We start from the raw sequence: 54,551 nt of genomic DNA, 5'->3' as shown, positions 1-54,551 counted from the left end.
TTGACATGAACGGCAAGCAGAAGCACATCACCGAGATCATCGAGCCTCCAGAACCTGTGCCGCTTTACAAGTACCACTGTGACTCCTCCTTCTACCTCGAACCTCTTAAGGAGATGCTGAAAGAGAAGAAGATGTACGGGCTGATAGTCATAGACAGAAGGGAAGCAACTATAGGCATCCTGAGGGGCAAGAGGATTGAAGCGCTGAGCTACACAACGTCGATGGTCCCCGGCAAGCACAGGCAGGGTGGACAGAGCAGCGTGAGGTTTGAGAGGCTCAGGGAGATAGCAATCCACGAGTTCTACAAGAAGGTTGGCGAGAAGGCTACCGAAGCTTTACTGCCCCACAAAGACCAGCTCCTCGGGATACTGATTGGAGGACCATCTCCAACGAAAGAGGAGTTCTACGAAGGAGAATACCTCCATCACGAGCTTCAGAAGAAGGTTGTGGGACTCTTTGACGTAAGCTACACCGATGAGAGCGGACTCTACGAGCTTGTCGAGAAGGCAGAGGATGTCCTGCAGGAACTCGACCTGATGAAGGAGAAGAGGCTCATGGGAAGGTTCCTCAAAGAAGTTGCAAAGGACGGGCTTGCGGCGTATGGAGAGGATGAAGTGAGGAGGTATATATCGCTTGGAGCGGTTGACACGCTGCTGCTCAGCGAAGACTTGAGGCTGGAGAGAGTAAAGTACCGATGCCCCAAGTGCGGGGCTGAGAGGGAAATAACCGTCAGAGAAGGCGTTTCGAATCCGCCAGTTTGCGAAGAAGACGCCATCCCCATGGAGGAGGTCGAGAGGCAGGACATCATCCTTGAGCTTTCCGAGCTTGCGGAATCCATGGGTGCCAAAGTAGAGTTCCTTTCGACGGAGAGCGAGGAGGGGGCGATGCTATACAACGCGTTTGGAGGTATTGCTGCCATACTCCGATTTAAGCCGGATTGAGCTGGTTGTATATTCATTTACGGGTGACTTTGGGATCAGTGGTAGCTTCACCACGGTACCCGACCTCTAACTCTCTGTTCGGGGCTTGGTCAAGGTCTGCCATTGCTGAATGCGGCGGCAAGTAATTCAGTGCAGCGAAGAAGCTACAATGGGAGTCACGAACGTCTCAATCAGAGCAGCGACAAACAGCATGGGTACGACTATTTTCAGACATTTGCTTACTGCAATTTTAAAGTCCTCCTTTAGATCCACATCTTCTCCTCTCAAGCGTCTAACAAATCTCGTGCCCAGCCATGTTCCGTAGCTGCACGCGAGAATTATTGCAGGTATTTCGAGAATTCCATGTGGCACGAGGTAGAGTAGCGTTTTCTCAAAACCGAACTCAAGCCCCTTAACGTAAACGACGAGGCCAATAAGGTATCCGTTAAGAGCTATAAAGCTCAGGGGAAATATTCCAAAGAAAAGCCCCGCTGCCGTGGCAATTATGGCCTTTATGGAGTTGTTCAGAAAGATGAATGCAAAGATTGTGAGAGGGCCAGCATCCTTGATAAATTCAAAACCCTCAAAGACTGCCTCAATCTTGCCTTCCGCCCCTTTAATATCGGCAGAGGCGTGGTAGAATCCAGCGACGATGGAGGCTGCAAAAACTGCTGTTACGAGAATAATGTGATTTTTGATATCCGGTTCCATAAATTCCTTTATCTTCCAAGCATTATAACTTTACTCTGCAACTTGCACCCATTCTGATTACACCTGGAAGGTCATGCGGAGCGCATCTCTCAACCCTGGGGCAAGGCCAAGAACGATCAGGACAAACTTCACGAAGTTTATGAGTTCTGTGTCTTCTTCATCTCTGCTCGAGTCGAGTACGTAGAGGATTGCCGCGAAAACGATGACCTTTGCAGGAATCATTATCCATGGCCCAAACGTCGATATCAAAAACCTCGGGAGAACATGTAGTTCCCAGTATCCGAGGAACTGTATGCCGAAAAACGTGGCCCAGCCATCAACCATGTGGGAGAAGAAGACCATATAGCTCAGGAGATTGCTCATGGGGCTGTAGAACTTTGACGTGAGCAGCCGGTAAGCAGAGCAGAAGAGGGATGCAAGGATGATTGTGGAAGGCAGTATCCATGCGTTCACAACTTCGAGATTTGAGAAGAGCAGCACGAGAACCCCGCATGACAAAACAAGTCCGAGCATTCCGTAATGAATCCAGTACCTCTCTCCTCTCAGCCTGATTGAGAGTACGAGCGTCGGAAAGGCTATGCAGAATATGACCACGTAAATTAACGGAGTCATGAAGAAGTACGAAACGGGCGGGTTGAGGAAACCAGCGTCTTCTACGACTCTAACTGATGCACCGAGGATTACGTAGGGGATGTTTCCAGCCACAAACCTCTCATCGAACTTTACGTCGTACTTTTTAAGGGTTCTGTAAATGAGGATGACTGCAGCAACAAGGATTAAAGCCCATGTTAGCGTGTTAACGGGGTTGTATCCCTGCTTGTAAACGATCGAATCGATGTAGTACTTTTTTATGAAATCCCAGAGCATGCCCAGCCTGTTGCTTCTGCAGCTTTAAATTTTACCCATTGGTACTGGCGGGCTGTGAGGTGATTTTAGCTTAAAATACTTAGTCTCTACCAGTTATCGCCGGAATTAAAGAGGAAAAAACAGGAATTTACACTCCAAAGCACGCACCACCGTTAAAAACCCATATCGGGCATTGAATCCTTCTGCATGAGTGTTTTGTGATGTATGTTTTTTCTAGGTCACACCAGTAAACCCCCATATTGTTCACCTCTGGAGCGGGTGCATCTTATGGAACTTAACATACTTAAATGTGGCTGTAGAGTACATGATAATGATCACTTACAGACGACCTTACTCTGTAGAAATCTCTTCCAAAATAAGCTGTGCATCTTCAACGTTCTGCGGGCTTAAAAACTTGAGAAGTTCGATACATATCAGCATAATTGCCTTCTTGTGGTGCAGCTTGCTTTTGTGGATATGGGAAGGGAACACACCAAGTTCTTTGTATGCCTGAAATTTCGATATGCCTGCGAGTTCGAAAAGGCGTTTGATGCAGAAGAGCGTGGAGTGAATGACAATTATCTCCTTCTTGCGCATACTCCGTCGATGTCAGTAAAAAATAAAAGCTTTGTCAAAAATATTAATAATGTTTAAAATATAATTTAGATTAATATCCATCGTAAAGCCTGCTGCACAGATACCTCGAAAGTCCTGCTTTTTCAACTGCCTCGCAGACCTCCTCTATGTTATACTCTACCCTCTCAAGCCTCAGCTCTCCGGATTCGGTGTCGTAGATTGCATATGCAGCTCTCGCATCGCCATCCCTCGGCTGTCCAACACTTCCAGGATTGAAAAATAGCTTTCCACCATGCTCCTTTACGAACTGAATGTGTGTATGTCCCACAACGATGTGTTTATCAGCATCTTTCAAAAATTCGTCTGTTATTGGGTCTTCGGGAAAAATGTAGACAATATAGGCTGCCTCGCCTTCAGCGGGCATGCCATGGTATATACTGAGCTCGCTTGTTTCGATGTTGAGAGGAAGCTCTCTGAGCCACTCTAAGTTCTCTCCGGTCAAAACCTGCCTGGTGTAAATGCCTGCCTCCATAGCAATCTGGTTCATTCCTGCAAAGTCTCCAGAAGCGATGGCGACGTCGTGATTCCCCGCCACACTCTCGATTCCTTCTCTCCTGAATACCTCTACAACTTCGTTTGGAAATGGGTAATAGCCGACAACATCGCCAGCAGAATAAATCACATCGCAGCCTGTGAGCTTTTCGAGAACCTCTTCAAGTGCTACCAGATTTGCATGGACGTCGGAGATTATCCCGATCCTCATACCCACTCCATTGTCACGAACTTTATGATGACAAAGGCGGCGAGAGATGAGAGAGATATACCAAGAAGGAAGCTGTCAAGCGGGGGAAAACTGTTGTTGTTTATCCACAACACGCCATTGACCACACATATCGAGACGAAGGTGGCGATTGACGAAAGCAATGCCCCGCTCATAAGAAGGTAGGGCATTTGAACGCCACGATGCTCGAGGAAAACGGAGAAGAGTATGAAATACAGCGTAAATGCCAGCGCCACGTAGTGGGGCTGGAAGTAAATTTTCATGGTGGTAACGATTCCGTAGAGACCGTAGGCCCATAGAAGGATTACGAAGCCGAATGCGAAGGATGCGGCGAGGTGGATGTACAGCTTCCTGAGCAGTTCACCTTCAAGATTCATGTCAGCCTATTGGCTGGCTTAAATTATAAAAGTTTGCCTTCAGGTGTGCTGGTAGCTCTCAAGGAGCCTGAGGACTTCTCTGTTTTTGCTCACGTAGTTCTTAAGCAGGTCGGCAGTCATGAAGTCCACCATTGCGAGGAGTTTATCTTTGCTCTCGCAATCATCAAAGTAGTCGAGTGACTTCCTGCTGATGTTTGCGTACTCCCTTATGAGCTGGAGCGTTCTCGCAACTGCTTCCTCAAACCCATAGCGCTCCTCGTAAATCATAGGCAGCGTTCTCGACTCAAACTCGGACTTCTTGTCCTCGAATATCTCAAGGTACTCGAGCAAATCATCAACGAGCTGGTAGGCAATACCGAGGTTGTTCCCGTAGTTGAAGAGATACTCGGCTGCTTTTTTATCATCGCTCACTATTCTGCACGCATTTTTAGCACTGTAGGCGAACAGCGATGCAGTCTTCGCTGCAATACACTTGAAGTAGTCTTCCTCACCAAAGCCCCCGTTCTTTATGCTGTCTATGTCCATGATTTCCCCTTCGGCCATCATCATGCCAACTCTCGCGAAGTCTCTTATGACCTCCTCGTTGTAAACAGAGACAAGTTCGACGGATTTTGATATCAGCCAGTCTCCGACAAGGATAGCGAGAGAAGTATCATATTTTACATGGAGTGTTTCGACGTTTCTTCTCACCACACCTCTATCGATTACATCGTCGTGGGCAAGGCTTGCAGTGTGAATAAGCTCAACAGCAAGGGCAACATTCATTACCTCACTCCACTCGCCCCCGCATAGCCTGCCACTCAAAAGGACAATAATAGGACGAGTTCTCTTACCACCCGCTTTGATTATATGTCTTAAAGCCTTTTTAACCTTTGGTATGGCATCAACCTCGTTAACGAGGTTATCCAAGGCCTCATTGACAACCCTGTATTCTTCCCATTTCTCGATCATTTGAGCAACCTCTCCGCGATGGTTTAAACAATTTACTCTTTTTAAACTTCTCGCTGACCCCTTTACAATAAAAATTTTATGATGCTTCTATTAATTTAGTGCGTGGGAAGATACGAGGAGCTTATGGAGAAGCTGAAGAGCAGGAAGATACGCAGAGAAGAGCTCGTAGAGCTGAAGGGTATAGTTGAGAGGAGGATAGATGAATTCGAGCAGTGTGGGGAATGCGAAAAAGCTCAGAGCGAAGCAGTTATTCTTGGCATGGTAGAGGGGTTACTGAAGAAAATGGATAGAAGTCAGCCGTAAACCCTCAGTATGTTGTAGAATGTATCCCTCTCAGCTGGCACCTTACCTGCTCCTTTTATAAGCCTGAGCAGCCTCTCCTTGGGCAGGTAGAGGGGTGTTTTCGCTCCGGCTGCGTGTGTAACTTTTTCCTCCATCAGCGTACCATCTGTATCGTTTGCCCCGTAGTTTAAGGCAATCTGGGCGAGCTTCTCACCCAGCATGACCCAGTATGCCCTGACACTCGCAAAGTTGCTCAGAACTATTCTCGAAACAGCTATCGTTTTGAGAACATCAATAAGATCTGTTTTCTCCTTTACAAGTCCCAGTTCTTTGAGCCTCGTATTTTCCGGATGGAAAACGAGGGGTATGAATGCAACAAAGCCGCCTGTTTCTTCCTGCAACTTCCAGAGTCTGTAAAGGTGTTTCGCCCTGTGCTCAATACTCTCGATATGTCCGAAGAGCATCGTCGCGTTGCTTCTGATGCCGAGGCTGTGGGCCGTCCGCATAACTCCAAGCCACTCGTCGCTTTTTGCCTTGTTCGGACATATGACCTTTCTAATTTTATCATCAAGAATTTCCGCTCCCCCACCGGGCATTGCCTGCAGGCCAGCCTCCTTAAGCCTTTCAAGGACTTCTTTAACACTGCACTTCTCGAGCTTCGACAGGAAGTGGACTTCGGTTGCTGTCAAGGCTTTTATCACGACGTCCGGAAACTTCGCCTTTATTGCGGAAAACATCTCCTCGAAGTACTCGAGACTGACTTCAGGATTGTGACCCCCTACTATGTGAAGTTCCGTCGCCCCTGCCTTAACGGCCTCCCCTGCCTTCCGCAAAACTTCATCGACGCTCATTAAATATCCGCTTTCGCGATGAAAGGCACAAAGAGGACACTTCGAGACACAGACGTTCGTATAGTTAATGTGTCTGTTCACTACGAAGGTTACGTAGTTATCATTCAGATTGTTTGCTATCTCCCCAAGTTCGTGAAGCTCGAGGCTGAATAGCTCCTCTATTTTTCTCGGTGTCCACGTTCCGTTTTCTTCCATCGCTCAATCTCCTCCCTGATCTCTCTGATCTCCTTCCTGAGCTCAACATTGCTCCTGAAGAGAAAGTCACTTATCATACCAAACACAATAACCTGGAGACCCGAGATTATCAGTAAAGCCGTAAGGATGGCGAGAAGATAGTGAGTCACGTTTTTGAACCAGTCGTAGACAACATAGCTGCCAATCAGAATTCCAGACAGAACAAGTGCAAGACCAATGAAGTAAAAGTATCTGCCAGGGCTGTACCTCTTGAGCATTCCGTAAATTGTCGCCCCTATTTTGAAACCATCTTTCAACGGGTGGAGTTTCGTTTTTCCTCCCCTCTTCCTGTAGGTTATGGGAACTTCAAGTATCCTGAAACCCTTTGCTATTGTTTCGACGGTCAGCTCAGTCTCAACTTCAAAACCGGGTTTCCTGAGCTCTACGTTCTTGTAAACTTCTTTTGTAAGGGCTCTGTACCCTGAAAGAATGTCGTGAAGTTCAACACCGTAAACAAGGCGAAAGAAGAAATTGAGCACCTTGTTTCCGAAGAGGTTCAGCCTCGTAAACGCCCCTTTTTCAAAGTTCGCGAACCTGTTTCCCACTACATGGTCTGCTATGCCTCTTCTTATCGGTTCGAGGAGCCTGTTGACCTCTTCTGGCATATAGCTGCCATCTCCGTCAACTATTACCACGACATCACTGTCTATCATTTCGAAGGCTTCCCTTATAGCCTGGCCTTTCCCTTTCCCAGTCTGGATTACTACCTTTGCACCCATTCGCTCAGCTATCTCCCTCGTTCTGTCCGTGCTTCTCCCATCTATGACGAACACGTTGGTAAAGCCCTGCCTCAGAAAGCCCTCAATAACGTAGCCTATGTTGCCCTCTTCGTTCAGCGTTGGGATCAGTATGCAGACGTCTTTCATGCTTTTTTACAGCCTGAGTATTCTGAAGATGCTCAGAACCGGAAATCCGGAGATTTTGTCTATTCCTCTCTTGTCAATAATTACACACGCACACTGAACTTCCGCGTCCTTCCTCTCTGCGTACTCTGCAACCTCTTTTATTGTCGAACCCGTCGTTATCACGTCATCCACCACGACACACCTCTTCCCCTCGATTCTCGCGAAGTTCTCACTCAGCACTCCGCCGGACTGCGCTTCGCCTTTCTCCCACTTGAGCTTTCTCGGGTAGTACATGCTCAGCTCACAGCCGAGCTCTTCGGCAACCATCGTTGCAATGGGAATTCCGCTCGTCGCCACACCTATAACAGTCTCTGGCTCGGCGACGTCCTGAATCATGTCGGCCATAATTGCAGCAACATTTCTCAGCCTGAAGGTGTTTGACAGGGATTTCCACTCGATGTATATATCAGCAGGTGCAACCTCGCCCTTCGTAAGCAGCCAGAGGGCAGTCTCACGGGAGACATTTAGCTCGTCAGCTATCTCCCCCGTCGTCAGGCCCTTCTCCTTTAACTTTTTTGCCCTTTGAACCAGATCTTCGAGTCTTTTCACTTTTAACCCTCCTCAATACAGCCTCGCTCCCGCACACAGGGCATACGTCAGCGGTAAGCCTTCTTCCACATCCTCTACATACCTTTACCCATTTAAAGGCTTTGGAGATTCCCGGGTGAACTACTGTCTCTATTTCTATGCCGAGGAGCTTTGCGATATTCTGGATAGAGTAGTCGTCCGATACAATAACGACTTTCTCACCTCTTTCAAGCTCGTCGAGGGCCTTTGCAATCAGCTTTACGTCCGTATTCGAGAGCTTGTGCACGTCTCCAGTTTTTTTCGCAACCTCAACGACCCTCTCAACGTTTTTGCTGCTCGCCTCCTCCACCCTGACGTCATGGAGTGAGAAGTACAGTTTGGACTCCTCGTCTTTCACTTCTTCGACTACTTCAGGAATCGTAACGGCGTTTCCATGTATTTTCCTGAGGAAAACAACGGAGGAATCTATTACGTAAACGACCACGTTAAAAATAGTGGTTCTGGCCATATAAACTTCACCGCAACGCATTTATAAGGAGGTGCCAACATAATAATTGTAATGAAGAATTCCGGCAGGAACGATGGCCAGTTGAGTCTCGATATGCTGATTGGCCTCACGATTTTTATGCTGAGTTTCATCTTTATAGCTCAGTACATTCCATCGATTTTCGTCGTGGAGAGGGGAGATATCGCTCTGTACCCTCTTGCGTACCGCACAGCAAGTATTCTCGCTGAAGATGCCGGCTACTGGACCAATGGGACAGCCAACGGGACAGACTGGGAAAATCACTACAGCGAGGACGTTAAAATCAGGGCGGGTCTTGCAGTAAAACCGAACGTGCTCAGTATAGATAAGATAGAGGCTTTACAGAAGTACTATGACACCGCTGGATACGAGGCTGTGAGGGCAGCGCTCGGACTTTACGACCCCCATGAAACCTTCGACTACAACATATCTCTCCAGCTTTTCAGGAGCAACTCTTCGCATCCCATTTATGCGATGAATGACAGCCAGCCATTGCTTCTGATAGGAAAACCCGTTCCGAACTACGGTGACGTTGTAAGGTACGAAAGAATTATTGCGTACGATAATGCCACAAAGATTGCTACCATTTCGAGCAAGGTTGACACCCCAAGTACGAGGACGTTTACGTTCGATGTCACACCTCCGGTTACAGCCTTCGTTATAATTATAGAGAGCAGAAACGTAAACACAACGAACTCAACTCCGTGGATGAAGGTCTGGCTAAACAGTAACCTGATCATAGATGTCAGGGGTGATGACGAGACTATTGGAGCCTTCGATATAACCGATGAAATCAATTCTGCTGGAGCCACGCAGGTTAAAGTCAGAGTTCACAACGTCAGGGGTTACGTCGTAATGACGAACGTAGGGGAATACATCGGGGGGAGAATAGGTGCGAAACTCGTTGTTTGCGTGTGGTAAAGGACAGGCCTTTACACTGGAAGGCCTCGTTGCTGCTGTATTAATGCTCATGGTAGCTTACTTCCTCTTCCAGTCAACCCTCGTTATATCTCCCCTTTCTGGCGAGAGTGTTGATGCGCAGCTCAGGCAGTACGGGCTTGATGTATTAACTGCCCTGAAAAACCCGGACTCCCCGGCGAAAGACACCCTCGAAAACGCGTTGAGGAGACTGAACGCAACAACTCCGCCTGTTGAGCTTTTTGAAACTATAGATCACGCTTTACCTGATAATATTCAGTACAACCTCGAGGTGTGGTGGTTCAACAACTCAACCCTGAATGTTTACAGGTTAACGGATAGAACTCCCACTTCGGATACTGTTGCCGTTTCCACGTACGTTCTGATAAAGAACGGAGAGTTCGTGAGCGATTCTCCTTTCAGGATTAACGGAACAGGAGGTGCTGAAGGAACCATCGATTCAGACTATCCGGTCGTGCTGGAGGTGAGAATGATACTATGGCGCGTTTAAGCCTTGCTGGCGATGAGAAGGGACAGATCGTAATAATCCTCGCGCTGGTAGTCTCAATTCTGCTTGCTGGTCTTTCACTTGTTTACACCCAGAACATCCTCGCTGGAACTGAATCTGGTGTAACTCAACTCAGCTTTCCGAAGGACGCGATCAGAGATTTAAGAGAACTTGCCCTCGAAAAGCTGAAGGAGTACGCTACACTGAGTCCAGAGAGCTTTCTCTACTACGCAAAGCAAATCGACAGACAGGTTCAGCAACTCTACGCGTCCCATGGAAGCTACGCGAGCATAGAGGTTATCGATGTTAAAACGAGTGCTGACGGTACAATAACCTCTTACACAGTGAAAATCGTGTTCAGCAACACGGAGGTGGAGTATGAGGACACGCAAACAGTCGTCGTGTAAAGCAGTCTCGGTCCTCATTGAGTACATTCTGATTACGGGAATACTCACGGTATTCATGGGATTCATAATGCTTCAGCTCAACGACCTCCTCGTCGATACTCCGACGAGTATTGCCATGAAAAATCAGTTCGAAGACATAGGCAACCAGATTGCTACAAAGCTTGTTGACATGGCTCTCGTTGCCCCTCAAAACGGTTACATTAAAGCGAAAATCCACATGCCATACAGAATTGGAGAATATGATTTCAAAGCTGCGTTCACGACAGTCGGAGGTAACAGGACGCTAATGCTTACCTCCGAAAGACTTGGAAGAACTGAATACATTCCGCTCAGCGGAATAGCCCTTGAGGTGTTTCCGTCTGGCGAAACCTTCAGCGTAAAGCCGGATCACGAACTCGTGTTTTCAAGGAGCTTCCATGTGCTGCCAACAGCAGTAGCGGTGGCGCATCCTACCAACGCCACTGTAGATCAATCTGTGACCTTTGACATGACCTATTCGAGTGGAGAGGGTAGTCTGAGCTTTAAATGGGAATTCGGGGATGGGAGTTCCACATCCTGGCTGAGCTACGATCCAAATAATCCTTCGACTGCACTCGTTCAGCATTCGTATTCCTCGTCGGGTACGTATACTGCAAAGCTCACAGTTTGTGATTCCTACGGCTACTGCGATACAGATACGATTAACATCACAGTAAATCCATCCACACCAGATCCAACACTCTACGTCGATAAATTCGTTGTTCCGGAGGTTGCTCAGCCTGGAGAGCCTGTGAGAATTACCATTTTCCTGAGTGGAGAAGGAATCGCTGAAACTTCAAGGAACATCAGCATAATGCACGTCATAGACGTTTCGGGAAGCATGGATCCTGATTACTACGGAGACAACGGCTACACAATCTACAAATCGGATTACGGAGTTGCTACGCCGGCTAAATGGGAGGGAAGTGTTTATGTTGACGACTCTTTCCAGAAACTTGCAATCGAGGCGTATTCAGAGAATGGAAAAGACGTGGACCTCTGGGTTAAGTCTCCCGACGGGGACTTTGCGAGGGCGCAGTACGCAATACCCAACGGGGAGATGTACTACGTTACAAACCCGGTAGAGGGTAACTGGAGTATTGCCGTTGTTGCCGATTATCCAACAGGCTACGATACTGTTCACGTTGATATTTACAAAAAGTCTGGAGGAACGTGGTATCTCGTTGATTCCCACAATTTTACGCTTTATGCAGCCCCCCAGACGTTCACAATTAACGTTCCAAGTGTCGAGAACCTGAAAATTGAGGCTACGCCGGTAAACGGAACTAAAGAACTCCACCTCTGGGTTGAAGACGGAGGTCTTTACGGGCCGTATTCTTCGTCTAATGGTGAGGCTTATGAAACTACAAATGCCGGTGGTACATACACAGCCTACGTTGTTGCGGACTTTCCGTACGGTGAGCAGGAATTTTATCTGAACGTGTACATAGCAAAAATCGATGCAGCGAAGATAGCAGCGAAGACATTCAACGGATTTCTCAAAAGCTCTGACCAGGTTGGCGTTGCCTACTTTGGTGGAGACGTTCCGGGAGGGTATACTCCACGGTACGACGTAAGTCAAACCCTTACAAACGACACTCTTTCCGCGAACAACAGCATAGACGACCTGTGGGCATACGGCGGCACTCCTATGGGCGGAGGAATTAAGGTGGCAAGGCAAGAACTGGTGGCAAATACAGCTCCCGGAAACATTCCTGTTATGATAGTGCTTTCTGACGGAAACCCGACTTTAACCTCCGATGGAACTGCAAGCGAAACCCTTGCAATTCAGGAAGCAATAGAGGAGGCAGAAACGACAAAGCAAACGACCATCGGTGGCGAGCAAATCCTGATCTACACCATAGGATTTGGAAACGATGCAAACGAGACGCTGCTCAAGCAGATAGCAACTTCGCCGGACTACTACTACTTCGCTGCAACGTCAGAAGAGCTCAGCAGCATATATCGTCAGATAGCCAAAGAGTTGAAAGAGAAGGCTGCGAAGAACGTGACGATTACCGACGTTCTGCCAGAGGGCGTCGAACTTGTAGCCGAACCTTCCAATGCAAATGTGACGTACGACGCATCAACTGGCTATACCACAATCCAGTGGAACCTGTCCAGTATAAGGATAAATGAAACGTGGACAGCCAGTTTCTTTGTGACAATTGAGAAAGAAGGGATTACTGAAACCAACGTCTTCGAGCTATCGAACGTGACGTACCTTCCGTATCCGTTTACAGGGGTCAGTTATAACACGATATACCTGCCTGTGTGTGAGGTTAACGTAACGAGAACTGAGGCGGAGAAGGTTGAGCTGAAATGAGGGAGAAGGCTGTTTCAGAGGTTGTTGGAAGCCTGCTGATGCTCGTAGTGGTAACACTGACTGTGTCAATTCTCATTGTTTACGGCAATCCGGTAATTGAGTCGAACCAGCAGATCATCAGAACGAGAAACGTTGCAGCCATGATGGTCGCGACGAGCGAGACTATTTCAAAAGTTTCTGCAGATGTCATGCCGTCGGCAAGGGTCAGATTCGCCCTCTCTGGCGGAAGTCTTTCTGTCTCCAGTGATAACAGCCTTACACTCTATGTCAATAACTCTACGGCTAACCTCTACACTCTGACAACAACTCCGGGCAAAATTGAGTATGTTCACGGAGATGACAAAACCTGCATTGAGTGCGGGGGCGTTTGGAGTAAAGGAAGCACAGGAGCGTACATTGTGTATCCACCTCGCATAAAGGTTCAGGGGAGCAATGTCTCCATAGCGATATACGAGATAAGAGGGAGCGGCTCCGTAGGCGGAAAAGGATTTGCAGAGATAGAGATAAGGTACAACTCCTCAGAAACGAAGATTTTCAACACAAGTGGATACGTGGTCATGAACATAACTTCTGAATACGCACAGGCGTGGAAGAGGTACCTTGAGGAGGAAGGGTTTACGGTCTCCAGCGAATATGCGAGGGTGGACTTCACTTACCTGACGATTTCGAGGTACGTCGTGGATGTGAGGTTGTGGGTATGAACGAGAAAGCAGTTTCAAACGTCCTAGGATTCTCATTAATTCTCGGAATAGTCATCCTTGCCCTCTCCCTCGTTTTCTCCCACACGTACTTCATGATAAACGATGCGAAGGGGAAGGTGAAGTACGAGAGCATGGCTCAGGGGTTCAGGAAAATACAGAACATAATAGAGTACGCTGCCTACAGCAAGAATCCCGTCAAAAGCATAAGGCTGCTGATAAACGAGGGAAGTATAAGCGTAAATTCAGGCGGGGAGATGTCTGTTAGCGTTACATCCAACAACACCACAATCTACGCATACTCCGGTAATATGGGGGTAATAGAGTACGCTTACATGGACACGAAGGTTGCGTTTGAGAACGGGGGTGTATGGCTTCTCAGCAGGAATCCCGTAATGGTTTCTGAACCAAGAATATTCATATACAAAAAGACTGTCAACAACGAGACAATTCTGTTCATAGCCCTCACGGAGATAAGAGGGAGCGGCTCCGTAGGCGGAAAAGGATTTGCAGAGATAGAGATAAGGTACAACTCCTCAGAAACGAAGATTTTCAACACAAGTGGATACGTGGTCATGAATATAACTTCTGAATACGCACAGGCGTGGAAGAGGTACTTCGATGACCTCAGGGGTTATACGGAAAACACCGTTCTGCAGACGGAGCTTAACGGTAGCACACTTAAAGTTTCAATCTACTTCAACAGACTCGTTCTCACCCGCTACGTCCTCGACACGACAATAAGCACGTAGTTATAACTACAAATTATTATTCTAATGTACAATCTTATTGATTCCAGACTTAATCCAGATTATATAATATGTATAAATATTTTCCCACTGATTTCATCATACACCTATTGGAAAGAACTATAAATCAAAAATTGCCACTTCCATACGCATGAAATTCAAACCGGGGTTCTACTATCCGATGCTCGAGAAATACCTGGACGGTGTTAGTGAAGATGTCCTTCTTCAGGACTGGATGCTGAATGAACACGAGGATGTTCTCAGAGAATACTGGATTTTCAGACCACTCGTAAAAGTGGTAATCACGCTCAACAGGGAAAATGGAGAGAGGATGTATCATGCAGTCGAACCATTTCTCACTGAGGAGGAGGTCTCTCTTCTGGACGAAATCTTCAAAGACCTTGAAGATGTCCTCCTTCTTAAGGATCTATCGCTGAACTACGAGATTAAGGAGTCTATTCTCGCCAAATCATACATGGAGCTTATTAACGAATACGGTGTTGTCGTTAATAAAGAACTCAACGCAAAGTACCTGTATTACATCTTTCGGGACTTCCTCGGCTTCGGCGTTATAGACCCGATTATGAACGATCCCTATATAGAGGACATACATTGCGATGGGTACAACATCCCTATCTACGTCTACCACAAGGAATTCGGAAACATACGCTCCTACCTCGTTTTTACCTCCGAAGAGCTCGACCGATACGTGCAAACACTCGTCCAGATGTGCGACAAGCATATCAGCCACGGCAACCCGATAATCGACGCTACGCTGCCCGATGGGAGCAGACTGCAGGCGACGTACGGTGTGGATGTAACACCGAGGGGCTCATCCTTCACCATAAGGAAGTTTACAGAGGATCCATTCACGCCTATCGATTTGCTGAGTCTGGGAACGTACACAGCAGAACAGCTTGCGTACTTCTGGATGGCCGTCGAGAACAAGCTCAACCTGATGGTGATCGGTGAGACAGCAAGCGGAAAAACAACGACTCTCAACGCTCTACTGATGTTCATCCCTCCGGAGGCGAAGATAGTCTCCATAGAGGATACGAGAGAAATCGCTCTTATGCATGAGAACTGGGTTGCCGGAGTAACGAGGCAGGCGATAGGAGATGAGGAAAAGGAGATAGACATGTACGACCTGCTCAAGACGTCGCTGAGGCAGAGGCCCGACTACATAGTGGTTGGAGAGGTTAGGGGTAGAGAGGCGCAGACTCTCTTCCAGGCCATGTCAACGGGCCACGCTGCCTACGCAACGTTGCATGCTGGAGACATCCAGCAGGCCATATACAGGCTCGAGAGCAGTCCGCTCAACGTTCCGAGGAGCATGATCCAGTTCCTCGACATAGTTGCTGTTCAGATTCAGTGGACGAAAGAAGGTGTGAAGAAGAGGAGAGCCAAGGGTGTATACGAGATTCTCGGAATAGATCCAGCAGACAGAAACCTCCTGATAAACGAGGTTTACGCGTGGGATCCCTACGTAGATGGATACAGGCTCGTTGGCAGCATGAAGAAGCTCGAGAAGATATCCATGGCAATGGGAGAGGACATCGAGACCACGATGGAAGAACTCAGGCGGAGGGCGGAGTACCTAACAAAACTCCACGAACTCGGTATAAGAGACTACAGAGAGGTAACGAGGATGATTCACGCCTATTACAGGAATCCGGGCGAAGATTTCGGACTTATAATTGACGAGGGCAAAAAGTACGGTGAATACTATGAAGCTGTTGCGGAAGAACGAAGCTGATGTTTACGTTAAAACATTCGGAATTTATGCGCCTCCCGCCCTTGTAAGGTACTTCAGAAAGAGATATAGAGCAAACAGAGAGCGATACCACGACCTCGAGAAGTGTCTCAGGAGCAGCAGGTTTCCGGTTACCGTTCCAAAGTATCTTGCAGTGGCGACATTTTACCCCCTGCTCCTCGCACCCTTTTATTTCGCTATGGGCTATGCCATAGGAGTGCCTATATCATTGTACTTTGGTTTTGAAGGTCTTAACTGGATAATTGCCGCCCTTTTAACTGCTGTTCTTACAATCGCTACGAGGTATCTGATTCTTGTGTACCCCAAGCTCTACGCATCGCACAGAAGGAAGCAGATTGAAGTCGTTTTCCCCCATGTTGTCAACATGATGCTCGGAATGTCCAGGGGCGGTATTTCAGTGCTTGAGATGTGCAGGGTTATTGCAGAGGAGGTTTCAGTAACGGGAGAGGTTGGAAAGGAGTTTGCCGTAATCGTGAACGGGGTTGAGATGTTCCACAAGGATTTAATCTCGGCAATGAAATATGTTGCGTCCACGACACCTTCACAGCGCTTTGCAGACTTCCTCGACGACTTTGTCAGCGTTATAGAGGGCAGCGGAAGGCTAAGCGAGTTCCTCGACTTCAAATCCAAGCATTTGATGGATGAAAGGGAGAAATACCAGGATTTATTCCTCAACAGCCTCGGAATACTCGCAGAAGTGTACGTTGCGGCCCTCGTTGTGGCCCCGCTCTTTATGCTGATAATCTTCGTCGTAATGGGGATGCTCGGCAGCACGACGATGCATCTCATGCAGCTCCTGATATACCTCTACATGCCTATAGGCGGACTCGCTTTCATCTGGCTACTCTCATCCATGATGAGGGAGCAGGAGATAAAGTGGACGGGTGAGAGGATCAGACGCTCGAGACTCATTCCGAGAGTCACAAAGAACGGCAGAAAGCCGGGGTTTACATATCCGAGTCCGCTGAAAAGATACTACCTCAGAGTTTCGAGGGCAATTAAAATGCTGATAGGGGACCTTGGGATATTCATCTACCGGCCAGAGTACTCATTCTACTTCACCCTGCCGATTTTCGGGCTCATGCTCCCATTCATCTACACCTGGGAGCCTGAAACGATTTTCGTCACATTCCTGCTTGTGACTGTAACACCCTACGCAATTCTGGTAGAGATAAGAAACAGAAGGGTGAGGAAGATAGAAGAGCACATCCCGGACTTCCTCAAGCAGCTTGCAAGTTTGAACGAGAGCGGACTTAACATAGTTTCTGCAATAAGAATCCTGTCAACGTCGAATCTCGGTGTGCTTACTTCGGAGATAATAAAGATAAGAAAGGACCTCGAATGGGGAATGCTTCTCAGCGACGCTCTAAAGCGATTCGAGAGAAGGATAGGCAGCATGACTGTAACAAAGGTCACATCAATTCTGCTGAGGGCGATGGAGGCTGCAGGCACAATAAAGGATGCCCTCTTTACAGCAGCAACGGACGCGCAACTTTACCTCGAGCTCAAGAAAAGGGTTAGGAATGAGATGTTTGTTTACATCGTTGTAATTTACATGACCTTCGGTGTATTTCTCTTCACTATATTCGTGCTGAGCAACAACTTCATGCAGATATTCTCAAAGATGAGTGTTCCAGCGAATGCCTATGCCCAGTTCAGAATTCCAGACATCGAAGCCCTTTCGAAACTGTTCTATCACACCTCCCTGATAAACGGAACAGTCAGCGGACTTATAGCTGGACTGATGGGCGAAGGAGAACTCAGGGCTGGTCTCAAGCATGCTCTCGTCCTCGTCCTTGTCACATTTATCGTTTTCAACTACTTCGTTGGAGTTTAATCAGGGCGGATTTGGCATGGTAAAGGGGAGGAGCTACATCCTCGTCCTTAAACTTGATAGAGAGTCAATTGTTGAGGTTGGAGCCCTCGGAAAAATTGTTTTTAAGCCCGGATATTATCTGTACGTGGGAAGCGCGAAAGTGGGAGTTTCGAGGATATGCAGGCACTTTAGAAGAGAGAAGAAGCTGAAATGGCACATCGACTACCTTAGCGTTGTTGCTGAGCCTCTCCACGCTTACCTGTTCCATCGCGAGGAGTGTGATGTTGCTGCCATGCTCGCAGAGCGCTTTGAGTGCATCCCTCGCTTCGGTTGCTCCGACTGCTTGTGCAGAAGCCACCTTTTCTATTCCGCAAAGCTTCCGACTTTCCATGCTCCTATTCTCAGGCCGGAAGATTGCAGGTAGTAGAGGAAAGGCTTATTTACGTTGCCGGAGAAGGCTCTTTCAGGAGGCGATGGTATGAGGAGCTATGAAGACCTGCTGGAAAAGGCCTTTGCAGAACTCCCAGAGGAAGTTGTGAAGCGCGAGAGGTTTGAAATTCCGAAGGCAGTAGTTCAGCGTGAGGGTAGCAGAACGATAATCAAGAATTTCTCCCAGATAGCTAAAATCGTGAACAGGAGCGAGGAGCACCTGTACAAGTACATAATAAAGTCTCTTGGTACGGCAGGCATCCTTGAAGCAGGGAGGGTAATCCTTCAGGGTAAGTTCAGCGAGGACGAAATTCAGAAGGAGATAGACTCTTACGTAAAGGACTATGTCCTCTGCAAGGAATGCGGAGCTCCAGATACTGTGTTCGTGAAGGAGGAGCGTGTCCTGTTCCTCCGCTGCACAGCATGCGGAGCAAAGCACCCGGTAAGATCATAAAAAGATATGAGCTTCAGGATGAAGGTTTACAGGGTTCGCGGAGAAGTGCTGGTTGCTGTGTGCGATTCTGACATAGTTGGCATGACCTTCAGAGAGGGAGATCTAAAAATTGAGGTTAAGGAGGAGTTCTACGGTACGAGAGAAGTAGGGGAGGAAGAAGTAAAGCGTGCACTAAAACAGGCAACCATAGCGAACATAACGGGAGAGAAGGCTGTAAGGTTCGCGATAGAAATCGGGGTAATAGACGAGGAGAACATCCTAAGAATCGGGGAGTGTCTGCATGCCCAGATGGTCATCATTTAGCAGCCATGATACCAACGCAAGAAATAGCAGTGGAAATTCTGGAGAGAATAGATGAGGAGATAATTTCCGCAAAAGAGGCTTTGAAGGCAGGCCTTGCTGGAAAAGACTTCGATTATAAGGTCAGGGGTAGCATACACGCCTATGTAATGGAAACGCTGAAGAGGAGGAACACGATAGACTTTCTGATTGACCGCAGTCTCGACGGTAAAACTGTTTACGAGCTCAAACCTTTTTTGAGAAACCTTCTCAGGGTTGCCGTTTACGAGATGTTTTACAAGGGTGTACATCCTGCCCTCGCAACGGATTCGGCGGTAAGAATAGCAAAGCGAAGAATAGGCGGGCGAGCTGCTGCTCTCGTCAACGCGGTGATGAGGAGAGCAGAAAAAATCGATCTGAACTCGGAGACATCAAGATTACCAGAAGTCCAGCGTCTCGCGTACAGATACTTCCATCCAGAGTGGTACGTGGAGTATGCGATAAAGCTCCTTGGACGGGAGCAAGCTATAGAACTGATGATTGCGAACATGCAGAACACAACCTACGTCAGGGTCAACGAGCTGAAGGCGAGCATTGAGTCCGTCAGAAAATACCTCGAAAGGTACTGCGTTATCGAGGAGACGTGCTTGCCGGAGGTTTTCAAAGTTGTTGCGTGGGATAGGCACCCCTCAACCCTCGAATGGCATGCAGATGGAAAATACGTTGTTCAGGACCTCGCCTCAACCCTCGTCGCCCACGCAATGAAACCTGAGCCGGGAGAGAGAGTACTTGACCTCGCAGCAGCTCCGGGACTAAAAACGAGCCACATTGCCATGCTAATGGAGAACAGAGGAAAAATAATGGCCGTGGACAATTCGGAGGAGAGAGTAAGGAGGATGAAAGCCAAAATGAAAAAACTCGGAGTGGAAATAGTGGAGTGCAGGGTTGCAGATGGTGTAAAGTTCAGGTGGAAAGCTGACAGGGTTCTTCTCGACCCTCCGTGCTCGACTACCGGAGCGTTCAGGAACTATCCGTGTGTCAAGTGGAGGTACGACGAGTACAAATATAGAGCGACGGTAAAATTACAGCGCAGAATGCTCGAAAACGCGTACAGAAACGTCGGTGAGGGAGGGGTTGTTGTATACTCGACGTGCTCGATAACCTTCGATGAGAACGAGGAGAACGTTATGGCATCGCCCTTCAAAGTTGACGATGTTAAAATCGACGGATTCTCGTCAGGCATTTCGGAGTTCGAAGGCAAGAGATTCCCGGAGTGGGAGAAGGTATTGAGGACGTGGCCTCACCTGCACGACTGCTGCGGATTCTTCATATCGCGCCTTCTACGTGTCTGAACGGTGTTTTTTCATCTCTGCCTGCATCATTTCTGGATCGCTTCTTCTGCTGAACATTGCGGACAATACCAAACATTTTTTAACGTATGATGCTGACATATATTACGTGTGCGAATCGAAGGTTGTAAAGCGAAAAAATGGTGAAGAAGAGCTTTTGATGGAAGACGTGGTCAGAATTGAAGTCGATGGAGATAAAATAAGACTTTTCGGGATTTTTGGCGAATTTAAGGAGATTTCGGGTAGAATTGTCCTTATGGATATGAGAAGTCATAGGGTGGTGGTTGAATGAGTGTAAAGGTGGCAATAAATGGATACGGCACGATAGGCAAGCGCGTTGCAGATGCAGTTAGCTGTCAGAAGGATATGGAGATTGTTGGTGTAACGAAAACTAAACCCGATTTTGAAGCAAAACTTGCCGTAAGAAGAGGTTACAAGCTTTACGCTGCTATTCCGGAGAGGGTTGAAGTTTTTGAAAAGGCTGGCGTTCCGGTTGAAGGAACGATTGAGGATCTGATCCAGAACGCCGACGTTGTTATTGACTGCAGCCCGGGAAAGGTCGGAGCGGAGAACAAAGAAAAGTACTACGAGAAGGCCGGAATAAAGGCAATATTCCAGGGAGGAGAGAAGAAAGACGTTGCAGAGGTCTCCTTTAATGCTCTTGCAAACTACGAGAAGGCTGTTGGAAAGAGATACGTCAGAGTGGTTAGCTGCAACACTACGGGTCTGACGAGATTGCTCTACATGATAAAACAGAACTTCGGAATAAAGAAGGTAAGGGCGACCATGATAAGGAGGGTCGTAGACCCGAAGGAAGACAAAAAAGGGCTCGTCAACGGCATAATGCCCAACCCCATAGCGCTTCCATCCCACCACGGTCCGGACGTTCAGACCGTTCTCGACGTCGATATTACTACGGTTGCGTTCAAAGTCCCAACGACAATCATGCACGTGCACGCCCTGAACATTGAGCTGGAGAAGGATGCGAAGCCCGAGGACGTCGTCGAGGTGCTGAAGCAGGAACCGAGAATAATGCTCGTATCGAGTGAAGATGGATTTACGTCAACGGCAAAGGTTATAGAGTATGCAAGAGAGCTCAGGCTGCGCTATGATCTCTTCGAAAATGTAGTCTGGGAGGACAGCATAGCCATAGTTGACAACGAACTTTACCTAACGCAGGCAGTTCACCAGGAAGCGATAGTTGTGCCAGAGAACATCGACGCAATCAGGGCCATGTTTGAGTTAGCAGACAAAGAGGAGAGCATGAAAATAACGAATGAAACCCTCGACATCGGCAAGTTTCAGCTTTGATTTCTGTTTTTTTTGCTAAATTTTTAATATATTTTTGTTCCAACTAATTCTCAACTCAATCTCAACCCGTCGTAGATAAGCTACCTTGCTTTGGCAACCTATTTGATCATTGACTCAGCCACCCTTATCATCTCTTCTCCACTTATATACCTCCGCACATTATAACTGTCACATTATTGAACCTAAATCCAAGCGATGTTCTGCCTCCGGATTCCTGTAATACACCATCTACACCATCGATCTTCACATTTGTCGTCTCTGTATCTTCTGATGATGGTATAATAAGTGGTGATGGCGGTATTTTCTCGCTGGTCACGTGAGACTCCTGTATGTACAGCATTTTATTATCTTTTTTAAACCAGAGTCCGACCGACTCGAAATCAGACGTTTTTTGGACAAGACCACAGTGGCTAAACACGTAACCAGTATATTTGATGGTTTTAGGATTGTAAAGTTGACAATTTTTGAACTTCCTCTATGTTGTGACAGAGAAAGCCCATAATTTTTTAAATCTGTTTTGGAATCTCTTCTCGCATCGAAAGACTAAGAAAAAATTCTCTCAATAATCCAAGCTCTACCACTGCATTAATCCTGTTCGGTCTTTACGGATTCAACAAGCGTCTTACCAGCAACGATCTCGTCAACGCTGTGAATGACGGCTCCCAAATCCTCGATTACCTGCTTTATCTCGTCAAAATTCATCTCGTTTCCGACGATGGTTATTTTCAGCGTTTCAGTGTTCTGATCTATCTCCGACAGGCTTAGATTGACACCCTCCACATTCCTGACTTCGCTCAGCTTCAGTGCAAGGAAGACATTGTCGGGCTCGTGAGGTTTCAACACATCGAGTACGAGTCTTCTGAGTCCGGCCACGTAGAAAGATTTTTCACCTGCCTATTTAACTTTGTCGTATGTTCGACTTGCATGTTCACTCCACGCTCAGCGACGGCGAGCTAATACCCTCTGAGATTGCGAGGCGCATGGCTGCAATGGGTAACGAAGGTGTAGCTATAACGGATCACGCGGACTTCTCGAACATTCCCCTTATAATGGACTGCCTGCGTAAATTGCAAGATCTGAGAGACGACTACGGTGTTGAGCTTCTATTCGGTGTCGAGATAACTCACGTGCCCCCCAAGCTAATAGGCAAAGCAGTTGAGCTTGCGTGGCGTGAAGGGGCGGAAATAGTTGTTGTGCACGGCGAAACGATCGCCGAGCCGGTTGAAAAGGGTACCAATGAGGTCGCTGTCCAGGAAGAAATAGACATCCTTGCGCATCCCGGGCTTATTGACATAAAAACTGCTGAACTTGCCGCATCTAACGGCGTATATCTTGAGATATCTGCGAGGAGGGGGCACTGTCTTGCGAACGGTCACGTTGCAAGGATTGCTTTAGAAACGGGATGCAAGCTCGTGATAAACACCGACGCGCATTCGCCAGACGATTTCATCGACGATGGATTTGCCATGAAGGTGCTTGTTGGAGCAGGACTTGATGCTGAGCGAAGCGCTGAAGTGCTGGAGAACAACAAAAGGGTCTTCAGAAAGAGGAGCAAAGGAGGAAATTAATCCAAGCGTGGACAATACTTTTTAAATCAAGCTTCAACGCTGGATCATGCTAAAGAAAGTCCACGTACTCTTCGCCGCATCTATTGCGTACGCTGCTGGATTGGAGCCTGAAAAAATTGCTGCTGCGGCAGCGTTTGGAGTGGTCAGCGACCTCGACCACGTAATTGGCTTAAAGCACAGGAGCGTTACTCATTCTCTCATCTTCAGTTTTGCCATTGGCGTTCTACTGTACGCAATTCGCCCCGATTTCATTATTGCCTCTCAGATTGGCATACTCTCCCACCTCTTCGCCGATATGTTCACGAAAGGCGGTGTTCCCCTGCTATACCCGTCGGTCAAGAGGTTCAGAATAGCGAACTTCAGGTACGACAGCTTGGCAGGAAATTTTATGATTGTTCTGATTTCCGCGTTACTCATTTTTCTGAAGGTGAGGGCTACCACTTCCCTATAACTCCCTTATAACCCTCGCGGGCACCCCGCCTGCAAGAACCCCTGGCGGTATATCTGAGTTTACGAGGGAGTGAGCTGCAATGATCGAATTATCACCGATTTCAACCCCGGGCAGAACCGTGCAGTTTGCTCCAACTGTCACGTTTTTTCCGATCTTGACTTCTCCAACCCTCAGTTCGTCAACGAGAAACTCGTGGGCGAGCAGGACGGTGTTGTAGCCTATAATGCTGTTGTCTCCCACCTCAATAAGCTCCGGGAAAAATATATCGACAGTTGATTCAAGGCCGAAGGAGACGTTCTCTCCAACTTTAACTCCAATCCTTCTCAAAAGCCAGCATTTCAAGGAGAGGGATGGAAGAATCCTGCATGTAGCAACAACAGCATAATTTAAGGCCACGCGAAGTGGATGCTTTACGGAAGTCCAGTAACGAAGGGTGTTCTTATCCCTCGACTTCAGTATTACTCTCGTCCTCCTTGCCATATTCGCCAGATTGTTTGCCTTGCTTTTCTGGTTTTTGTTTTTCGCTGATTTTAACTGGACGTCGAAAATGTCAGCATTTTTTACAGACGTAAATTCTCCTCGTAAGACTGCCGTGAACTCTATACCTGAAAATATCGAGGATTTTGAAGTGTTCAGAGATCATGTCCTCCACGTCAAGGTTTGAAACCAACACGGCTCGACAGCCTTTTTTCAACACCCGACTGAATTCGGGCAGAGAGTTGCGGTAGAGGTCTTCGAGAGTCCCGTAGCTCTTTGAAGACTGGAGGTAGGGGAAATCTGTTGTTATGCCATCAACGGATTCGTCTTTCAGGGGCAGTTTTCTCGCGTCTCCACACAAAACACTGGCATGAAGGCCGTAGTGCCTCAGGTTCAGCGCGCAACCCCTTGCAATCTCTTCGAAAGCCTCAACGCCGATATAGTCGAGGTTCATGAGTCCCGCTTCCATCAGAAATCCTCCCGTGCCGCACATCGGGTCAAGGAGCAGACCGCTACCAATTGCAATGTTGACAAGTGCCCTTGAAAGTCTCGGAAGGATTACGCCCGGTCTGAAGTACGGCCTTCTATTTGGGTGTCTCTCCTCGAATTGCTTCGTGTCGGTTACGTGGCAGAGCAGGCCGACGTAGGCTTTTTCCGCAAGGTATACCTTAACGATGCTCCTCGGAGAAGAGACGCTTATTTTTGCCCCTCTCCGCCATAGCACTGCCCCAAGCTTTCGCTCCAGCTCGTGGCTTTTTATACTAACAGGCTTCACCTTCTTAACCCTGACACACAGGGGCTGTGGAGGGAGGGACATGTTGGCGAACACTTCTTCGAGCTCATGCCATTCGCATACTGTTATTAGCTCGATTACTTCATGGCTCAGGGCGAGGCGTGGAAAAAGAGAATCGATAGCTTCGGCAACAGCAACCCTTATATCGAGTTCTGCAGGGCCAAACAGGTATCTGATTTCTCCAAAAGCTATTTCCGGCAGATCGCCTGAGAGAAGAAAAGCGTACTTCATTACTTCTTTTTCTTTTTATCCTTTCTGCTCTTCTTTTCCTGCTCTTTCTTTTCCCTTAACTCTGCAATTTTTGCGGCAATTTTCCTCATAAGCTCTGGCTTGCTGCCGGATTTCGGCACAACAACTCTTCCGCCTTCTTCCCACCAGCACTTTGGATACTTCTTTTCCTCTGCCCTGCATGGGATATTGAGGGCCTTGCAGGCTTCGACAAGCTCTGAAAGCTTTACATTTGAGACTGCGAGCTTCTTAGCTATCTTTCTACCTTCTTTCCTGCTCTTCCTCCTGTCAAGATTGAACGTCCAGATGATCCAGTTTCTATCTCTTTCTCCTCTCAAGTTCATTCCATATCTCCTCTAAACGTATATCCAATGCTACGAGCAACACGAGGATGTGGTAAAGCAGGTCGGCAGTCTCGTATATTATCTCTTCCCTTTTCCCGTCCTTGGCCGCAATTACGAGCTCGGTTGCCTCCTCACCAATCTTTTCGAGAATGGCGTTAATACCCTTTTCGCCGTAAAGAAGCTTTGCAGTGTAGGACTCTGGCCTCGGATTCAGTTTTCTGTCAACGAGAATGTTGTAGAGCTCGTCCAACATAATTTCACCTGCGCGTGTTTCTGAAGGTTATCTCTACGAGGGGGTGTGGGACGTCCTCGATTATCTCGATGTCCCTGATAGATTTTATTCCCCTCTTCTTCACGAGCCTCTCTATGCCGAGTTCCACGTTTTCGGGAACTTTAAGGATGTATGCGTCGAGCGTTTTTACGCCAATCTTCTTCGCCGCAACAACCCTGTGGTGACCATCGACGAGGTACAGCCGTCCACCCTTCTTTATCACAACAATGGGCTCTGCAAGACCTCTTCTCAGCTCGTAAATTCTTCCCTTCAACTCGTCCGCAAAAACCTTCGTCTGAGTCGGAATCAGTCTGTCAACTTCAACTTTGCCCCTCTCCACTTCAATGTTAACTCCATGTACCTTCTCGATCGTCTTTTTGAGCTTTTCTACCTTGCCTGGATCGGCTCGCTCTATCTGGCTTCTTATTACGTCTGCGTTGGATATTATGCCCAAGAGCCTGCCATCGTCATCAACAACTGGGAGCTTTGAATGGCCGGTTCTGAACATGACTCTCGCAGCATCCCTTAAATCCATGTATTCCCTCGCAACGTAAAGCTGCTTGCTCATTATATCTCCGATTTTCGTATTGGGGTCTTTTTTCAGGAGATCGCGGGAAGAGATGTACCCGATAACCTTACCGCTGTCGTCAACAACGGGGAATCCATCATGGCCTGTCTTCTGTATGAGCTCGATTGCTTCATCAACAGTGTTATCGGGTGAGAGTGTTATGACATTCTTTGTCATGTAGTCTCCTACTCTCAGCTTCATCGTTCTTCGTTGGTATCAATGCATAAAAATGTTCAGCCACACAGTCAGCACGTCAGATGAGCAGCAAGCACAGCCCTCTTTCCAGCCGCAACAAGGTCGTTGAATATCTTTGTTGCTCTTTCTGTTATGTCCACTTCCACGTGGATGCCCATCTTCTCAAGCTCTTTGACAGCATTTTCATCTACTTTCATCGCTCCGTACTTACCCGTGCCGAAGACTATGACTTCAGGCTTTGCATCGAGAACTGACTTAACGTCGTTGATGTCCGCGTAATGACCTTTCTTCCTCCACCATTCCTTAACGCTTCCATCCCAGAACACAATAACGTCGCTCGTGTATGTTCTGCCTTTGACAACAATCCTTCCAAACCCGTAGTCTTCAATGAGCATATTTTGTTATTATGGAGAGGGTGTTAATTAAAACTACGTCTTTCAATCCTGCTTCTGATTTCAACGGGGTTTTGGATGGTGTACTACTGCCCGGGCTGCATTTCAATCCTACATTAGTCTGATTTCAACTCTTGAGAGAGTAAATCCTCAACGGCCCGGTGCCCGTTCTTTCAATCCTACATTAGTCTGATTTCAACCGTTTATTTTCGTGAATGCGCCGCCCTCATCGACACTCCTTTCAATCCTACAATAGTCTGATTTCAACTTTGTATCCATCATATCCTCCCCCTTATTCCCGGCAGACTTTCAATCCTACAATAGTCTGATTTCAACACATTTTAAAACACCGCATCAGTATAGATGCGACATGCTTTCAATCCTACAATAGTCTGATTTCAACCGCTTTCATTAACAAAATCGCCTTCCCGGCAACCATTACTTTCAATCCTACAATAGTCTGATTTCAACGATCTTCGCTGGCGTGCTGGGCTTGTCCATCTTCCTGTTCTTTCAATCCTACAATAGTCTGATTTCAACACTACAATGAGTCCGGCCAGTGCTGGACGTGTAGCAATCTTTCAATCCTACAATAGTCTGATTTCAACTTACTTGATTACAATACCTCCACCACCACCTGACGGCTTTCAATCCTACAATAGTCTGATTTCAACCCGAAGAGATTTGCAGACGAAGAAACAGTCAACGGGAACTTTCAATCCTACAATAGTCTGATTTCAACACTTGATGTCGTACGCGCAGAGAGAAAGAACGAACCAGCTTTCAATCCTACAATAGTCTGATTTCAACTCCAGTACAGGATACAGACATTCCACCACTAAATACCTTTCAATCCTACAATAGTCTGATTTCAACCCTATACCCTGCCATGCTACACACCGCCCGTCTCCCTCCTTTCAATCCTACAATAGTCTGATTTCAACGTCGTAGAACCCCTTGCCAGCCTGCCAGCCAATCTGCTTTCAATCCTACAATAGTCTGATTTCAACTTTCTAATCTCCAACCTGATCTGTCCTTCGATCTGAACCTTTCAATCCTACAATAGTCTGATTTCAACCCGCCTATTGCTCCACCAAGTGCTCCCGCTCCTGCTCCTTTCAATCCTACAATAGTCTGATTTCAACTAGGTGCAGTTATCTATCTCCTCATGAAGCTATCTGGCTTTCAATCCTACAATAGTCTGATTTCAACCAGGTGATGGATTTACTACCAGAATGCTACCGTGGGACTTTCAATCCTACAATAGTCTGATTTCAACTGCCTTTCCTATCTTCCCAACACTTAACGCCCCGAGCACTTTCAATCCTACAATAGTCTGATTTCAACTCGCCTTCTTTCAGCCCTATCGCTTCGACCATTTCTCGCTTTCAATCCTACAATAGTCTGATTTCAACCAACAAAATAGCCCCCCTCGACATGGCCGGGGACGTTTCTAAACGCTTTCAATCCTACAATAGTCTGATTTCAACTCTTTCTTTTCTTTCGTTTCTCGATTCGGTCACAGTTCTTTCAATCCTACAATAGTCTGATTTCAACTATCAGTAATTCTCCCTGAAATACCAATTTAAAAGTTTCTGAAGGTCGCTATCGAAACGTGAAATCATCCACCACCAATTGTGCACGACCTTTAAAAAGGTGGACGACCTGCTGTAGAGTTCCCTTTTCCGCTTAGCTTAACTTATCGAAGACCAGGTTCACATATATCAAAATGCAAAAGAAAAGCAGATAGGCAAAGCCATGTCAGCAATCAGAATCGGGAGAGAGGGAGATATAAATCAAAAGTTTAACTAATAATTAAAGTGGATTAAAAGGTGGACGACGGACGCTCTATGCGTCGCCCATCTCATTCGCTTGTGAAGTCTGTTTAACATTGGTTCAGACTCGGGTGGGGGTAAAATACTAACGGGCCTGATCGCAGGTCTGACCAAAAAAACACCAAAAAATTAAAAGCTGCCAGTAGACATTTTCCCATGGATTGCTTCGACACGCACACTCACTCAGAGGGCAAAGGAATTCATGAACTACGTGCAATGGTAGAAAAAGGAATAAAGAGAGTCGTGAGCTGTGCATACTATCCCGTGGAACCTTCAGGCCCCTCAACACTCATAGACCTCTTCCGGAAACTCACGACTTTTGAAATGGAGAGAGGTAGAAAGGCTGGCATGGTGATTTACGCAGCGATAGGTATACACCCGAGGTGCATCCCTCCTGGCTACGATAAAGTTCTGGAATATCTTGAGGAAAATCCCTCAACGGCCTTCGGTGAGATTGGCCTTGAAACTGCCAGCAGTGCTGAGGTGGAGGTGCTTGAAAAGCAGCTAGAACTTGCAAAGAAGCTCGACGTTCCGTGCATAGTCCACACGCCAAGGAAGAACAAGGAGGTTGTTACCGACAAGGTTCTTGAAGTCCTGCAGAAGGTTGGGATGCCAGAGGATCTTGTGGTCGTGGATCATGCAAATGTGAAAACCGCTGGCAAAATCCTGAAAAATGGATACTGGGCCGGCCTCACGGTTCAGCCGGGAAAGCTCTCGAAGGAAGAAGTTAAGTTCATCGTGGATGAGTATGGCTCTGAGCGCTTTCTGCTCAACAGCGACACGGGATTTAGCGATGAGGAACTTTTCGCCGTCAGCGATACGGTAGAATTTCTGCAGCAGCACTTCAGCAGGCAGGATGTTGAGAAGTTAGCATTTAAGAATGCGGAAAAGTTCCTGAGGCTCTGATATGAGTGGAGACGAAAGGCCAGATCTCGACCACTACTTCATGGAGATTGCGAGAGTCGTGGCTTCACGCTCCACGTGTCTCAGGCAGAAGGTTGGAGCGCTGATAGTCAAAGACAAGCGCATACTCGCAACAGGCTACAACGGCGCACCTTCAGGCCTGCCGCACTGCCTTGAGATTGGTTGTCTGAGGAAAGAGCTCAATGTCCCATCGGGAGAGAGGCACGAACTCTGCAGGGCTGTACATGCGGAGCAGAACGCGATTATACAGGCTGCTGTACACGGAGTTAGCATAGTAGGCGGTACGCTCTACACCACGCATCAGCCGTGCATAATGTGTGCGAAGATGATAATCAACGCCGGGATAAAAAAGGTCGTTTACGGCAGGAGATACGCAGATGGCAGGGGGCTGGAGTTTCTGAAGGAGGCAGGCATTGAAGTCGTTTACATGCCCATAGACGGTGGCGAGGAGGGGGAGTCCTGAAATTTGTCGTCAGCAAAGAAAGGTACGCAATAGTGAAAGCAAAAGAGGCCGTTGACGGTGCTTTTGCGGTTGTGTACGATGGAAGAGAGATTACGGTCATCGTGGAGGAGTCGAGAGTTGATGAGGTCAATGCCTTTGATGTGCAAAGAGGGTACAGGTTGCTTACGTTCGATGGTGTGCTCCCCTTCGACCTCGTTGGCTTTATTGCGAGAGTTTCCACCGCTTTGGCGGAAGAAGGAGTAAGCATATTTGTTGTATCTTCATACTCAACAGATCACATATTTGTAAAAGAGTCAGACCTCGACAGGGCGATAAAGGGGCTTAGAAAGGCTGGATTTGAGGTTGTTGTGGATTCTTAATTGTATTCTTTCTGATGAACCCCATGGTCATATGAGTTAGAGCGAAGTATCTTTTCTGTTTGAGTTGCTGTAGATACAAGCGAAGTACATGAAAATAAAATTTATAAATATTTATTCTTCATTAAATATTTTTTTAAAATCTTCTTTTAACCACTTTAAAGCGAGCTCGATTGCCCTTTCTGAGAAGTGGGGTTTAATTTTCTTCACGATTTCAACGATTTCATTGTCACTCTTTCCCGGAGATTTTCTGGCTACGTAGTCCACAGTTGTGATTAACTCGAGTAGCGTCGTTGGTGCTTTACCAAACACTTTCACGATCCTATCTACTTTATCTCGTATTTCGCTTGGTATAGATGGTTCTAAAACTGAAGAAAGTCTGTAGTGGTAGCCGAACTCGTCGACATCTCTTTCTAAGTAGTTAGAGATGGTTAGAAGATCCACATCCTCTCTTAGATCGAAGGAATAAGGGCCATAATGGTAGAGGACAAAGTCATATAGTTTGATATTACATGTTGACTGAATCAAGTAAATTATTTTTTGGAGATGCGTATTTCCAGCCCAGCTCCCGACTTCGTTCAATTTTTTCACCACATAAAGAATCAAATCGCTGTTCTTCATCATACCCCACACCTAATTTCGCTTACAATCCTACTGCACAAACTCCAAGCATCATCAACATCTCCCTTTCCAACTCTGGCATAAACCCTCAACTTGTTAATCTTCTTAACACTTTGCACCAACATTTTTATTAGATCTGAAACTTGATAGACGTGTTTTAACTTAACTTCTCTCGATTCCCAGAGTTTCCTCATCTTTTCTATACTCCAATATTTATTTAAATCTTTCGAAATCTCGTCCGCTATCACGAGAAAATCGGATTGCTGAATCTTCGTAATGGACTTTTCCGCCCGATCAACGATAATATCAGTATTTTCATTCAAACTGAACTTTTCAGCTAAGGCTCCGGTCATTCTTTCACAAACTTCGTTGAATTGATCTTTAGTTAAGTCAACATTGTACTCAAACACCAGCCTAGGGTGTTCTCTCCTATATATTGACTCAGCAAGCTTTTTTCTCTCCGTATCCTCCACTTTTTTGGATTTTACATCATTTTTAATAAGATTCATGACGTATACATCATCTAAATCCAAATATTTTTCCAGATCTTCGGGATAACCCTCTGGAAATGCTCTACTCAAGTATCTACCCAGCAAAGAGTCATAGCACCTCCTAATGGGATGGAAATAAACTTGATTAAACATAAAGTATCTAGCAATTAATAATTGTTCAACTACATAGATCCCTCCAACCTCGACGCCAATTCTTGGTTCCATTTTTATTGGCGACTTTTTAACCTCACTAATCAGCTCGTCACCGAAAATTTTGGTTAACCCATCTGCAGACTCCCCATCGGTTTCTCGCTCCAATTTAGGCGTAATCGTAAGAGTCTCGACAATCCTACCGTAATCAAAATTACCATAAGCAACGCCCGTGTAGTGTGAGTCTCTAAGGAGATAATCCATCCGATCTGCATCGATTTCACCAGAAATTATCTCCTGAATTAAGCTCAGTAGAGGATCGCCCCCAAGAATTCCGTTTGCCTTTTTTCCCTTAGTGATTAAAAACGATAGGTCTTCGACAGATACAGTCCTATCAAAAGGTCTCAAAAGTTCATTATAGTATGTTTCAATAATTTCAGCACTATACTCTTCATGCTCTTTTTTTAGTAAATTCTCGCTGGAATGTGAAAAAGGAGGATGCCCAAGGTCGTGAAATAATGCTGCCAGTCTGGTTGTGGTTTCTAATCTATCTTTTAAATGCCCTGGGTTGGCCAACCCGAGATATTCAGCCAGATCCTCTACTTTGTGTTTATTCAATATGCTCCTAACAATCTGAGTCGCTACGTGCATAACTCCCAGCGAATGCTCAAACCTAGTATGGGTAGCCCCGGGGTAGAGGTAGCATGTTAGACCTAGTTGCTTTATGTTCCTAAGCCTTTGAAAGGGTTCAGTGTTAATTAGTTCTTTCTCGGCATCATTTAGGTGTATAAAGCCATGTATTGGATCTCTAATCTCCATACACACTAACAAAACTTATAGTAAGTATTTAAGTCATTCTTTTTTGTTGCATACTGGCAGTAGACTACGGGGTTCAGGTTTGCTTAGTTATTAAATTGGCAGAATTGGTCTTCAGAGGATATTTTTCGAGCCAAGACATTTGTTTTTTTAGTTGCAGGCTTGCTTATGCCTCACTAATGTTCTAAACAAATATTTAGAACGCTGTATCTTTATCCCCTACTAAAGAAAGTGTAAAATCCATGAAAGGGTTGTAGCCCGCCGTGTGGAATCCCCATCATCACTTCAGGGGACGCATGGCTGGCGGGCATTAGTATGCTACTCTATAAAACTTAAAAAAATTTTCCTCGGGATTGCTAAGCGACGATTTTTATGCGAACGTCGATACTGCTATAAAAAGCCATAAAAATCAAAAATATAATTAAAGAACAGCCCTAATTGCCTCCAGACTTGCATCAACCTCAATGGGCTGACCGCAAGCCCTTATGACTGCTTCAGGATCCTTGAGCAGGTGGCCAGTTGTTATGCAGACAACAGTCTCATCTCTCTCAACTACTCCCTCGGCCACGAGCTTTCTCAGACCAGCAACACTTGCAGCACTCGCAGGCTCAACGCCAATTCCCTCCTTTGCCGCCAAATCTTTCTGAGCACGGATGATCTCTTCGTCACTAACCTGAACTGCTGTCCCATTCGACTCGTATATCGCCCTTAAAGCCTTCTTCGCATTTACGGGCTGACCAATCCTTATTGCAGTAGCAACGGTCTCAGGCTTTAAAACTGGATCTATGTCCTCCCTACACTCCATAACGGCCTTGTAGATGGGGTTCGCCCCTTCGGCCTGCACACCCGACATTTTCGGAATTGAGTCGATCAGGCCAAGTTCTTTGAGCTCTTTAAACCCCTTGTATATCGCCGAGATGTTGCCTGCATTTCCTACGGGCAGTACAACTCTGTCCGGCGTTCCTATTTCATCCACGATCTCGTAGGCTATCGTCTTCTGCCCCTCGAGCCTGAAGGGGTTAACAGAGTTGAGCAAATAGAATCCTTCCTCTTCGCTTATCTTTCTCACAAGAGCAAGAGCTTCATCGAAGTTTCCCCTGATCCCTATAACCTTCGCACCGTGCATCAAAGCCTGAGCAACCTTGCCCAGCGCCACCTTACCTGCTGGAAGCAAAACGTAGGCCTTTAAGCCAGCCTTCGCAGCATACATTGCCATGGATGCTGAGGTATTGCCTGTCGATGCGCAGGCAACGGCGTTTCTACCGAGCTCTATTGCCTTTGTAACTCCTACAGTCATACCTCTATCTTTGAAAGATCCGGATGGATTTGCTCCTTCATGCTTGACGTAAACTTTACACCCAAGCTCTTCTGCAAGCTTTGTAGCGTGATACAGCGGTGTTCCACCCTCTTTAAGCGATACCGGTTCTCTTTTAACTGGAAGCAAGCAGCGATACTTCCAGACTCTCAACTCGTTGCCATCAAATTTGAAGTCGATTTCAACGGAATCAAAGTCTATGGCAACCTCAAGCAATCCGCCACACTCACACGTGTATATGTCTTCTCTCTCGTATTTTTTACCGCAGTCGATGCACCGAAGGTAGTATTCCATGGAACCCGCTCGTGGTGAGGGTATTTAAGCTTGCGCATATCGAGCACTTTCGCACCGGTCAAAAGAGAGATTAAGCTTTGCCGCTAAGTTTTACCGTGAACTTCCAGACACTTGCAAGACTCGCAGCAGAGAGCAGGTTTGATGTGTGCCACGAGAACTGCAGATTTGATGCACATAGCCTGGTCTACGTAGCAAAGGGTAAAAATAGAGTCAGGCTGTTTAAGGCACTGCTTTCAAGCAAATGCAGGTTTGATTGTACATACTGCCCTAATCCGTGGAGGAAAGGTATCTCAGTAACCCCCGAACAGTTTGCCCGGGCATTTCTCGAACTAAGAAGACTTGGACTCGTCGATGGCGTGTTCGTCAGCTCTGGAATGCACTCAGATCCAGAGAAGGTTATGGAGGATATAATCGAGACTGGACGGCTCATAAGGAAAGAATTTGGGGGTTACATTCACCTGAAGGTCGTTCCTGGAGCAAGTAGAGAGCAGATAAAGCAGGCGGTTGAAATTGCCAATAGAGTTAGCATAAATATAGAGGTGGCTAAGCCATCGATGCTCAACGAAGTGGGCAGCGTAAAGAGTAGGCACGATGTGCTGAGGAGAGAACGCTGGATTTCGAGAGAAGTAAGAAGACGCAGGAAGGTCAGCCACACCACACAGGTTATAGCGGGCCTTGGAGAGAGCGATGCAGACGTTATATCCTGTATGAAAAAGCAGTACGAAGAATACGGAGTAACAAGGTTCTACATCTCTCCCTTCACTCCTGTTAAGGGTACGCCGATGGAGAGTCGCAGAAGAGAGAGTGGAAGAAGAGTCGCAAGACTCTACAACGTCGATGCTCTCATAAGGCTTTACGGATTCGACGCCAGTCGAATAATGGACGTTCTTGAAGATGGGATGCTCAAAGGCGACCCGAAGGCTCTGGTCGCGGAGAAGTTTGGAATAGAAAGGCCGATTGACATCCCTGGCATAGGTTTGAAAGCAGCAAAACTTATGGAGAAGGGTTACAGCCTTAGAGACTTGAAGAGAATGGGGTTCAGCGTTAAAAAGGCGGCTCCATATGTGGCGGGGCAGACGAGGTTGTGTGATTTTTCATCTATTTGAAATTAAAAATGTTAGCAATTTGTAATTACTTATTTGATAGTTTTGGTTTGTGCTTTTTCCGAAGTAGTTCAAATATTTGCAATTCAAGTTTCGATTTAGATAGTAATAATACGTTACACTTATATATTATTACTAAATCACAATATTTATCAAAACAGCCCAAACAGTAGAACAAGCTATCAAACTTGTAATTGTTATAATTAGCTCTTCATCAGCTTTTTTTCAAAACACTTAAATATTGTCCTCAAGACACTATCAACTGGGGGTGAATAAAAATGAATGGAGGAAAGCTGGCACTGCTGATGGTGACACTGGCTGCTATGGGTACTCTTGTACTGCCTTCGACGACTTCACTGTTTCTTGGGCAGCACATGTGGTATAACATAAGTGGCACTGGCAACAACCTCCCTTGCGAGAAATGTCACGCTGATGTCTTTGCAGAGTTCAAAAACAATCCGGGAGCTCACAAAACGATAGGTGGGGGAACTGATACAGTTGAGCACATAAGAGCTGCATGCGGTGAGTGTCACAGGACGAGCGTGGTTGGAACGTTCGCGAGTGGAGATGGTACTAGTGCTACACCTGGACAGGAAGCACATGCAGCAGCAACGATAGCGTGTATGGCCTGCCACGAGTTTGGTCCGAATGGTAATGCTCCATACTCAGGTGCACCCGTTGCTGGAGGATTTGATAACGTAACTACTGATACTGCTTCTTCACCTTACAACTACGACAACGGTGACACAACTTATGGAACGAAAGAAGCTCACCAGACGTTCATAGAAAGAGCGGTAGAGGATAAAACGCTGATAGACTCAAACGAAGCATGTATTGCCTGTCACACCTATGTACCAGTTAAGATAAACTGGACCCACAAGGTTAGCCTTGAGTTCAACTGTACATATGAATATAACACGGGTACATCTGGCGTTACAACGCACTACAATGTTACGAACTGGACTGTTAATGGTACCAGGTACACAACGGTATTTGGCAACACAACTGGAAACGGTAGCGTAAACGATGCAAGCAACTGGCCGGGTTGGTATCCGTATAGCTGGTAATTTATTTATATTTATTTTTAATTAGAATTTATTTTCCACTTTGAGTGTTGGGTATCAGAAATCTCGAAATACTTTTCTCGGAATAATATTTTAATTGGCTTACGTTAAGAAAAAAGAAAAAATTATATTCTACTAAAGCGAGTTTCTTAAAAATTTTGTTGGTGAATTAAAATGACAATCGGAAAGCTTGCAGTAATCTCTTGTACATTAATGGCTGTAAGTCTTATCGTTCTGCCGCAGACTGTTTCATTGTTTGTTGGTCAGCACATGTGGTACAAGCTGGATGGAGGCTACAGAATCTCCACAGATGTGCCATGCGAGAAATGCCACGCTGACATTGTAGATGAAATGGAGTCGACAGTAGGACCGCATACGGGCGAAACTGGTTATGGAAGGATGGACTGTGAGTTTTGTCATCGTGTGTACTGGGGAGATTATCAATATGCTACTGCTGGAGAAAGTGAAATTGTCATAGGAGAGAAAGCTCATGCAGCATCGACCGTGGCCTGTATGGCTTGCCATGGATGTGTAAAAAAGAAAGAGTTCGATGCGATTCTTGGAGGAAGTCATACGGGTTCACCTTACTTCTCGTATGACCAGTGTGCTAAGTGCCATGGGGAGAATACCGGAGATTATTCTCCGGATGTCCCGCCTGCAGGAGGGTTCGGTCTAACAAATTACTCTGGCGACACTGGAAGACTCGAGGCTCATATGGTATTCGTTCTAAACGCTATAAATAGCTCGAAGATGGTAGATTCAAACGAAGCATGTATTGCCTGTCACACCTACGTGCCTGTTAAGATAAACTGGACCCACAAGGTTAGCCTTGAGTTCAACTGTACGTATGAATACAATACGGGTACATCTGGCGTTACAACGCACTACAACGTTACGAACTGGACTGTTAATGGTACCAGGTACACAACGGTGTACGGTAACACCACTGGAAATGGTAGCGTAAACGATGCAAGCAACTGGCCGGGTTGGTAAACGTCACGAGCGATTTATTTGCTTATTTTTCCCCATCAAAAACGAAAACAGATTTATACTCACGTAACTCATTTTTGTCTGATGTTGAAAAAACGCCTGATACTGCTAACACTGCTCTGTATAATCTTGATAAGTGGGAAGGCTCTATCTGCTCAGCAACACGTTCCTGGTTACGGTGAAATCTGTTTCCCCTGCCACGAGTTACTTCTAAGCAAGCAGGAACAGATATCCAAACTCTCTCATTGCAGGTGTCATAGCGTCGACATATGGAAAGGCGAGCACGTAGTCATGGAAAAACTATCAAAGCTTCACGGCCTTGATCCATGCATCAGGTGCCATGTTGGCGCCGGTTATAGCAGTGAGAACCTCGATGCCATAGCTGTCCATGTCCCTCACACTAATGTAAAGTGCTCGGCATGCCATGGAGAGGGCGTTGTTGTCAAGCCCGATTCGAAGGACTGCTACTACTGCCATAAGGGAGGAGTGCACGAAATCCATTATGGAATTCTGAACGAGATATGTGTTGCGTGTCATGGCAAGGTCATATATAAGTTTGCGGAGCTGAAAGAAGAAGTTGGAGTGAAGGAAACGCCGCAGGAGGAGAAGCCGAAACCCTTCTCGCTCTACGATGTTCTGAAATCTCTATTCACATCTCTGACCGGTAGAATTTGATTTTTTAAGATTTTTGAGTTAATGTGTGTATCATAGCAAAACTAATGCAATAGTAGGCTTCAACAAGCTCTTATAAAAAGCCCGAGTGGGCCCGCGGGGGTTTGAACCCCGGACCTCTCGCTTTCTGCGGCATACGCCTTATCAGGCGAGCGCTCTAACCAGGCTGAGCCACGGGCCCTCTGGAACATGGGGGTGGAAGGGGTTTATGAAGTTTGTGGTATTTCAGTCAGTAATTCAACAATCACTCTTCAACGTCTACTCTGCACATTTCTCTTATGTATCCTACTGTAATACCCATCTCTGCAGCCCTCTTCTTCAGGCGCTTATCGTTGGTGATTAAAACACATCCGGAACTCTTTGCAAGGTCAAGGAGTGCAACATCCGTTCCTGCGGCATCCACGTCAACCACTTCACACATCTGCTCAACAAGGTTCAGTGCAAAGCGTGCAGCCCTCCTCTCTTTTCCGGTAAGGCTGACCTCGAGCCTCTTTAGCTCTTCAACGACCATGGAAGGGACAAAAAACCTCCTGAAACCGAGGTCTTTAAGCTGGCCAAAGACGTCGATTTTTTCAAGAAAAATGTACATGAGGACGTTGGTGTCGATTACTGCGCACCTTACTTTATCGTTCCGGCCCCTATCAGTCTCCATCTCGAGCCTACCCTTCTGCTTATAGCAACTCTCCAGCCTTTTTCAGCGCATACAGGCCTTTTGAGCTTCACTTCGACAACGTCGTCTCTTGCAGACGTTACTACTCCCAGCGTTATTGCGGTGCCAACGCTAAGCATCAGTGGCTCGTTCATCTTTATCTTCTCCACTCTGAGTTCCTCTTCAGTACCAACAACCCTCTCGAGAAGCTGGACGTCCATTGTGAACTCCGTCAGCACATCGGGCAGTGACTTCTCGTAACCGAGCACGTTGCCGACAAGGGCATCACTCTTCGTCAAGTAGGGATCGAGCCTGGTTGCGACGCCTATCAGTCCACCCGGTGTTGCTTCATCGACAGACTTGCCTGATGCCATTATTCCGACGACTTCGGAGTGCAACTCTTCCCAGGTACCCCTCTTTTCATCCTTTATACCCGGCCTTATTGTTATCTCGTCTCCAACCTTCAGCCTACCCCTTGAAAGACTGCCTCCAACAACCCCGCCAATCAGCTTCTCAGGCGGTGTGCCAGGCTTGTTTACATCGAAACTTCTCGCTATGTGCATGAGGGGCGGAGCATCGAGATCTCTTTCTGGAGTTGGGATGGTTTCCTCTATTGCTTCTATAAGCGCGTCGATGTTGACCTTCTGCTGGGCTGAAATTGGGATTATCGGAGCGTTTTCTGCAATTGTACCCTTTACGAACTCTTTTATCTCCTTGTAGTTTTCGAGCACTCTTTCCTTAGAAACTATATCTATCTTGTTCTGGGCGATGACTATTCTGTCCACGCCTATAATCTCGAGGGCCATGAGGTGCTCCTTCGTCTGGGGGCGGGGGCACTTTTCGTTTGCAGCTATGACGAGAACAGCTCCATCCATCAGCGCTGCACCGCTCAGCATCGTTGCCATCAGGGTTTCGTGCCCGGGGCTATCAACGAAACTCACGGTTCGCAGAATTTCGGTCTCAACGCCATGGATAGGGCATACTTTCTCGACCGTGAATGCTTTTGGCGGCTCACACTTCGGACACTTCCTGAAGGTAGTATCAGCGTAACCAAGCCTTATGGATATTCCTCTCTTAAGCTCCTCGCTATGTCTGTCTGTCCAAACACCACTCAACGCAGCTACGAGTGTGGTTTTTCCGTGATCAACGTGACCAATCATTCCTATATTTACTTCCGGAAGAGGGACATCATCTTTCATGCTGAGAAATAACCGTCGGGTAGGCTTTAAAAATGTTTCATATCCCGGCAGTTCAAAACTTTCTATCCTTTTAAAAGGATTCTCAAAGTTTAAATAGTGCAGTATCGAGGCTGGAAAGGTGATGCTCATGGAAGAAGTGGATAAGATCATCACGCTCTGCGGTAGAGACTGGGCAAAGGTCGGAATGGAATTCACTTTTCTTGGTGGAAAGGCTGAATGCGAGAACTGCAAACTGAAGCGCACCTGTCTCAGGCTGAGAGAAGGCTCGAAGTACAAGATAGTTGGGCTGAGAGATGGAACACCGCAGGAGTGTCCTCTCCATGATGAGGGTGTTGTTGCCGTCGAAGTTATCGAGCTACCCATACTCGCCCTAATCGACTCGAAAATGGCGGTTGAGGGAGCAAAGCTGCATTTCGAAAGGCGGTGCAACTTCATAGGCTGCTCAATGTACAACCTGTGCAGCCCTGTTGAGCTGCAGAGCGGGGATGCAGTCATAGTGGAAAGAATAATCGGGGATGCCCCCGAGAAGTGCCAGAAGGGTTTCAGCCTGAAGGTGGTCGAACTCAAAAGAGAGACTTAAACTTAAATAATTCAATGTTTTAGTTCTTTCTTTTCTCTTTCAATCATTTCAAGGGCCTGTATAAGCTCTATTGCGGTTTCCGTTAACTTGATTGTTTTCTTCCCGGATACGTACTCGAAGTCAAGCAAACCTGCTTTTTCGAGTCTATGAACTTTAACGTAGGCTGTTGAGTAAGGCATTTTCAGTCTTCTCGCAACGTCTGAGATACAAATGCCATTGTTACCTTCTATGAACCTTATGAGGTCGAGGTCTCTGACGAACATCCTGATAACCTCTCGCATACCAACTGCTTGACTTGCTGGGGTTTAAATTTTATGTTTTTAACTCATTTAGCTTAACTATTCTGCTTTCTTCCTGAAAAATTTAATATAACTACAATCATTGTAATGATAAAACTTTAAAAATTACGGCAAGTCCCATCTGCTCCTCGGGTCTCCTTCGATGTACTTCTCTACAAGTCTCTTTTCTGGATATATTTCGAACAGATTCGACAGGCTCAGAACCATGAAGAGCACATCCGCGAGCTCTTCCTCTATACTCCCTCTCTCGCCTTTCCTCACAGCTTCAGCAAGCTCTCCAACTTCCTCGAAGAGTACAGCCAGCAGAAAGAGCGGACCAGACTTAGCATCGGTCTCGTAGTACTTTTCCCTTATCCTTGCCTGCAGTTCTTTGAGTTCCATAAACGGTGTAGTTCGTTTTGAATAAAACCTCTTCTAAGCGGATGTTTTAAATACATCTGCGACAATCAAGCTTTAATGTCAGACGAACCCGAAACCTTTGACCATGAGTACGTGGTAATAGGCTGCGGTGCAGTGGGCTTCGGAGTAATCAAGGAGCTAGTCAGAAAGAACAAGAAAGTCCTTGCAGTCGATATATCCAAAGAAAGGGTAGAAGTGCTCAGAGACGAACATTACGATGCAATTGTTGGTGATGCGACGGATGCAGAACTGTACAAAAAGTTCGACTACAGCAAAACGTCGGTTGTTCTGCTTCTGACACCCGATGCGGAAGTCAACAAAGCAGCCATTGAAGCCATCAGGACAGTAAGCAGGGATGTCTTTATAATAGCGAGAGGAACAGATCACAAGAGCAGAGAGGAGATGGAACTCCTCGGTGCGGATTTTGTTGTCATTCCTGCTGAAGCTCTTAAGAGCTCCGTTATAACTGCAATTAACAAAATGGAAACGTTCAGAAAGATAAAGAAGTTCAGAAGCGTTATTGAGAGTGTTAAAGGTGGGAAGCTCGGAATTTTTACCCACGACAACCCCGACCCGGATGCAATATCTTCCGCCCTTGCCCTTAAAGAAATCGCGAAGAATTATGGAGTTGAGGCGGATATAATCTATTACGGCGAGATTTTCCATCAGGAAAATAAGGCAATGGTGAACCTCCTGCAGATTCCTCTTGTCAGGGGTAAGGAGGCGGATCTGTCCTCATATTCCAAGTTCGCCATCGTCGACGCTTCAAAGCCGGGGGCGAACAACTCAATTCCAAAGGACATCGAAGTTCACATCGTTATTGATCACCATCAGGCTGAAGGTGTTGAGGCGGAATACATCGATTTGAGGACAGACGTTGGCGCAACGGCAACGATACTCACGGAATACCTGAGAGAGCTCAAGCTCGTGCCAAGCAGAACCCTCGCAACTGCCCTATTCTTTGGTATAAGGACGGAAACGGATGACTTCAAGAAGAACACACGCACGGCCGATTTCACAGCAGCGGCTTACCTTTACCCCTTCGTTGACCACGAACTGATTGAGAAGATGGAGGGGCCGGCAATATCAACAGAAACACTCGACGTCCTTGGAGCGGCAATAAAGAACAGGCAGGTATACTCGAGCTTCCTGATAAGTTTTGCCGGATTCATCAACGATAGAGATGCTTTACCCCAAGCTGCGGACTTCCTGCTCAGACTCGAGGGAATTTCGACAGTCCTCGTTTTTGGGGTTGTGAAGGATACAGTGTACTTATCAGCGAGAAACAAAGACGTCCGAATTAACATAGGCGAGGTACTGAAGAGGGCCTTTGGAGACGTAGGAAGCGCTGGCGGCCATGCGCACGCTGCAGGAGGCCAGATACCCCTTGGAATCTTCGGCAGCGCAACGGATAAAGAAGCTCTTGGAAAGCTCGTAACCGAGGCGATAAAGAGGAGGTTCCTTTCAGCCGTTGGAATTGAAATAGAATAGAAATGGATTTATCCTTTCACACCAATTTTCTATCATGAAAATCGAGGCCGTTAAGATTGAGAACCCTGATTGTAAGTATCAGGTAATTGTCGGTCAGGGAAACTTTGCTGTTTTTACGTGCGACGACCTGTTTAAGACCATGCTGACGACTGTGCCGGGCATCAAGTGTGCAGTTGCGATGAATGAAGCTCAACCAAAGCTTACGAGGGTGACAGGCAACGACGAGGAGCTGAAGGAACTCGCTGCGAAAAACTGCCTCGCAATAGGGGCAAGCCACGTCTTCGTCATAATGACGTCGAACGCTTTTCCAATAAATGTCCTCAACGCCGTAAAAATGCATCCTGCAGTTTGCAATATCTTTGTTGCATCTGCAAACCCCATCGAAATAATCGTTGCCGAGACGGAGCTTGGAAGGGCCGTGCTTGGGGCGGTTGACGGCACTGCGGTAACGAAAATAGAAAGCGAGGAGGAAAAGAGGGAGAGAAGAAAGCTCGTTGAGAAGCTCGGATACAGGCTCGATTAACTTTCTGCATGTTTTTCTTCTTCACTTGCTTCTTCTTTTCCTTCTTCTCCCTTATCACCCGCTTTGGATGTCTCTTCAGTTTCTTCGCCTTCTTTCCCTTCTTCTCTGTCCGTATCTGTATCCTCAGCTTCCCCTCCCTTGGCCATCTCTATGGCCTCTATCACGGCCTTTTCCTCTTCCTTCTTGAACCTCTCCACTATGTCTATCTCTTCAATGTCAAGGAGCTTGAAAATTGCGTTTATGGCTGCAAACTTCCCTATTGCAAAGTACTGACTGAAAGCAACACCCTTCGGAACTTCCACAACCGCCTTCTTCCCGTCGAGCTCGACTTCAACATCAACTCCCGTATTTATGAAGAAGAGGGCCTTTATTTTCTCTGCATCGTCCTCTATGAGCTCCTTGACTTCAACGTCGAAGATGAGCGTCTTGCCTGCAAGCGGGTGGTTGTAGTCGATTATTGCCCTTCTGCCTATCACTCTCTCCACAGTTCCAACCTTGTCGCCAATGCGAACGCGCTGTCCTGGCTGCGGCCTCTCCTTGAACCTCTTTACGCTTACGACCTCCTTGTTCTCTGGATCATACTCGCCAAATGCCTTCTCAGGCGGGACAACGATTTCTCCCTTAAAGCCAACGTCTTTGCCTACGAGTTCCTCGTCAAGGCCTTTGACGACGTGCCCTTCTCCAACCACGATGGTTATATCGCCGTACTTCGCATTCTCGTTGTATATTCCGTACTCTTTTGCCACCTCTTCATCTGTTGTATCGATTACCGTTCCATCTTCAAGTTTTGCCGTGTAGCTAACCTTGATAAAGTCTCCAGCTTTAATGGCCATGTCGTCTCCCTCCACAAGTTTTTTAGCGAAGCAGTTGAAGGATATAAAAAGGTTGGGTAAGTGTGGAGCGGGAGTAGACATGGAAGTGGAAGTAAAGTTCAGCGTTGAGGGTTTTGAAGAGGTGGAGAAAAAGCTTGCCGAAACTGGCAAATTCGTAATTGAGAAGGAGGAGGAAGACCTCTACTTTAACTCACCTTGGAGGGATTTCAGGAAGAGCGATGAAGCGCTCAGAATAAGGAAAGACAGCGAGGGTGTAACGCTAACGTACAAGGGGCGGAAGATTGACAAAGAAACCAAGACGAGGGAGGAGATAAAGCTCAAGGTTGAGGACTTTGATAACTGCAGGAGAATACTTGAAAAGCTCGGCTTCACGCCAGTGAGATGGGTGAAAAAGCGGAGGAGGATTTATCAAGTTGGTGAGGCAGTAGTTTGTCTTGATGAGATTGATGGCCTTGGAAAGTTCGTGGAAGTAGAAATCGAAAGCGAGGACGTTGAAGGGGCGAAGAAGAAAGTCTTTGAGGTTGCGAGGAGCCTTGGGCTGGAGGGGGAGAGCATAAGAAAGTCTTATCTTGAGATGCTTGAGAATCTGTGAGCTTTTTGTGTACTTTAATGAAAAAAAGTTTCATTCTTTTCAGGATAGTTGGAATATGGACTTCAATAAACTTTTATAGTCTCATTTACAACACACTAAACATGAAAACTATAACAATATCGGATGATGTTTACGAAAAGCTTGCCAGAATCAAGGGGAAAAAGAGTTTCAGCGCCGTCATTGATGAACTAATAAAGAAAAACGTCGAGAAGAGGATTGAAATGCTCATAAAATCTGCAGTAAACCAATAATTTTAATTTTGAAAATTATTGGCAGGTTATTGAGGAGTTAGGCGCTGGAGAGGTCTCTAATAAAGTGATTAATAGACGTTTCCTGTAAAGAGTAGAAAATGTGAAGAAAATAAAAGACATGTTGAAAAGAATTCACAGCCAGGTTTGCAGATGACGAACTCTTAGAATCTTGGGTTATATTACGTAAACCTCTCCGTTCTTCGGCGCGTATGCGTCTATACCTACTTCGTCCTTTATCCATTCTGCAAATGCCTCAGTCTCTTCTCCATGAACGGTGAAGACTATTTCAGCTCCCTTGTTTGCAGCTTTCTCGACGACTTCCTTGAGCTGCTCGTCGTCTGCGTGGGCGGAGAAGTCATACTGCTCGACACCCATTTTCAGCTTAACTGTCCGCATACCGAGGTTGAGCATGCCCTTCTTCAAGGCCATGTCTCCATTCGTTCCTTCAACCTGATAGCCTGTGAGGAGTATCTTTGACTTCTCGTCGTTGTAGAGCTTCGAGATGTAGAACAACGCCGGCCCTCCGTTCAGCATACCTGCTGTGGTGACGATTGCTGCAGGCTCTGTAAGGACATCCTCTCTTTTGCCCCTCTCAACGGGTATAGCCTTTTTGAGAGCTCTCCTGAGCTTCCTCGCACTCTTGATGTAATCCGGATACCTTTCGAGGATTTTTCCAACTTCCTTTCCCATGCCGTCAACGTAGGGCGTTATTCCGTGTTTTTCGAGAATCATCAGGACTTCCTGGGTTCTGCCAACAGCGAAGGCTGGAATTATCGCATGCCCACCTCTGTCGAGGGTCTCTATTACCGACTCGACGAAGGCCTTTTCGAGTTCTCTTCTGTCGGGATGCTCAATGCCGAAATACGTGCTCTCAACTATCAGCACGTCAGTTTCAGGGAAATTGAGGTCTGCTGGCTCCAGTAGCCTTGTCTCCTGGAGTTTTACGTCTCCCGTGTAGAGTATGTTTATGTCCTTGGACATGTGGACCATAGCGCTGCCTGGAATGTGGCCTGCGTTGAACAGCGTTACTTCCCACCCGCTGATGTAGAAGGGCTCGTAGAACTCCACATCCCTTGCGTTGCTCTCGAACTGCCTGAACTCTCTTCTGCCGTATGGCGGGTACTCCATTATGTTCATTGAATCTTTCAGGAGAACATGAGCGAGATCCCTCGTTGGAGGAGTCATATATACGGACGGATCGTAGTCCATCAGATTTGGAACTACACCTACGTGGTCGAGGTGACCGTGGGTGATTATCACCTCTGTAGGAGAAACTCCGTTAATTGGAAATTCTGGAGGCGATGACGGTTTCATCCCGTAATCGAGGATAATGGAGTCTACCATTATCGCCGACCTTCCTACTTCTCTGCATCCGCCAAGGAAATGAATTACGACCATTCCTCAACGCTTTGTGGATAAAGAATATATATGTTTTGGTCACCGAACTTTTCGCGTGTTATGATGTTGAGTATGAATAAAAAACTAATGCAACTCGTACATCAAACTACTCACTTACTGCATTCTGAAAATTTAGAACGTAGAGTTAAGATCAAAGAACGAGTTTACGAAACTCATCTACGCTGCCTATGGATTCTATGAAGTCTCCGAGCCTCTGCCCTTTCTTTGCTTTTTCTCTGTAAACACTGATTACTCTTTCGGCTATCTCCAGACACTGCTCGGCGCTGAGTCCTTCGGCAAGTACTTCAGCAAACCTTGGCTTTCTGCCAGCAGAACCTCCGACAAAGCAGGTAAAACCGTCTTTTGTACCCATGAATCCCAGGTCTTTAACTATCGGCTCGGTACACGAGTTTGGACAACCACAAACACCTATTTTGAACTTAGATGGCAGCACTAATCCGTTATATCTTTTTTCAAGCTCTAAACCGAGTTCAAGTGTATCCTGTAAACCAATCTTGCAGAATGTCTTCCCCGGGCACACCTTAACACTTCTCACGCAAAGTCCGTTGGCTGCTGCAGGCTCCAATCCAACTTCTTCCCAGAATGCGTCGAGGTCTTCGTCCTTTATTCCGACTATTGCTATTCGCTGAGCCCCGGTAAGCTTTATTATGGAGTTGTATTTCTCCGCAACGTCTGCTATCTTCCTCAGAGACTCTGGGGTGATAATTCCGGCTGGAATTCTCAGAACGACAGCATTTGAGCCATCTCTCTGCTTGATTCTCTTAGTTACGTGCCTCTCTTTTTCCATAATTTTATGTTTCTCTGATATTATATATCTCTTTGGCTTCTTGGATTATTAATAAAAAGCTACCAGCAGCTAATATAATCGTACGCCTTATCAGCACGTATGCTTCAGATCGTTCAGGGTTCGCGGATTTTTGATGTTCCTCCTCGACAACGTCCAATCGACTGAGGAAGGCGCAGAAGAAAGTGCTCGAAAAGTACTTCAGCGAGTAGGTTGAGAGCTGTAACATGCTAAAAATCGATAAACCTTTCCTCTACGTGATAACAAGCGGTAAGAGGTGGAAGCACGAAGAAGTGGCGAAAGCGGCGTTAAAGGCTGGCGTCAGGATTATCCAGTACCGGGAAAAGGAAGCCCCGGCAAGAGTTATGGTTGGGGAGGCAAGGCGAATAAGAAAGCTTTGCGACGAGTATGATGCGATGTTGATAGTGAACGACAGGGTTGATATTGCAATCGCATGCAATGCTGACGGCGTTCATGTGGGTCAGGACGACATTCCAGCGGAGATTGTTGCTGAAATCTTCGATGGCATTATCGGTATGTCGGTCAAAACTGTGGAGCAGGCAAAGCAGGCTGAGGAGTACGCTGACTATTTAGGGGCTGGTTCAGCTTTCCCCACAGGCACGAAGGAGTCGAAGGTGATAGGGGTTGAGGGCATTCGTAGAATCGTTGAAGCTGTATCCATTCCTGTCGTTGCAATCGGCGGAATAACTCGGGAAAACGTTTTAGAAGTTCTGAAAACTGGTGTTGCAGGCGTTGCCGTCGTTTCTGCTGTTTCGATGGCTGATGATCCGGAAGATGCAGCAAGGAAACTCCTTGGGATATTATCCACATTTAATGGTGGGAGATAAATGTCTTATCCCAAAATTATTTCACAACCCAACATCCAACTCTTGTGAGAAAACTAACGAACAAGAAGATCAGGTGGATAATCAGACAACTCCCATGTGGGCTTCCGCCAAGGCTGTGGATATTTTCTATTCGACACACTCCCATCCGGGCTTCTAAGCCCACTTTAACGAGTCGTTCGGTGAGGAGTTCTCCCCAATCTAAACGTCGGGCTTTTAAGCCCAGTTAGTTACCGGGGTACACTCCTCACCGTAGTAGCTTGTAGGAGTATAACTTATATAAGGCTTTTTATCTCTCAGCACCGCATATACGACTGTTAGAAGTTTCCTTGCTGTTGCAACTATGGCCTTCTGGGATCCCTTTCTCTGTTTTATTCTCTCGTAGAATTGCCTGAATCTTTCATCTTTCCTTATTGCAACGAAGGCACACTGAACGAGAACCCACCTGAGAAGTTTGTTCCCCTCCTTCGTTATCCTTCCAGTGATTGTTTTGTTTCCGGACTGTCTTGTGGAGGGTACTAAGCCAGCATAGCTGCAGAGCTTCTTTGAGTTCGGGAAACGCTTTATGTCGCCAATCTCAGCGTAGATTAGCAGGGCTGAGAAGTAGCCTATTCCTGGAATGGTTGTTAGAAGCACGGTTTCTTCATTCTCCAAGCACTTCTGCCTTATTTCTTTATCTATTTCCTTAATTTCATTCTCGATTGATGAAAGGATCCTCAGATAGCGATCTATCCACTCGTTGTTTAAAGAGTTTAGAAATTCCCTTCCTTCTGAATTGAAGAGATTCCCATCGTACTTTATTCCGTTCTTTGCGAGGATTGAATGAATTCTGTTCTTTGTTGAGGTTGAAAGCTTTTTCAGTCTTATCCTTTCCCTTATTATCTCCCTCAGCTCCATTATTTCATCTGGTGGTAGATAGGCAGTTGGGAGGAAGTTTGTTCTTGCTAAATCGGCTAATACTTTTGCATCTACTCTGTCTGTCTTCTTCTTTGATTCCGCTATCAGTTTGGTTTTGTACGGATGGGAGAGGAGGACTTCGTTTTTCTTTCTGAGTTTTCTTGCAAGGTTTATCGCTGTTGTTGTTGGCTCCAATATGATTGTTCTGTTTCCAGGAATATTCTCCAGGAATTTTTCAAGCTCTTCAGTTCTTACTTTCTTTTCCAGGATTATTTCTCCGTTCTCTTTCATAGCGCATACGAAGGAGAAATTCTTATGTACGTCTACACCTACGTATACACGGCTTCCGCCCATCCTATCCCTCCAATCTTATTTCGGTTGGAGTATTTAAGGGCGGAAGCCCAACATGTTATCTAAACAAAGGAACTCCAGTGAGAGAAATAGCCGCTGTGATGAGAGTAACGCCAAGAAGGATCTATCAGCTTAAAAAACAATACGAAGAAACAGGAAAGATACCAGAACTAAAACAAGCAGGAAGGAAACCAAAGTTAATAGATCCAGATATAGAGCAAATCGTTTTGCAAGCTTACCACAAATACAAACTGAGCCCTGTAACCCTTGAAAAACTGATAGAAAGAGATTATGGCATCCACATTCCCCACAACACCATCTACAAGATCATGCTGAAAAACAACCTTGTGGAGGAGAACATGAACAAGAAGAAGCAAAGAAGGTGGGTAAGATTTGAGAGAAAACATTCCATGAGTTTGTGGCAAGGGGACTGGAAAAAGCTTGGAAATAAGTGGATAATAGCCTTCATGGACGACGCTTCCCGTTTTATCACCTGCTACGGCATCTTTGATTCTGCTACTGCAGAGAACACAATAAAAGTTCTCAAGAAAGGATTCGCTGAGTTTGGCATTCCTGATGAAATACTGACCGACCACGGAACTCAGTTCGTTGCAGCTAAGAGCAGAGAGAAGGCTAAGCACAGGTTTAAGGATTTTCTGGCTGAGAATGGAGTTAAGCATATTCTGGCGAGAGTGAGTCATCCTCAAACAAACGGAAAGATCGAGAGGTTCTTTGGCTTGATGGAGCAGAAGCTTAGTCTTTTTGATTCTGTTGACGAGTTTGTTTATTGGTACAACTTTGTCAAGCCACACATGAGCCTGAATTTTGATGAACTGGAGACACCTTATCAGGCTTTTCTCAGGAAGTTGCCTGCTGAAAGGGTTTTCGAGTACGGGAGGTGGTTGTTTGAGGAGTGAAATTATTTCGGGATATCACAATGGTGGGAGATAAAGGAAAATAAAATAAACCCCCCGACGCCGTTAGCCGTGGTGGTAATATGAAGGTCAAAATAGTTGACCTGACGCTGAGGGATGGGCACCAGTCTCTTCTCGCAACGAGAATGAGAACGAGAGACATGCTTCCTATACTTGAGACTTTTGATAACGCCGGAATTTACTGCTTTGAGGTTTGGGGAGGAGCAACTTTCGATGCCTGTCATCGCTTCCTCAACGAGAACCCCTGGGACAGGCTGAGGGAGATAAGGAAGAGGATAAAGAATGCCCAGATTTCGATGCTGCTTCGTGGCCAGAACCTTGTGGGTTACAAGCACTATCCCGATGACATTGTTGAGAAATTCGTCACGAAGACGGCTGAACTTGGAATGGATATCTTCCGCATCTTTGATGCTTTGAACGACGTGAGAAATCTGATTTCCTCGATAAAGACAGCAAAGAAGTGTGGAGCACATGTCCAGGGCACGATTTGCTATACAATTTCGCCCGTTCACACGATAGAGAAGTATGTTGAAATAGCGAGAGAGCTTGCGGAACTCGATGTGGATTCGATATGCGTGAAGGACATGGCAGGTCTACTTTCTCCAAAGGTAGCGTACGAACTCGTTAAGGCTTTGAAGAAGGAAATAGGCCTCCCGATAAACGTTCACTCTCACTATACGAGCGGAATGGCTTCAATGGCCTTGCTTAAGTCTGTAGAAGCTGGAGCAGAGATGGTGGATACGTGCATGTCTCCGCTGAGCATGGGAACATCGCATCCACCAACTGAGAGCATGGTTTACGCGTTGAACGAGCTGGGATACGACACTGGTGTTGACCTTGATGTTCTCATGGAGGTGAGAGACTACTTCATGAAGCTCAGGGAGAAGTACTCTGGATACCTCGATCCGCTCTCAACAATCCCTGATACGAACGTTCTGGTTTACCAGATTCCTGGCGGGATGTTCTCCAACCTGATTGCACAGCTCAAGGAACAGAACGCCCTGGACAAGCTACCGGAAGTGCTGAAGGAAGTGCCAAGGGTCAGGGAAGACTTGGGTTACGTACCCCTCGTAACACCCACGAGCCAGATTGTCGGCGTACAGGCGGTGCTGAACGTACTCACCGGCGAACGATACAAGGTTGTGCCGAGGGAGACGAAAGACCTTGTTAAGGGCATGTACGGCAGAACACCGGCACCAATAAGGGAGGAAATAATCAAACTCATTCTTGGCGATGAGGAACCGATAGACTGCAGGCCTGCTGACCTGCTCGAACCAGAGTTCGAAAAGAGAAAGAAGGAGCTTGAAGAACTTGGAATTGAGGCAACTGACGAGAATGTGCTGATATATGCTCTCTTCCCGCAGACGGGACTGAAGTTCCTGCAAGGCGAAATTCAGGAAGAACCGTTCCCCAGCAGCGTCGCGCAAGTGGAAGGTAAGTTCGAAGTTGAGGTTGACGGTTCCAAGTACCGCGTTGAGGTGAAGCCGGTTTGAGCAAACTTTATCTCTACTTGATTCTTAACTATTTTTAATGTTTAACTTTCTGAAACCCAATGTAGAAAAACTCAAGGAGAGAAGAGACGTAAAAGGTCTAATCAAAGCACTTAGCCATAAAGATGTCACAATAAGAGTTGAGGCGGCAAGAGCACTGGCGGATGTAGGGGATCCGTCGGCCGTGGAGGCTTTAACTGAGGCTCTGAGGGACGATAGCACTGACGTAAGAAAGGCTGCAGTTAAGGCTCTTGCCAGAATAGCCGACGAGAGGGCGGTAGACGCTCTGGCTAAGGCTCTTAAAGACGAAAGTCTCGACGTTAGGGTTGAGGCTGCAAAGGCACTTGCGGAAATAGGGCAGAAAAAGACGAAAGAGATTGTTGAAACGATTTCTGGAATTCTTGATGTTCCAAAAGACGTGGCGGCGAAGATTCTTGAGGATAATAGACTCATGGACAAAGCTAAGGAGAAGTTTAAAGATTTTATAAGGAAATAGCAAATAAAATAAAAAATTTGTTTAACGCCTTCTTTTTCTTTTATTTCTTCTTGGAGGGTCGTTCAACAGTTCTTCAAACTCCTCATCCGTAACGGGCTTCAAGTCCATCCAGTCGTCGAACTTTTTGGCCCCCTTCAACCCAATCTCCCTTTAATTTCTTTTTATTTAATGACCTGTAAGGGGTATATATCCCTTGTCCTGTTTCAGGCTGCGAGTCTCACGACATCGCGGAGTCTGAGCACAGTGTACAGCATTGCTATTGTAAGTACGAGATATCCAACACTTATAAGACCCCACACGGCCTGTAGATTGAAGAAGTGGGCTAAGTAGGTGAGTGATACCAGAAGGGAGAACGCTGCGAGTCCGAGAAAGGATTCGTAGAGGTTTACGGGAATTATGAGTTCCTCAAATATGCTCTTGTATGTATATATCAAACTCATGAAATACAGGATCGTTACCACACAGACAGTCGAGATCATAACTCCAAGATTTACGTCCACGGGGAAACTGTCAAAAAACAGGACTACGACCGCAGAATACGTGAGCGCATCGATAAAGTCACGACAGAGTCCAAACTTGAATCCCGCTTTCAGAGCGATGATAGTAAAGAAGATGTTGAGCGCGAGCAGAACAATCCAGAGGATTGTGCTCGATAGTTCCATCATAACTGCTAAAACCTCCCGATCTCCCCTCGACGTTACATACATCGTTCCGGCGAGCCATGCAAAAACGGTGGAATAACCAACAGCGTAGATGATTTTCGCAAATTCGCGGACTTTGTTGCTCATGACTTCTCCAATCTCATCCTTGTTGAAGAGAAGGATATTCAGTGATGCGAGAGACGCAATAAACAACAGCAGACCCATGTACATCAGTATCTCATTTGGAAGCATATACGGTTTGTTATACATTCTTATATAATAATAGTTCCGGAATTGTAATGATGAATTGATAGTGAAAGAGGCGCAAAAATATTTTAACCATTCAAATTGACTGGCGAACATGACCTTCCCGAGCATTTACTCTCCAAAGGATGTTGAGGAGGAAATCTCAAAATTCTGGAAGGATAAAGAAATTTACGAAAAAGTCAGGCAACGAGGAGATAACGAGTTCTTCTTCGTTGATGGCCCTCCCTACACGACTGGTCGAATTCATCTCGGCACTGCATGGAACAAGGTGATAAAGGATACAGTGCTGAGATTCAAGCGAATGCGTGGATTCAAGGTTATCGACATCCCCGGCTGGGACATGCATGGCTTACCTATCGAGGTTAAGGTGGAGCAGGAACTTGGCTTCAAAACGAAGAGGGACATCGAGAGCTACGGCATAGAGAAGTTCGTTGCCCGCTGCATGGAGTATGCTTTGCAAAACAAGAGCGCCATGACACAGCAGTTCAAGAGGCTCGGCGTATGGATGAACTGGGATAACCCGTACATGACAATCAAAGCTGATTACATCAACGCGGCGTGGTGGACGATAAAGCAGGCCTACGATAGAGGATTGCTTGAGAGAAAACAGATGGTCGTCAACTGGTGTCCCCGTTGTGAGACAGCTCTGGCCGATGCTGAGGTTGAATACTGGGACGAGGAAGACCCGTCAATTTACGTAAAGTTCCCGATAAAGGGCAAGAATGATACTTACATAGTTATCTGGACGACCACACCGTGGACTCTGCCAGCGAACATTGCTGTTGCTGTCCATCCCGGTTTGGAGTACGCCACGATAAAGGCCATGCGCGATGGCAAGATAGAATACCTCATCATGGCGAAAGAGCTTGCCGAGAACGTTCTCAAGAAGGGTGGATACGAGCTCTGGGAAGTAATTGAGACTCACCTTGGCGAAGACCTCGTTGGCCTTGAGTACGAGCACCCTCTTGTCGAAGAGGTGCCGATACAGAAGCAGTGGAAGCATGCGGTTTATATGGCCGACTTCGTTTCTGCAGAGAACACAGGCTGTGTCCACATAGCCCCTGGCCATGGTCTTGAGGACTACGAGCTCGGGATGCAGCACGGCCTGCCAGTCTTCAACCCTGTTGATGACAGGGGTGTTTACACCGACAAGGCGGGTAAGTACGCTGGCTTGAACGTTAGAGAGGCGAATAGAGTCATTATCGACGATTTGAAAGCAAGAGATCTTCTCCTTGCAGAAGAAACCATAGTACACCGATACGGCCACTGCTGGAGATGCAAGAGCCCCATAATATATCGCGCCACCGAACAGTGGTTCCTCAAAGTGAGCGAACTCAAGGAGGTCATGCTGAAGGAAATCGATGCAGTCAGATGGATTCCTGAATGGGCGGGCATGGCCCGCTTTAAGGACTGGGTCAGCAACGCGAAGGATTGGTGTATAAGCAGGCAGCGCTACTGGGGAATCCCAATTCCCGTCTGGATATGTGAAAAGTGTGGAGCGATGAAGGTTGTTGGGAGCATTGATGACGTTCCGTGGGAGAGCGATTTAGATCTTCATCGCCCGAAGATCGATGAAGTAACCTTCGAGTGCGAGTGCGGAGGAACAATGCGGCGCGTTGCCGATGTTTTTGATGTCTGGTTCGACAGCGGAGTCGCTTCATGGGCTACTCTGCACTTCCCGAGGAAGAAGGAGGACTTCGAGAGG

The 54,551-nt window shown here is 46.6% G+C and carries 65 protein-coding genes, 1 tRNA gene, 1 pseudogene and 1 CRISPR repeat array (2 of these 68 running past the window's edge); of the genes and pseudogenes, 36 read left to right on the top strand and 31 right to left on the bottom strand.

The window, feature by feature from the left end; translation table 11 throughout:
• Positions 1-941, top strand: partial view of a peptide chain release factor aRF-1 gene (gene prf1 / locus ARCVE_RS00615; RefSeq protein WP_013682841.1) — the 3' portion only. The gene continues 274 nt to the left of window position 1, outside the view; the window shows 941 of its 1,215 coding nt (coding positions 275-1,215); its start codon lies beyond the left edge, outside the window; the stop codon is at positions 939-941.
• A gap of 126 nt (positions 942-1,067) precedes the next feature.
• On the opposite strand, the gene ARCVE_RS00610 is transcribed toward prf1, so the two are convergent.
• The 6 genes from ARCVE_RS00610 to ARCVE_RS00585 form a co-directional block, all read right to left on the bottom strand.
• The gene (locus ARCVE_RS00610; protein WP_013682840.1) at positions 1,068-1,631 is read right to left on the bottom strand and encodes a stage II sporulation protein M; all 564 of its coding nucleotides are present in this window, start codon (positions 1,629-1,631) and stop codon (positions 1,068-1,070) included.
• Between the two features lie 57 nt (positions 1,632-1,688).
• Complete coding sequence (locus tag ARCVE_RS00605) at positions 1,689-2,498, bottom strand: DUF63 family protein (protein WP_013682839.1); 810 nt, start codon at positions 2,496-2,498, stop codon at positions 1,689-1,691.
• A 330-nt stretch (positions 2,499-2,828) separates the two neighbouring features.
• Complete coding sequence (locus ARCVE_RS00600; protein WP_013682837.1) at positions 2,829-3,074, bottom strand: UPF0058 family protein; 246 nt, start codon at positions 3,072-3,074, stop codon at positions 2,829-2,831.
• Positions 3,075-3,144: 70 nt separating this feature from the next.
• The gene (locus tag ARCVE_RS00595; RefSeq protein ID WP_013682836.1) at positions 3,145-3,816 is read right to left on the bottom strand and encodes a metallophosphoesterase family protein; all 672 of its coding nucleotides are present in this window, start codon (positions 3,814-3,816) and stop codon (positions 3,145-3,147) included.
• Entirely contained in the window at positions 3,813-4,211 is a 399-nt protein-coding gene (locus ARCVE_RS00590; RefSeq protein ID WP_013682835.1) for a hypothetical protein, read from the bottom strand. The genes ARCVE_RS00595 and ARCVE_RS00590 overlap by 4 nt, the downstream gene beginning before the upstream one ends.
• Before the next feature lie 39 nt (positions 4,212-4,250).
• Positions 4,251-5,162, bottom strand: a complete 912-nt coding sequence (locus ARCVE_RS00585) for a polyprenyl synthetase family protein (RefSeq protein WP_013682834.1) — start codon at positions 5,160-5,162, stop codon at positions 4,251-4,253.
• Positions 5,163-5,264: 102 nt separating this feature from the next.
• On the opposite strand from ARCVE_RS00585, the gene ARCVE_RS00580 reads away from it, so the two are divergent.
• Entirely contained in the window at positions 5,265-5,465 is a 201-nt protein-coding gene (locus ARCVE_RS00580) for a hypothetical protein (protein ID WP_048085410.1), read from the top strand.
• On the opposite strand, the gene ARCVE_RS00575 is transcribed toward ARCVE_RS00580, so the two are convergent.
• Genes ARCVE_RS00575 through ARCVE_RS00560 form a run of 4 tightly spaced genes read right to left on the bottom strand, consistent with a single transcriptional unit; the run spans position 5,456 to position 8,446 of the window.
• The gene (locus ARCVE_RS00575) at positions 5,456-6,490 is read right to left on the bottom strand and encodes a CofH family radical SAM protein (RefSeq protein ID WP_013682832.1); all 1,035 of its coding nucleotides are present in this window, start codon (positions 6,488-6,490) and stop codon (positions 5,456-5,458) included. The genes ARCVE_RS00580 and ARCVE_RS00575 overlap by 10 nt on opposite strands.
• Complete coding sequence (gene aglJ, locus ARCVE_RS00570; protein WP_013682831.1) at positions 6,454-7,395, bottom strand: S-layer glycoprotein N-glycosyltransferase AglJ; 942 nt, start codon at positions 7,393-7,395, stop codon at positions 6,454-6,456. The genes ARCVE_RS00575 and aglJ overlap by 37 nt, the downstream gene beginning before the upstream one ends.
• 6 nt (positions 7,396-7,401) lie before the next feature.
• A complete protein-coding gene (locus ARCVE_RS00565; RefSeq protein ID WP_013682830.1) occupies positions 7,402-7,983 on the bottom strand; it encodes an orotate phosphoribosyltransferase-like protein in 582 nt (193 codons plus the stop codon).
• Complete coding sequence (locus tag ARCVE_RS00560) at positions 7,907-8,446, bottom strand: NOB1 family endonuclease (protein WP_269479064.1); 540 nt, start codon at positions 8,444-8,446, stop codon at positions 7,907-7,909. The genes ARCVE_RS00565 and ARCVE_RS00560 overlap by 77 nt, the downstream gene beginning before the upstream one ends.
• Positions 8,447-8,521: 75 nt before the next feature.
• On the opposite strand from ARCVE_RS00560, the gene ARCVE_RS00555 reads away from it, so the two are divergent.
• The 14 genes from ARCVE_RS00555 (at position 8,522) to ARCVE_RS00490 (ending at position 21,524) form a co-directional block, all read left to right on the top strand.
• The gene (locus ARCVE_RS00555) at positions 8,522-9,409 is read left to right on the top strand and encodes a DUF7287 family protein (protein WP_013682828.1); all 888 of its coding nucleotides are present in this window, start codon (positions 8,522-8,524) and stop codon (positions 9,407-9,409) included.
• Complete coding sequence (locus ARCVE_RS00550) at positions 9,381-9,917, top strand: DUF7288 family protein (protein WP_156785978.1); 537 nt, start codon at positions 9,381-9,383, stop codon at positions 9,915-9,917. The genes ARCVE_RS00555 and ARCVE_RS00550 overlap by 29 nt, the downstream gene beginning before the upstream one ends.
• Positions 9,905-10,321 (top strand): hypothetical protein, encoded by a 417-nt coding sequence (locus ARCVE_RS00545; protein ID WP_013682826.1) that lies wholly within the window; start codon positions 9,905-9,907, stop codon positions 10,319-10,321. The genes ARCVE_RS00550 and ARCVE_RS00545 overlap by 13 nt, the downstream gene beginning before the upstream one ends.
• A complete protein-coding gene (locus ARCVE_RS00540) occupies positions 10,293-12,665 on the top strand; it encodes a PKD domain-containing protein (protein WP_013682825.1) in 2,373 nt (790 codons plus the stop codon). Before ARCVE_RS00545 ends, ARCVE_RS00540 begins: the two co-directional genes overlap by 29 nt.
• Positions 12,662-13,366 carry a DUF7289 family protein gene (locus ARCVE_RS00535; protein WP_013682824.1) on the top strand — a complete coding sequence of 235 codons (705 nt, stop codon included), beginning with the start codon at positions 12,662-12,664 and terminating at the stop codon, positions 13,364-13,366. The genes ARCVE_RS00540 and ARCVE_RS00535 overlap by 4 nt, the downstream gene beginning before the upstream one ends.
• Positions 13,363-14,115 (top strand): DUF7289 family protein, encoded by a 753-nt coding sequence (locus ARCVE_RS00530; RefSeq protein ID WP_013682823.1) that lies wholly within the window; start codon positions 13,363-13,365, stop codon positions 14,113-14,115. Before ARCVE_RS00535 ends, ARCVE_RS00530 begins: the two co-directional genes overlap by 4 nt.
• A gap of 148 nt (positions 14,116-14,263) precedes the next feature.
• Positions 14,264-15,868 carry a type II/IV secretion system ATPase subunit gene (locus ARCVE_RS00525; protein WP_013682822.1) on the top strand — a complete coding sequence of 535 codons (1,605 nt, stop codon included), beginning with the start codon at positions 14,264-14,266 and terminating at the stop codon, positions 15,866-15,868.
• Entirely contained in the window at positions 15,840-17,723 is a 1,884-nt protein-coding gene (locus ARCVE_RS00520) for a type II secretion system F family protein (protein ID WP_013682821.1), read from the top strand. The genes ARCVE_RS00525 and ARCVE_RS00520 overlap by 29 nt, the downstream gene beginning before the upstream one ends.
• A 16-nt stretch (positions 17,724-17,739) precedes the next feature.
• Positions 17,740-18,126 (top strand): GIY-YIG nuclease family protein, encoded by a 387-nt coding sequence (locus ARCVE_RS00515; RefSeq protein WP_013682820.1) that lies wholly within the window; start codon positions 17,740-17,742, stop codon positions 18,124-18,126.
• Between the two features lie 54 nt (positions 18,127-18,180).
• Positions 18,181-18,585 carry a translation initiation factor IF-2 subunit beta gene (locus tag ARCVE_RS00510; RefSeq protein ID WP_013682819.1) on the top strand — a complete coding sequence of 135 codons (405 nt, stop codon included), beginning with the start codon at positions 18,181-18,183 and terminating at the stop codon, positions 18,583-18,585.
• Between the two features lie 18 nt (positions 18,586-18,603).
• On the top strand, positions 18,604-18,888 hold the full coding sequence (locus ARCVE_RS00505; protein ID WP_013682818.1) for a DUF424 domain-containing protein: 285 nt from the start codon (positions 18,604-18,606) through the stop codon (positions 18,886-18,888).
• 5 nt (positions 18,889-18,893) lie between these two features.
• Positions 18,894-20,216 carry a transcription antitermination factor NusB gene (locus ARCVE_RS00500; protein WP_013682817.1) on the top strand — a complete coding sequence of 441 codons (1,323 nt, stop codon included), beginning with the start codon at positions 18,894-18,896 and terminating at the stop codon, positions 20,214-20,216.
• Between the two features lie 106 nt (positions 20,217-20,322).
• Positions 20,323-20,505 carry a CooT family nickel-binding protein gene (locus ARCVE_RS00495; RefSeq protein ID WP_013682816.1) on the top strand — a complete coding sequence of 61 codons (183 nt, stop codon included), beginning with the start codon at positions 20,323-20,325 and terminating at the stop codon, positions 20,503-20,505.
• Positions 20,502-21,524, top strand: coding sequence for a type II glyceraldehyde-3-phosphate dehydrogenase (locus ARCVE_RS00490; RefSeq protein ID WP_013682815.1), 1,023 nt, complete (start codon positions 20,502-20,504; stop codon positions 21,522-21,524). The genes ARCVE_RS00495 and ARCVE_RS00490 overlap by 4 nt, the downstream gene beginning before the upstream one ends.
• 142 nt (positions 21,525-21,666) lie before the next feature.
• Here the strand turns inward: ARCVE_RS00490 and ARCVE_RS11210 are convergent, their stop codons facing one another.
• Both ARCVE_RS11210 and ARCVE_RS00485 read right to left on the bottom strand, forming a co-directional pair.
• Positions 21,667-21,840 carry a hypothetical protein gene (locus tag ARCVE_RS11210; RefSeq protein ID WP_156785977.1) on the bottom strand — a complete coding sequence of 58 codons (174 nt, stop codon included), beginning with the start codon at positions 21,838-21,840 and terminating at the stop codon, positions 21,667-21,669.
• Positions 21,841-22,109: 269 nt separating this feature from the next.
• Positions 22,110-22,397: a DUF211 domain-containing protein gene (locus ARCVE_RS00485; protein ID WP_013682814.1), complete on the bottom strand. Its 288-nt coding sequence runs from the start codon at positions 22,395-22,397 to the stop codon at positions 22,110-22,112.
• Positions 22,398-22,435: 38 nt separating this feature from the next.
• Between ARCVE_RS00485 and ARCVE_RS00480 the strand changes: the two genes are divergently transcribed.
• Together ARCVE_RS00480 and ARCVE_RS00475 are read left to right on the top strand one after the other, a co-directional pair.
• Positions 22,436-23,092: a histidinol phosphate phosphatase domain-containing protein gene (locus tag ARCVE_RS00480; RefSeq protein WP_013682813.1), complete on the top strand. Its 657-nt coding sequence runs from the start codon at positions 22,436-22,438 to the stop codon at positions 23,090-23,092.
• A 46-nt stretch (positions 23,093-23,138) separates the two neighbouring features.
• A complete protein-coding gene (locus ARCVE_RS00475) occupies positions 23,139-23,543 on the top strand; it encodes a metal-dependent hydrolase (protein ID WP_013682812.1) in 405 nt (134 codons plus the stop codon).
• Here the strand turns inward: ARCVE_RS00475 and ARCVE_RS00470 are convergent.
• The 6 genes from ARCVE_RS00470 to ARCVE_RS00445 form a co-directional block, all read right to left on the bottom strand.
• Complete coding sequence (locus ARCVE_RS00470; RefSeq protein ID WP_013682811.1) at positions 23,538-24,023, bottom strand: acyltransferase; 486 nt, start codon at positions 24,021-24,023, stop codon at positions 23,538-23,540. The genes ARCVE_RS00475 and ARCVE_RS00470 overlap by 6 nt on opposite strands.
• 70 nt (positions 24,024-24,093) lie before the next feature.
• Positions 24,094-25,044, bottom strand: coding sequence for a methyltransferase domain-containing protein (locus ARCVE_RS00465; protein WP_013682810.1), 951 nt, complete (start codon positions 25,042-25,044; stop codon positions 24,094-24,096).
• Positions 25,044-25,385, bottom strand: a complete 342-nt coding sequence (locus tag ARCVE_RS00460; RefSeq protein WP_013682809.1) for a signal recognition particle subunit SRP19/SEC65 family protein — start codon at positions 25,383-25,385, stop codon at positions 25,044-25,046. Before ARCVE_RS00460 ends, ARCVE_RS00465 begins: the two co-directional genes overlap by 1 nt.
• Entirely contained in the window at positions 25,360-25,638 is a 279-nt protein-coding gene (gene hisE, locus ARCVE_RS00455) for a phosphoribosyl-ATP diphosphatase (protein WP_013682808.1), read from the bottom strand. The genes ARCVE_RS00460 and hisE overlap by 26 nt, the downstream gene beginning before the upstream one ends.
• A 4-nt stretch (positions 25,639-25,642) precedes the next feature.
• Positions 25,643-26,425: a CBS domain-containing ParB/RepB/Spo0J family partition protein gene (locus tag ARCVE_RS00450; RefSeq protein ID WP_013682807.1), complete on the bottom strand. Its 783-nt coding sequence runs from the start codon at positions 26,423-26,425 to the stop codon at positions 25,643-25,645.
• 44 nt (positions 26,426-26,469) lie between these two features.
• Positions 26,470-26,814 carry an Mth938-like domain-containing protein gene (locus ARCVE_RS00445; RefSeq protein WP_013682806.1) on the bottom strand — a complete coding sequence of 115 codons (345 nt, stop codon included), beginning with the start codon at positions 26,812-26,814 and terminating at the stop codon, positions 26,470-26,472.
• Between the two features lie 99 nt (positions 26,815-26,913).
• Positions 26,914-28,368: a CRISPR direct-repeat array (repeat unit 30 nt; unit sequence CTTTCAATCCTACAATAGTCTGATTTCAAC).
• Between the two features lie 434 nt (positions 28,369-28,802).
• On the opposite strand from ARCVE_RS00445, the gene ARCVE_RS00440 reads away from it, so the two are divergent.
• Genes ARCVE_RS00440 through ARCVE_RS00430 form a run of 3 tightly spaced genes read left to right on the top strand, consistent with a single transcriptional unit; the run spans position 28,803 to position 30,392 of the window.
• Entirely contained in the window at positions 28,803-29,552 is a 750-nt protein-coding gene (locus tag ARCVE_RS00440; RefSeq protein ID WP_013682805.1) for a TatD family hydrolase, read from the top strand.
• A gap of 1 nt (position 29,553) precedes the next feature.
• Positions 29,554-30,033: a deoxycytidylate deaminase gene (locus tag ARCVE_RS00435; RefSeq protein ID WP_013682804.1), complete on the top strand. Its 480-nt coding sequence runs from the start codon at positions 29,554-29,556 to the stop codon at positions 30,031-30,033.
• 32 nt (positions 30,034-30,065) lie between these two features.
• Positions 30,066-30,392: an ACT domain-containing protein gene (locus ARCVE_RS00430; protein ID WP_013682803.1), complete on the top strand. Its 327-nt coding sequence runs from the start codon at positions 30,066-30,068 to the stop codon at positions 30,390-30,392.
• 111 nt (positions 30,393-30,503) lie between these two features.
• Here the strand turns inward: ARCVE_RS00430 and ARCVE_RS00425 are convergent, their stop codons facing one another.
• From ARCVE_RS00425 to thrC, 3 genes are all read right to left on the bottom strand, one after another.
• Positions 30,504-31,013: a hypothetical protein gene (locus ARCVE_RS00425; protein WP_156785976.1), complete on the bottom strand. Its 510-nt coding sequence runs from the start codon at positions 31,011-31,013 to the stop codon at positions 30,504-30,506.
• On the bottom strand, positions 31,010-32,470 hold the full coding sequence (locus ARCVE_RS10695) for an HD domain-containing protein (protein ID WP_013682801.1): 1,461 nt from the start codon (positions 32,468-32,470) through the stop codon (positions 31,010-31,012). The genes ARCVE_RS00425 and ARCVE_RS10695 overlap by 4 nt, the downstream gene beginning before the upstream one ends.
• 418 nt (positions 32,471-32,888) lie before the next feature.
• Positions 32,889-34,076: a threonine synthase gene (gene thrC / locus ARCVE_RS00415; protein ID WP_013682800.1), complete on the bottom strand. Its 1,188-nt coding sequence runs from the start codon at positions 34,074-34,076 to the stop codon at positions 32,889-32,891.
• Positions 34,077-34,171: 95 nt separating this feature from the next.
• Here thrC and ARCVE_RS00410 point away from each other — a divergent pair, with 95 nt between their 5' ends.
• The 4 genes from ARCVE_RS00410 to ARCVE_RS00395 all read left to right on the top strand — a co-directional run bounded on the left by ARCVE_RS00410 (position 34,172) and on the right by ARCVE_RS00395 (position 37,908).
• Positions 34,172-35,182 (top strand): radical SAM protein, encoded by a 1,011-nt coding sequence (locus ARCVE_RS00410; RefSeq protein ID WP_013682799.1) that lies wholly within the window; start codon positions 34,172-34,174, stop codon positions 35,180-35,182.
• A gap of 275 nt (positions 35,183-35,457) precedes the next feature.
• On the top strand, positions 35,458-36,246 hold the full coding sequence (locus ARCVE_RS00405) for a hypothetical protein (RefSeq protein ID WP_013682798.1): 789 nt from the start codon (positions 35,458-35,460) through the stop codon (positions 36,244-36,246).
• Positions 36,247-36,417: 171 nt separating this feature from the next.
• On the top strand, positions 36,418-37,236 hold the full coding sequence (locus ARCVE_RS00400; protein ID WP_013682797.1) for a hypothetical protein: 819 nt from the start codon (positions 36,418-36,420) through the stop codon (positions 37,234-37,236).
• Between the two features lie 81 nt (positions 37,237-37,317).
• Positions 37,318-37,908 carry a hypothetical protein gene (locus tag ARCVE_RS00395; protein WP_013682796.1) on the top strand — a complete coding sequence of 197 codons (591 nt, stop codon included), beginning with the start codon at positions 37,318-37,320 and terminating at the stop codon, positions 37,906-37,908.
• An 86-nt stretch (positions 37,909-37,994) separates the two neighbouring features.
• Here ARCVE_RS00395 and ARCVE_RS00390 read toward each other — a convergent pair.
• From ARCVE_RS00390 to ARCVE_RS00380, 3 genes are all read right to left on the bottom strand, one after another.
• Positions 37,995-38,086: transfer RNA gene (locus ARCVE_RS00390), tRNA-Ile, on the bottom strand.
• A gap of 63 nt (positions 38,087-38,149) precedes the next feature.
• Positions 38,150-38,557, bottom strand: coding sequence for a type II toxin-antitoxin system VapC family toxin (locus ARCVE_RS00385; RefSeq protein ID WP_013682795.1), 408 nt, complete (start codon positions 38,555-38,557; stop codon positions 38,150-38,152).
• The gene (locus ARCVE_RS00380) at positions 38,524-39,753 is read right to left on the bottom strand and encodes a translation initiation factor IF-2 subunit gamma (protein ID WP_013682794.1); all 1,230 of its coding nucleotides are present in this window, start codon (positions 39,751-39,753) and stop codon (positions 38,524-38,526) included. The genes ARCVE_RS00385 and ARCVE_RS00380 overlap by 34 nt, the downstream gene beginning before the upstream one ends.
• A gap of 127 nt (positions 39,754-39,880) precedes the next feature.
• Between ARCVE_RS00380 and ARCVE_RS00375 the strand changes: the two genes are divergently transcribed.
• Positions 39,881-40,333, top strand: coding sequence for a UPF0179 family protein (locus tag ARCVE_RS00375; RefSeq protein WP_013682793.1), 453 nt, complete (start codon positions 39,881-39,883; stop codon positions 40,331-40,333).
• Between the two features lie 11 nt (positions 40,334-40,344).
• Here the strand turns inward: ARCVE_RS00375 and ARCVE_RS00370 are convergent, their stop codons facing one another.
• Positions 40,345-40,614 (bottom strand): MarR family transcriptional regulator, encoded by a 270-nt coding sequence (locus tag ARCVE_RS00370; protein WP_013682792.1) that lies wholly within the window; start codon positions 40,612-40,614, stop codon positions 40,345-40,347.
• Between the two features lie 123 nt (positions 40,615-40,737).
• A complete protein-coding gene (locus ARCVE_RS00365; RefSeq protein WP_013682791.1) occupies positions 40,738-41,013 on the bottom strand; it encodes a MazG nucleotide pyrophosphohydrolase domain-containing protein in 276 nt (91 codons plus the stop codon).
• A 75-nt stretch (positions 41,014-41,088) separates the two neighbouring features.
• Between ARCVE_RS00365 and ARCVE_RS00360 the strand changes: the two genes are divergently transcribed.
• On the top strand, positions 41,089-42,522 hold the full coding sequence (locus ARCVE_RS00360; RefSeq protein ID WP_013682790.1) for a DHH family phosphoesterase: 1,434 nt from the start codon (positions 41,089-41,091) through the stop codon (positions 42,520-42,522).
• A gap of 31 nt (positions 42,523-42,553) precedes the next feature.
• Positions 42,554-43,045, top strand: coding sequence for an adenosine-specific kinase (locus tag ARCVE_RS00355; RefSeq protein ID WP_048085402.1), 492 nt, complete (start codon positions 42,554-42,556; stop codon positions 43,043-43,045).
• On the opposite strand, the gene ARCVE_RS00350 is transcribed toward ARCVE_RS00355, so the two are convergent.
• Complete coding sequence (locus ARCVE_RS00350; RefSeq protein WP_232215808.1) at positions 43,042-43,893, bottom strand: FKBP-type peptidyl-prolyl cis-trans isomerase; 852 nt, start codon at positions 43,891-43,893, stop codon at positions 43,042-43,044. The two genes, ARCVE_RS00355 and ARCVE_RS00350, sit on opposite strands and share 4 nt — an antisense overlap.
• A gap of 64 nt (positions 43,894-43,957) precedes the next feature.
• On the opposite strand from ARCVE_RS00350, the gene cyaB reads away from it, so the two are divergent.
• On the top strand, positions 43,958-44,470 hold the full coding sequence (gene cyaB, locus ARCVE_RS00345; RefSeq protein WP_013682787.1) for a class IV adenylate cyclase: 513 nt from the start codon (positions 43,958-43,960) through the stop codon (positions 44,468-44,470).
• A 101-nt stretch (positions 44,471-44,571) separates the two neighbouring features.
• A complete protein-coding gene (locus tag ARCVE_RS10955; protein WP_083809349.1) occupies positions 44,572-44,721 on the top strand; it encodes an antitoxin VapB family protein in 150 nt (49 codons plus the stop codon).
• Between the two features lie 174 nt (positions 44,722-44,895).
• Here the strand turns inward: ARCVE_RS10955 and ARCVE_RS00335 are convergent, their stop codons facing one another.
• A complete protein-coding gene (locus ARCVE_RS00335; RefSeq protein ID WP_013682785.1) occupies positions 44,896-46,119 on the bottom strand; it encodes an MBL fold metallo-hydrolase in 1,224 nt (407 codons plus the stop codon).
• Positions 46,120-46,270: 151 nt separating this feature from the next.
• Positions 46,271-46,927 (bottom strand): NAD(P)/FAD-dependent oxidoreductase, encoded by a 657-nt coding sequence (locus ARCVE_RS00330; RefSeq protein ID WP_013682784.1) that lies wholly within the window; start codon positions 46,925-46,927, stop codon positions 46,271-46,273.
• A gap of 224 nt (positions 46,928-47,151) precedes the next feature.
• Here ARCVE_RS00330 and thiE point away from each other — a divergent pair, with 224 nt between their 5' ends.
• Together thiE and ARCVE_RS11825 are read left to right on the top strand one after the other, a co-directional pair.
• Complete coding sequence (gene thiE / locus ARCVE_RS00320; protein WP_013682783.1) at positions 47,152-47,772, top strand: thiamine phosphate synthase; 621 nt, start codon at positions 47,152-47,154, stop codon at positions 47,770-47,772.
• A 44-nt stretch (positions 47,773-47,816) separates the two neighbouring features.
• Positions 47,817-47,921, top strand: a pseudogene (locus ARCVE_RS11825) (IS481 family transposase); the annotation flags it as partial.
• A gap of 64 nt (positions 47,922-47,985) precedes the next feature.
• Here ARCVE_RS11825 and ARCVE_RS00315 read toward each other — a convergent pair.
• Positions 47,986-49,020 (bottom strand): IS110 family transposase, encoded by a 1,035-nt coding sequence (locus ARCVE_RS00315; protein WP_013682782.1) that lies wholly within the window; start codon positions 49,018-49,020, stop codon positions 47,986-47,988.
• 17 nt (positions 49,021-49,037) lie between these two features.
• Here ARCVE_RS00315 and ARCVE_RS00310 point away from each other — a divergent pair, with 17 nt between their 5' ends.
• The 3 genes from ARCVE_RS00310 to ARCVE_RS00300 all read left to right on the top strand — a co-directional run bounded on the left by ARCVE_RS00310 (position 49,038) and on the right by ARCVE_RS00300 (position 51,938).
• Entirely contained in the window at positions 49,038-49,934 is an 897-nt protein-coding gene (locus ARCVE_RS00310; RefSeq protein ID WP_013682781.1) for an IS481 family transposase, read from the top strand.
• Between the two features lie 80 nt (positions 49,935-50,014).
• A complete protein-coding gene (locus tag ARCVE_RS00305) occupies positions 50,015-51,445 on the top strand; it encodes a pyruvate carboxylase subunit B (RefSeq protein ID WP_013682780.1) in 1,431 nt (476 codons plus the stop codon).
• 37 nt (positions 51,446-51,482) lie between these two features.
• Complete coding sequence (locus ARCVE_RS00300) at positions 51,483-51,938, top strand: HEAT repeat domain-containing protein (protein WP_013682779.1); 456 nt, start codon at positions 51,483-51,485, stop codon at positions 51,936-51,938.
• Between the two features lie 203 nt (positions 51,939-52,141).
• On the opposite strand, the gene ARCVE_RS00295 is transcribed toward ARCVE_RS00300, so the two are convergent.
• Positions 52,142-52,831 (bottom strand): hypothetical protein, encoded by a 690-nt coding sequence (locus tag ARCVE_RS00295; protein ID WP_013682778.1) that lies wholly within the window; start codon positions 52,829-52,831, stop codon positions 52,142-52,144.
• Positions 52,832-52,940: 109 nt separating this feature from the next.
• Between ARCVE_RS00295 and ileS the strand changes: the two genes are divergently transcribed.
• On the top strand, positions 52,941-54,551 hold the 5' portion of the coding sequence (ileS, locus tag ARCVE_RS00290) for an isoleucine--tRNA ligase (protein ID WP_013682777.1). It continues 1,530 nt past the right edge of the window; the window shows 1,611 of its 3,141 coding nt (coding positions 1-1,611); it begins with the start codon at positions 52,941-52,943; its stop codon lies beyond the right edge, outside the window.

It is taken from the genome of Archaeoglobus veneficus SNP6, assembly GCF_000194625.1.
GTDB lineage: Archaea > Halobacteriota > Archaeoglobi > Archaeoglobales > Archaeoglobaceae > Archaeoglobus_C > Archaeoglobus_C veneficus.
This window is presented reverse-complemented; position numbering and strand designations above follow the sequence as displayed.

Coding starts and splice junctions, on each gene's coding strand:
- ARCVE_RS00395 (WP_013682796.1), top strand. CDS start 37,318: ATGTTGAAAAAACGCCTGATACTGCTAACACTGCTCTGTATAATCTTG.
- ARCVE_RS00540 (WP_013682825.1), top strand. CDS start 10,293: ATGAGGACACGCAAACAGTCGTCGTGTAAAGCAGTCTCGGTCCTCATT.
- ARCVE_RS00510 (WP_013682819.1), top strand. CDS start 18,181: ATGAGGAGCTATGAAGACCTGCTGGAAAAGGCCTTTGCAGAACTCCCA.
- ARCVE_RS00605 (WP_013682839.1), bottom strand. CDS start 2,498: ATGCTCTGGGATTTCATAAAAAAGTACTACATCGATTCGATCGTTTAC.
- ARCVE_RS00525 (WP_013682822.1), top strand. CDS start 14,264: ATGAAATTCAAACCGGGGTTCTACTATCCGATGCTCGAGAAATACCTG.
- ARCVE_RS00600 (WP_013682837.1), bottom strand. CDS start 3,074: ATGCGCAAGAAGGAGATAATTGTCATTCACTCCACGCTCTTCTGCATC.
- ARCVE_RS00360 (WP_013682790.1), top strand. CDS start 41,089: ATGTCAGACGAACCCGAAACCTTTGACCATGAGTACGTGGTAATAGGC.
- ARCVE_RS00380 (WP_013682794.1), bottom strand. CDS start 39,753: ATGAAAGATGATGTCCCTCTTCCGGAAGTAAATATAGGAATGATTGGT.
- ARCVE_RS00300 (WP_013682779.1), top strand. CDS start 51,483: ATGTTTAACTTTCTGAAACCCAATGTAGAAAAACTCAAGGAGAGAAGA.
- ARCVE_RS00585 (WP_013682834.1), bottom strand. CDS start 5,162: ATGATCGAGAAATGGGAAGAATACAGGGTTGTCAATGAGGCCTTGGAT.
- ARCVE_RS00590 (WP_013682835.1), bottom strand. CDS start 4,211: ATGAATCTTGAAGGTGAACTGCTCAGGAAGCTGTACATCCACCTCGCC.
- ARCVE_RS00315 (WP_013682782.1), bottom strand. CDS start 49,020: ATGGGCGGAAGCCGTGTATACGTAGGTGTAGACGTACATAAGAATTTC.
- ARCVE_RS10955 (WP_083809349.1), top strand. CDS start 44,572: ATGAAAACTATAACAATATCGGATGATGTTTACGAAAAGCTTGCCAGA.
- ARCVE_RS00440 (WP_013682805.1), top strand. CDS start 28,803: ATGGATTGCTTCGACACGCACACTCACTCAGAGGGCAAAGGAATTCAT.
- ARCVE_RS10695 (WP_013682801.1), bottom strand. CDS start 32,470: ATGGAGATTAGAGATCCAATACATGGCTTTATACACCTAAATGATGCC.
- ARCVE_RS00530 (WP_013682823.1), top strand. CDS start 13,363: ATGAACGAGAAAGCAGTTTCAAACGTCCTAGGATTCTCATTAATTCTC.
- ARCVE_RS00405 (WP_013682798.1), top strand. CDS start 35,458: ATGAATGGAGGAAAGCTGGCACTGCTGATGGTGACACTGGCTGCTATG.
- ARCVE_RS00610 (WP_013682840.1), bottom strand. CDS start 1,631: ATGGAACCGGATATCAAAAATCACATTATTCTCGTAACAGCAGTTTTT.
- aglJ (WP_013682831.1), bottom strand. CDS start 7,395: ATGAAAGACGTCTGCATACTGATCCCAACGCTGAACGAAGAGGGCAAC.
- thiE (WP_013682783.1), top strand. CDS start 47,152: ATGCTAAAAATCGATAAACCTTTCCTCTACGTGATAACAAGCGGTAAG.
- ARCVE_RS00330 (WP_013682784.1), bottom strand. CDS start 46,927: ATGGAAAAAGAGAGGCACGTAACTAAGAGAATCAAGCAGAGAGATGGC.
- cyaB (WP_013682787.1), top strand. CDS start 43,958: ATGGAAGTGGAAGTAAAGTTCAGCGTTGAGGGTTTTGAAGAGGTGGAG.
- hisE (WP_013682808.1), bottom strand. CDS start 25,638: ATGTTGGACGAGCTCTACAACATTCTCGTTGACAGAAAACTGAATCCG.
- ARCVE_RS00505 (WP_013682818.1), top strand. CDS start 18,604: ATGAAGGTTTACAGGGTTCGCGGAGAAGTGCTGGTTGCTGTGTGCGAT.
- ARCVE_RS00460 (WP_013682809.1), bottom strand. CDS start 25,385: ATGAACTTGAGAGGAGAAAGAGATAGAAACTGGATCATCTGGACGTTC.
- ARCVE_RS00400 (WP_013682797.1), top strand. CDS start 36,418: ATGACAATCGGAAAGCTTGCAGTAATCTCTTGTACATTAATGGCTGTA.
- ARCVE_RS00370 (WP_013682792.1), bottom strand. CDS start 40,614: ATGCGAGAGGTTATCAGGATGTTCGTCAGAGACCTCGACCTCATAAGG.
- ARCVE_RS00515 (WP_013682820.1), top strand. CDS start 17,740: ATGGTAAAGGGGAGGAGCTACATCCTCGTCCTTAAACTTGATAGAGAG.
- ARCVE_RS00480 (WP_013682813.1), top strand. CDS start 22,436: ATGTTCGACTTGCATGTTCACTCCACGCTCAGCGACGGCGAGCTAATA.
- ARCVE_RS00335 (WP_013682785.1), bottom strand. CDS start 46,119: ATGGTCGTAATTCATTTCCTTGGCGGATGCAGAGAAGTAGGAAGGTCG.
- ARCVE_RS00500 (WP_013682817.1), top strand. CDS start 18,894: ATGATACCAACGCAAGAAATAGCAGTGGAAATTCTGGAGAGAATAGAT.
- ARCVE_RS00575 (WP_013682832.1), bottom strand. CDS start 6,490: ATGGAAGAAAACGGAACGTGGACACCGAGAAAAATAGAGGAGCTATTC.
- ARCVE_RS00450 (WP_013682807.1), bottom strand. CDS start 26,425: ATGAAGCTGAGAGTAGGAGACTACATGACAAAGAATGTCATAACACTC.
- ARCVE_RS00535 (WP_013682824.1), top strand. CDS start 12,662: ATGAGGGAGAAGGCTGTTTCAGAGGTTGTTGGAAGCCTGCTGATGCTC.
- ARCVE_RS00365 (WP_013682791.1), bottom strand. CDS start 41,013: ATGGAACTCAAAGAACTGCAGGCAAGGATAAGGGAAAAGTACTACGAG.
- ARCVE_RS00545 (WP_013682826.1), top strand. CDS start 9,905: ATGGCGCGTTTAAGCCTTGCTGGCGATGAGAAGGGACAGATCGTAATA.
- ARCVE_RS00470 (WP_013682811.1), bottom strand. CDS start 24,023: ATGGCAAGGAGGACGAGAGTAATACTGAAGTCGAGGGATAAGAACACC.
- ARCVE_RS00490 (WP_013682815.1), top strand. CDS start 20,502: ATGAGTGTAAAGGTGGCAATAAATGGATACGGCACGATAGGCAAGCGC.
- ARCVE_RS00555 (WP_013682828.1), top strand. CDS start 8,522: ATGAAGAATTCCGGCAGGAACGATGGCCAGTTGAGTCTCGATATGCTG.
- ARCVE_RS00595 (WP_013682836.1), bottom strand. CDS start 3,816: ATGAGGATCGGGATAATCTCCGACGTCCATGCAAATCTGGTAGCACTT.
- ARCVE_RS00385 (WP_013682795.1), bottom strand. CDS start 38,557: ATGGAGACTGATAGGGGCCGGAACGATAAAGTAAGGTGCGCAGTAATC.
- ARCVE_RS00435 (WP_013682804.1), top strand. CDS start 29,554: ATGAGTGGAGACGAAAGGCCAGATCTCGACCACTACTTCATGGAGATT.
- ARCVE_RS00305 (WP_013682780.1), top strand. CDS start 50,015: ATGAAGGTCAAAATAGTTGACCTGACGCTGAGGGATGGGCACCAGTCT.
- ARCVE_RS00520 (WP_013682821.1), top strand. CDS start 15,840: ATGAAGCTGTTGCGGAAGAACGAAGCTGATGTTTACGTTAAAACATTC.
- ARCVE_RS00465 (WP_013682810.1), bottom strand. CDS start 25,044: ATGAAGTACGCTTTTCTTCTCTCAGGCGATCTGCCGGAAATAGCTTTT.
- ARCVE_RS00445 (WP_013682806.1), bottom strand. CDS start 26,814: ATGCTCATTGAAGACTACGGGTTTGGAAGGATTGTTGTCAAAGGCAGA.
- ARCVE_RS00475 (WP_013682812.1), top strand. CDS start 23,139: ATGCTAAAGAAAGTCCACGTACTCTTCGCCGCATCTATTGCGTACGCT.
- ARCVE_RS00425 (WP_156785976.1), bottom strand. CDS start 31,013: ATGATGAAGAACAGCGATTTGATTCTTTATGTGGTGAAAAAATTGAAC.
- ARCVE_RS00295 (WP_013682778.1), bottom strand. CDS start 52,831: ATGCTTCCAAATGAGATACTGATGTACATGGGTCTGCTGTTGTTTATT.
- thrC (WP_013682800.1), bottom strand. CDS start 34,076: ATGGAATACTACCTTCGGTGCATCGACTGCGGTAAAAAATACGAGAGA.
- ARCVE_RS00375 (WP_013682793.1), top strand. CDS start 39,881: ATGGAAGAAGTGGATAAGATCATCACGCTCTGCGGTAGAGACTGGGCA.